Source organism: Amycolatopsis vancoresmycina, assembly GCF_000716785.1.
Taxonomy (GTDB): domain Bacteria; phylum Actinomycetota; class Actinomycetes; order Mycobacteriales; family Pseudonocardiaceae; genus Amycolatopsis; species Amycolatopsis vancoresmycina.
This window is the reverse complement of record NZ_JNYY01000020.1, coordinates 1-56,889: the sequence shown is the minus strand read 5'-3', so window position 1 is coordinate 56,889 and position 56,889 is coordinate 1. Positions and strand designations below refer to the sequence as shown.

Annotated in this window: 50 protein-coding genes and 1 pseudogene (1 of these 51 only partly in view); 21 read left to right on the top strand and 30 right to left on the bottom strand. The window is 72.1% G+C overall.

The window, feature by feature from the left end:
* The 5 genes from OO60_RS36005 to OO60_RS35985 all read right to left on the bottom strand — a co-directional run.
* A protein-coding gene (locus tag OO60_RS36005) for a glycoside hydrolase family 2 (protein ID WP_003061560.1) crosses the window boundary here: on the bottom strand, positions 1–2,222 show its 5' portion. The gene continues 250 nt to the left of window position 1, outside the view; the window shows 2,222 of its 2,472 coding nt (coding positions 1–2,222); its start codon is at positions 2,220–2,222; its stop codon lies beyond the left edge, outside the window.
* 65 nt (positions 2,223–2,287) lie between these two features.
* On the bottom strand, positions 2,288–3,265 hold the full coding sequence (locus OO60_RS36000) for an ABC transporter permease (RefSeq protein ID WP_003061565.1): 978 nt from the start codon (positions 3,263–3,265) through the stop codon (positions 2,288–2,290).
* Positions 3,262–4,212, bottom strand: coding sequence for an ABC transporter permease (locus OO60_RS35995; RefSeq protein WP_003061568.1), 951 nt, complete (start codon positions 4,210–4,212; stop codon positions 3,262–3,264). The genes OO60_RS36000 and OO60_RS35995 overlap by 4 nt, the downstream gene beginning before the upstream one ends.
* Positions 4,193–5,761 (bottom strand): sugar ABC transporter ATP-binding protein, encoded by a 1,569-nt coding sequence (locus OO60_RS35990; RefSeq protein ID WP_003061571.1) that lies wholly within the window; start codon positions 5,759–5,761, stop codon positions 4,193–4,195. Before OO60_RS35990 ends, OO60_RS35995 begins: the two co-directional genes overlap by 20 nt.
* Complete coding sequence (locus OO60_RS35985) at positions 5,761–6,837, bottom strand: ABC transporter substrate-binding protein (RefSeq protein ID WP_003061573.1); 1,077 nt, start codon at positions 6,835–6,837, stop codon at positions 5,761–5,763. The genes OO60_RS35990 and OO60_RS35985 overlap by 1 nt, the downstream gene beginning before the upstream one ends.
* 154 nt (positions 6,838–6,991) lie before the next feature.
* On the opposite strand from OO60_RS35985, the gene OO60_RS35980 reads away from it, so the two are divergent.
* Positions 6,992–7,996 carry a LacI family DNA-binding transcriptional regulator gene (locus OO60_RS35980; protein WP_003061576.1) on the top strand — a complete coding sequence of 335 codons (1,005 nt, stop codon included), beginning with the start codon at positions 6,992–6,994 and terminating at the stop codon, positions 7,994–7,996.
* Between the two features lie 25 nt (positions 7,997–8,021).
* On the opposite strand, the gene OO60_RS35975 is transcribed toward OO60_RS35980, so the two are convergent.
* From OO60_RS35975 to OO60_RS35965, 3 genes are all read right to left on the bottom strand, one after another.
* Entirely contained in the window at positions 8,022–9,179 is a 1,158-nt protein-coding gene (locus OO60_RS35975; protein WP_003061579.1) for an AAA family ATPase, read from the bottom strand.
* A gap of 232 nt (positions 9,180–9,411) precedes the next feature.
* Positions 9,412–9,963, bottom strand: a complete 552-nt coding sequence (locus OO60_RS35970) for a snapalysin family zinc-dependent metalloprotease (RefSeq protein ID WP_003061582.1) — start codon at positions 9,961–9,963, stop codon at positions 9,412–9,414.
* Positions 9,964–10,078: 115 nt separating this feature from the next.
* On the bottom strand, positions 10,079–10,564 hold the full coding sequence (locus OO60_RS35965; RefSeq protein WP_003061585.1) for a winged helix-turn-helix transcriptional regulator: 486 nt from the start codon (positions 10,562–10,564) through the stop codon (positions 10,079–10,081).
* A 101-nt stretch (positions 10,565–10,665) separates the two neighbouring features.
* Here OO60_RS35965 and OO60_RS35960 point away from each other — a divergent pair, with 101 nt between their 5' ends.
* The 3 genes from OO60_RS35960 (at position 10,666) to OO60_RS35950 (ending at position 13,319) form a co-directional block, all read left to right on the top strand.
* On the top strand, positions 10,666–11,370 hold the full coding sequence (locus OO60_RS35960) for an SDR family oxidoreductase (RefSeq protein WP_003061587.1): 705 nt from the start codon (positions 10,666–10,668) through the stop codon (positions 11,368–11,370).
* 83 nt (positions 11,371–11,453) lie between these two features.
* Positions 11,454–12,056, top strand: coding sequence for a TetR/AcrR family transcriptional regulator (locus OO60_RS35955; protein ID WP_003061589.1), 603 nt, complete (start codon positions 11,454–11,456; stop codon positions 12,054–12,056).
* Between the two features lie 48 nt (positions 12,057–12,104).
* Complete coding sequence (locus tag OO60_RS35950; protein ID WP_051767859.1) at positions 12,105–13,319, top strand: cytochrome P450; 1,215 nt, start codon at positions 12,105–12,107, stop codon at positions 13,317–13,319.
* On the opposite strand, the gene OO60_RS35945 is transcribed toward OO60_RS35950, so the two are convergent.
* Genes OO60_RS35945 through OO60_RS35930 form a run of 4 tightly spaced genes read right to left on the bottom strand, consistent with a single transcriptional unit; the run spans position 13,309 to position 17,707 of the window.
* Positions 13,309–13,734 (bottom strand): nuclear transport factor 2 family protein, encoded by a 426-nt coding sequence (locus OO60_RS35945; protein ID WP_003061593.1) that lies wholly within the window; start codon positions 13,732–13,734, stop codon positions 13,309–13,311. The genes OO60_RS35950 and OO60_RS35945 overlap by 11 nt on opposite strands.
* A gap of 51 nt (positions 13,735–13,785) precedes the next feature.
* Positions 13,786–14,649 carry a phosphotransferase family protein gene (locus tag OO60_RS35940; RefSeq protein ID WP_003061595.1) on the bottom strand — a complete coding sequence of 288 codons (864 nt, stop codon included), beginning with the start codon at positions 14,647–14,649 and terminating at the stop codon, positions 13,786–13,788.
* Positions 14,634–15,437 (bottom strand): siderophore-interacting protein, encoded by an 804-nt coding sequence (locus OO60_RS35935; protein WP_003061596.1) that lies wholly within the window; start codon positions 15,435–15,437, stop codon positions 14,634–14,636. Before OO60_RS35935 ends, OO60_RS35940 begins: the two co-directional genes overlap by 16 nt.
* The gene (locus OO60_RS35930; protein ID WP_003061598.1) at positions 15,434–17,707 is read right to left on the bottom strand and encodes an ATP-binding cassette domain-containing protein; all 2,274 of its coding nucleotides are present in this window, start codon (positions 17,705–17,707) and stop codon (positions 15,434–15,436) included. The genes OO60_RS35935 and OO60_RS35930 overlap by 4 nt, the downstream gene beginning before the upstream one ends.
* Before the next feature lie 76 nt (positions 17,708–17,783).
* Between OO60_RS35930 and OO60_RS35925 the strand changes: the two genes are divergently transcribed.
* Positions 17,784–18,578: a TetR/AcrR family transcriptional regulator gene (locus tag OO60_RS35925; protein ID WP_003061603.1), complete on the top strand. Its 795-nt coding sequence runs from the start codon at positions 17,784–17,786 to the stop codon at positions 18,576–18,578.
* On the opposite strand, the gene OO60_RS35920 is transcribed toward OO60_RS35925, so the two are convergent.
* The 7 genes and pseudogenes from OO60_RS35920 to OO60_RS35895 all read right to left on the bottom strand — a co-directional run bounded on the left by OO60_RS35920 (position 18,556) and on the right by OO60_RS35895 (position 25,491).
* A complete protein-coding gene (locus OO60_RS35920) occupies positions 18,556–19,323 on the bottom strand; it encodes a methyltransferase domain-containing protein (RefSeq protein WP_033263058.1) in 768 nt (255 codons plus the stop codon). The genes OO60_RS35925 and OO60_RS35920 overlap by 23 nt on opposite strands.
* Positions 19,297–19,500: pseudogene (locus OO60_RS47980) on the bottom strand (putative acetyltransferase); the annotation flags it as partial. The gene OO60_RS35920 and the pseudogene OO60_RS47980, both read right to left, overlap by 27 nt.
* Entirely contained in the window at positions 19,497–19,727 is a 231-nt protein-coding gene (locus tag OO60_RS35915; protein ID WP_003061609.1) for a glutaredoxin domain-containing protein, read from the bottom strand. The pseudogene OO60_RS47980 and the gene OO60_RS35915, both read right to left, overlap by 4 nt.
* Positions 19,724–21,829, bottom strand: a complete 2,106-nt coding sequence (locus OO60_RS35910; protein WP_003061611.1) for a phage holin family protein — start codon at positions 21,827–21,829, stop codon at positions 19,724–19,726. Before OO60_RS35910 ends, OO60_RS35915 begins: the two co-directional genes overlap by 4 nt.
* On the bottom strand, positions 21,826–22,407 hold the full coding sequence (locus tag OO60_RS35905; RefSeq protein WP_003061615.1) for a DedA family protein: 582 nt from the start codon (positions 22,405–22,407) through the stop codon (positions 21,826–21,828). The genes OO60_RS35910 and OO60_RS35905 overlap by 4 nt, the downstream gene beginning before the upstream one ends.
* Entirely contained in the window at positions 22,404–23,186 is a 783-nt protein-coding gene (locus OO60_RS35900) for an MBL fold metallo-hydrolase (RefSeq protein WP_003061618.1), read from the bottom strand. The genes OO60_RS35905 and OO60_RS35900 overlap by 4 nt, the downstream gene beginning before the upstream one ends.
* Positions 23,187–23,331: 145 nt before the next feature.
* Positions 23,332–25,491 carry a terpene synthase family protein gene (locus tag OO60_RS35895; protein WP_240490601.1) on the bottom strand — a complete coding sequence of 720 codons (2,160 nt, stop codon included), beginning with the start codon at positions 25,489–25,491 and terminating at the stop codon, positions 23,332–23,334.
* 165 nt (positions 25,492–25,656) lie between these two features.
* Here OO60_RS35895 and OO60_RS35890 point away from each other — a divergent pair, with 165 nt between their 5' ends.
* Positions 25,657–25,953 carry a GNAT family N-acetyltransferase gene (locus OO60_RS35890; protein ID WP_003061622.1) on the top strand — a complete coding sequence of 99 codons (297 nt, stop codon included), beginning with the start codon at positions 25,657–25,659 and terminating at the stop codon, positions 25,951–25,953.
* A 151-nt stretch (positions 25,954–26,104) separates the two neighbouring features.
* A complete protein-coding gene (locus OO60_RS35885; RefSeq protein ID WP_003061625.1) occupies positions 26,105–27,121 on the top strand; it encodes a S1 family peptidase in 1,017 nt (338 codons plus the stop codon).
* Positions 27,122–27,176: 55 nt separating this feature from the next.
* Here OO60_RS35885 and OO60_RS35880 read toward each other — a convergent pair whose 3' ends face one another.
* Positions 27,177–27,800 carry an SAM-dependent methyltransferase gene (locus OO60_RS35880; protein ID WP_003061628.1) on the bottom strand — a complete coding sequence of 208 codons (624 nt, stop codon included), beginning with the start codon at positions 27,798–27,800 and terminating at the stop codon, positions 27,177–27,179.
* A 76-nt stretch (positions 27,801–27,876) separates the two neighbouring features.
* Positions 27,877–29,454 (bottom strand): discoidin domain-containing protein, encoded by a 1,578-nt coding sequence (locus OO60_RS35875; protein WP_003061631.1) that lies wholly within the window; start codon positions 29,452–29,454, stop codon positions 27,877–27,879.
* A gap of 171 nt (positions 29,455–29,625) precedes the next feature.
* Here OO60_RS35875 and OO60_RS35870 point away from each other — a divergent pair, with 171 nt between their 5' ends.
* From OO60_RS35870 to OO60_RS35855, 4 genes are all read left to right on the top strand, one after another.
* Positions 29,626–30,357, top strand: coding sequence for an SDR family NAD(P)-dependent oxidoreductase (locus OO60_RS35870; protein ID WP_003061634.1), 732 nt, complete (start codon positions 29,626–29,628; stop codon positions 30,355–30,357).
* Positions 30,358–30,445: 88 nt separating this feature from the next.
* The gene (locus tag OO60_RS35865; protein WP_003061638.1) at positions 30,446–31,645 is read left to right on the top strand and encodes a cytochrome P450; all 1,200 of its coding nucleotides are present in this window, start codon (positions 30,446–30,448) and stop codon (positions 31,643–31,645) included.
* A gap of 9 nt (positions 31,646–31,654) precedes the next feature.
* Positions 31,655–32,488 (top strand): SCO6745 family protein, encoded by an 834-nt coding sequence (locus tag OO60_RS35860; protein WP_033263037.1) that lies wholly within the window; start codon positions 31,655–31,657, stop codon positions 32,486–32,488.
* Between the two features lie 52 nt (positions 32,489–32,540).
* A complete protein-coding gene (locus OO60_RS35855) occupies positions 32,541–33,296 on the top strand; it encodes an SDR family NAD(P)-dependent oxidoreductase (RefSeq protein ID WP_033263036.1) in 756 nt (251 codons plus the stop codon).
* A 57-nt stretch (positions 33,297–33,353) separates the two neighbouring features.
* Here OO60_RS35855 and OO60_RS35850 read toward each other — a convergent pair whose 3' ends face one another.
* Complete coding sequence (locus tag OO60_RS35850; protein WP_033263035.1) at positions 33,354–33,905, bottom strand: CGNR zinc finger domain-containing protein; 552 nt, start codon at positions 33,903–33,905, stop codon at positions 33,354–33,356.
* Between the two features lie 99 nt (positions 33,906–34,004).
* Here OO60_RS35850 and OO60_RS35845 point away from each other — a divergent pair, with 99 nt between their 5' ends.
* Together OO60_RS35845 and OO60_RS35840 are read left to right on the top strand one after the other, a co-directional pair.
* On the top strand, positions 34,005–34,865 hold the full coding sequence (locus OO60_RS35845; protein WP_003083235.1) for an alpha/beta fold hydrolase: 861 nt from the start codon (positions 34,005–34,007) through the stop codon (positions 34,863–34,865).
* A gap of 67 nt (positions 34,866–34,932) precedes the next feature.
* Entirely contained in the window at positions 34,933–36,984 is a 2,052-nt protein-coding gene (locus tag OO60_RS35840) for a PQQ-dependent sugar dehydrogenase (RefSeq protein WP_003083236.1), read from the top strand.
* A gap of 84 nt (positions 36,985–37,068) precedes the next feature.
* Here OO60_RS35840 and OO60_RS35835 read toward each other — a convergent pair whose 3' ends face one another.
* Complete coding sequence (locus OO60_RS35835; protein WP_033263056.1) at positions 37,069–38,094, bottom strand: carbohydrate kinase family protein; 1,026 nt, start codon at positions 38,092–38,094, stop codon at positions 37,069–37,071.
* 155 nt (positions 38,095–38,249) lie between these two features.
* Here OO60_RS35835 and OO60_RS35830 point away from each other — a divergent pair, with 155 nt between their 5' ends.
* Positions 38,250–39,530: a 6-phospho-beta-glucosidase gene (locus OO60_RS35830; protein ID WP_003083238.1), complete on the top strand. Its 1,281-nt coding sequence runs from the start codon at positions 38,250–38,252 to the stop codon at positions 39,528–39,530.
* Here OO60_RS35830 and OO60_RS35825 read toward each other — a convergent pair.
* Positions 39,527–40,240, bottom strand: a complete 714-nt coding sequence (locus tag OO60_RS35825; RefSeq protein ID WP_003083239.1) for an SDR family NAD(P)-dependent oxidoreductase — start codon at positions 40,238–40,240, stop codon at positions 39,527–39,529. The two genes, OO60_RS35830 and OO60_RS35825, sit on opposite strands and share 4 nt — an antisense overlap.
* A gap of 241 nt (positions 40,241–40,481) precedes the next feature.
* On the opposite strand from OO60_RS35825, the gene kstD reads away from it, so the two are divergent.
* A complete protein-coding gene (kstD, locus tag OO60_RS35820) occupies positions 40,482–42,206 on the top strand; it encodes a 3-oxosteroid 1-dehydrogenase (protein WP_003083244.1) in 1,725 nt (574 codons plus the stop codon).
* Here kstD and OO60_RS35815 read toward each other — a convergent pair.
* The 3 genes from OO60_RS35815 to OO60_RS35805 form a co-directional block, all read right to left on the bottom strand.
* Entirely contained in the window at positions 42,203–43,225 is a 1,023-nt protein-coding gene (locus OO60_RS35815) for an LLM class flavin-dependent oxidoreductase (RefSeq protein WP_003083247.1), read from the bottom strand. The two genes, kstD and OO60_RS35815, sit on opposite strands and share 4 nt — an antisense overlap.
* Positions 43,226–43,268: 43 nt before the next feature.
* Positions 43,269–44,441 carry a Glu/Leu/Phe/Val dehydrogenase dimerization domain-containing protein gene (locus OO60_RS35810; protein ID WP_003083249.1) on the bottom strand — a complete coding sequence of 391 codons (1,173 nt, stop codon included), beginning with the start codon at positions 44,439–44,441 and terminating at the stop codon, positions 43,269–43,271.
* A gap of 1,674 nt (positions 44,442–46,115) precedes the next feature.
* Entirely contained in the window at positions 46,116–47,813 is a 1,698-nt protein-coding gene (locus OO60_RS35805) for an alpha/beta fold hydrolase (RefSeq protein WP_003083251.1), read from the bottom strand.
* Positions 47,814–47,897: 84 nt separating this feature from the next.
* Here OO60_RS35805 and OO60_RS35800 point away from each other — a divergent pair, with 84 nt between their 5' ends.
* Together OO60_RS35800 and OO60_RS35795 are read left to right on the top strand one after the other, a co-directional pair.
* The gene (locus OO60_RS35800; protein ID WP_003083256.1) at positions 47,898–48,539 is read left to right on the top strand and encodes a TetR/AcrR family transcriptional regulator; all 642 of its coding nucleotides are present in this window, start codon (positions 47,898–47,900) and stop codon (positions 48,537–48,539) included.
* Between the two features lie 175 nt (positions 48,540–48,714).
* Positions 48,715–49,542 carry a DUF11 domain-containing protein gene (locus OO60_RS35795; protein ID WP_003083258.1) on the top strand — a complete coding sequence of 276 codons (828 nt, stop codon included), beginning with the start codon at positions 48,715–48,717 and terminating at the stop codon, positions 49,540–49,542.
* Between the two features lie 62 nt (positions 49,543–49,604).
* On the opposite strand, the gene OO60_RS35790 is transcribed toward OO60_RS35795, so the two are convergent.
* On the bottom strand, positions 49,605–50,369 hold the full coding sequence (locus OO60_RS35790; RefSeq protein ID WP_003083263.1) for a trypsin-like serine peptidase: 765 nt from the start codon (positions 50,367–50,369) through the stop codon (positions 49,605–49,607).
* A gap of 128 nt (positions 50,370–50,497) precedes the next feature.
* Between OO60_RS35790 and OO60_RS35785 the strand changes: the two genes are divergently transcribed.
* The gene (locus tag OO60_RS35785) at positions 50,498–51,274 is read left to right on the top strand and encodes an alpha/beta fold hydrolase (protein WP_003083265.1); all 777 of its coding nucleotides are present in this window, start codon (positions 50,498–50,500) and stop codon (positions 51,272–51,274) included.
* Here OO60_RS35785 and OO60_RS46115 read toward each other — a convergent pair.
* On the bottom strand, positions 51,240–54,008 hold the full coding sequence (locus tag OO60_RS46115) for an ATP-binding protein (protein ID WP_003083267.1): 2,769 nt from the start codon (positions 54,006–54,008) through the stop codon (positions 51,240–51,242). The two genes, OO60_RS35785 and OO60_RS46115, sit on opposite strands and share 35 nt — an antisense overlap.
* A 121-nt stretch (positions 54,009–54,129) precedes the next feature.
* Here OO60_RS46115 and OO60_RS35775 point away from each other — a divergent pair, with 121 nt between their 5' ends.
* Positions 54,130–54,687 (top strand): hypothetical protein, encoded by a 558-nt coding sequence (locus tag OO60_RS35775; protein WP_003083269.1) that lies wholly within the window; start codon positions 54,130–54,132, stop codon positions 54,685–54,687.
* A complete protein-coding gene (locus OO60_RS35770) occupies positions 54,684–55,187 on the top strand; it encodes a YceI family protein (RefSeq protein WP_003083271.1) in 504 nt (167 codons plus the stop codon). Before OO60_RS35775 ends, OO60_RS35770 begins: the two co-directional genes overlap by 4 nt.
* Here the strand turns inward: OO60_RS35770 and OO60_RS35765 are convergent.
* Positions 55,180–55,827: a rhomboid family intramembrane serine protease gene (locus tag OO60_RS35765; protein ID WP_003083272.1), complete on the bottom strand. Its 648-nt coding sequence runs from the start codon at positions 55,825–55,827 to the stop codon at positions 55,180–55,182. The genes OO60_RS35770 and OO60_RS35765 overlap by 8 nt on opposite strands.
* A gap of 98 nt (positions 55,828–55,925) precedes the next feature.
* On the opposite strand from OO60_RS35765, the gene folP reads away from it, so the two are divergent.
* Positions 55,926–56,792: a dihydropteroate synthase gene (gene folP, locus OO60_RS35760; RefSeq protein WP_003083273.1), complete on the top strand. Its 867-nt coding sequence runs from the start codon at positions 55,926–55,928 to the stop codon at positions 56,790–56,792.
* Positions 56,793–56,889 lie beyond the last annotated feature (97 nt).

Below are 56,889 nucleotides of genomic sequence, written 5' to 3'. Positions count from 1 at the left end.
TTCGCCTCCGGGGCCGTGGGCGCCAGGGCCCGCGTGCCCACGAAGCTCATCGCGAGCCGGTGGTCCTGACCCGAGTACTGCAGGAAGAACGCGCTGGTGCTGTCGCCGTCCTGGCTCACGATCGTCTGGAAGCCGTCGCCGACCGCGTTGAACTTCACCCACGCCGCCGCGCTGTAGCTGCCCTCGGTGTTCACCAGGGCGGCGCCGGTGTCGGCGAACTGGCCGGAACCGTTGGTGGCCAACGCCGAACCGCTCTTGCCCGCGGTCCAGGACGCGCCGCCGACGAGCGTGGCGTCGTGGTCTCCCACGGTGTCCGCGGCCACCGTGCCCGCGTTTTCGTCGAACGGGTACGCCGCGATGCCGTCGATGCCGGGCGTTCCGGCGGGAACGGACGGACCGGACACCGGGGCACCGGTGGCGCCCTTGATCACCGCGAGGTTCGCCGCGCGGACCGCCGCGAAGTCCATCTTCTTCACCTGCCGGTCGTAGGTGAAGAAGCCGTTGACCTCCTTCTCGACGTCGGTGGTCTGCGTGTAGACACCAGCGGACACCCCGCACCGCTGGGCGACCAGCAGCAGGCGCTGCTGCAGCTCGCCGTAGCGCCGGGTCAGCGTCGCGCTGTCGGGCTCCATTTCGTACGCGAAGCTGCCCGCCGCGTCGAACTCGTGCCCGGCGACCTTGAGCCCGAGGCCGCCGTACTCGCCGTCGACGGCCGCGCGCGTGCCGGTCTGGATCGGGGTTCCCGGGCCGGTGTAGGTGTGGTCGTCGTAGATGTCACCCTTGCCGCTGTCCGGTTCGGACCGGCAGCAGTTGACGCCCGACTCCGCGTTCACCAGCCGCGAGGGATCCCAGGATTTGACCTCGTCGGCGATCCGGCCGACTTCGTAGTCGCCCCAGCCTTCGTTGAACGGCACCCACGTGACGATCGACGGGAAGCTGCGGTGCTGGTCGATCATCCGCTTCATCTCGGACTCGTAGTTGACGCGCGAAGCCGCGGACGGCTCGACGTCGTCCTTCATCGCCGGCATGTCCTGCCAGACCATGAGCCCGAGCTTGTCGGCGTAGTAGTACCAGCGGTCCGGCTCGACCTTGATGTGCTTGCGCACCATGTTGAAGCCGAGCGCCTTCTCCTGCTCCAGGTCGAACTTCAGGGCCGCGTCGGTCGGCGCGGTGTAGATGCCGTCCGGCCAGAAGCCCTGGTCGAGCGGGCCGACCTGCATCACGAACTTGCCGTTGAGCAGCATCCGCTGCTTGCCGTCGGCGGTCTTGCCGACGCCGATCGTGCGCAGCCCGAAGTAGGAGCCGACCTCGTCGCCCGACGGGACGAGCTTGACCCGCAGGTCGTAGAGGAACGGGTCGTCCGGCGACCACAGGTGCGGCCGGTCCACCTTGAGCTGCAACGGCTTGTTCGCGTCGCCGGACACGCGCCCGACCGGGCGGCCGTGGTCGTAGGCGACCGCTTCGACGCGCTGCTTCACCGGCCCGCCGACCACCGCGGTCACCGTCACCGAACCGAGGGCCGGCGTGACGTCGAGGCGGTCGATGCGCGCGGACGCCACCGGTTCCATCCAGACGGTCTGCCAGATGCCGGACGACGGCGTGTAGAAGATGCCGTCACCGGGCTGGCGCTGCTTGCCGATCGGCTGCCCGCCCTGGTCGTTCGGGTCGGCGACACCGACCACGATCTCCTGGGTCTTCGCCGTGGTCAGCGCGTCGGTGACGTCCACGGACCAGGCGTCGTAACCGCCGGTGTGGCGGCCGGCGGTCTTGCCGTTGACGATCACCGTCGCGTCGTAGTCGACGGCCTGGAAGTGCAGCAGCAGCCGCTGCCCGCTCTTGCCGACCTGCCAGGTCTTCGGCACCTCGAAGGTGCGGCGGTACCACATGTTCGTTTCGTGGCGCATGATCCCGGACAGCGCGGACTCGACCGGGTAGGGCACGAGAATGCGCTCTCCCAGCGTCTTCCCGATCGGTGCGGCCTCACCCGGGGTCGCCTTGGCGAATTCCCAGACGCCGTTGAGGTTCTGCCACTTGTCGCGGGTCAGCTGCGGTCTCGGGTAGTCCGGCAGCGCGTTGGTGGGAGAGACGTCGTTCGTCCACGGCGTGGACAGCGGCGGGGTGAGCCGCTGCCACTGCGGTGGGGATCCGGCGTGCGCGGCGGGGACCGCGAGTCCGGTCAGGGCCAGCGCCAGCACGGCGGCCAGTCGGGCGGGGCGGAACATCGTCGAACCTCCTGGTTGGGGACAGGCTCGTGAGTGGTAAGGCGGGTTCTAACCCGCCTTACCACTCACGACCGGGTGCGGGAGCGCGCGAGCAGGCGCTGGATCACCACGACGACGAGCAGGAAGGCTCCGCTCACCACCGTCTGGTAGTTGGAGTCGAGGGTGCCGATCTGGTTGATGACGTTCTGGATCAGCGTGCGCAGCAGCACGCCGACGAGGGTGCCGACGATCGTCCCGGCGCCGCCGGTGAGCAGCGTGCCGCCGATGACGACGACGGAGATCGCGTCGAGTTCGGTGCCGACGCCGATCACCGTGACGCCGGACTGCAGGTACGCGGCGGTGAGGATGCCGGCCACCCCGGCGAGCGCGCCGCTGAGCGTGTAGAGGCTGATCTTGGTGCGGGCGACCGGAAGGCCCATCAGCAACGCCGACTGCTCGGCGCCACCGATGGCGAACACGGACTGCCCGAACCGCGTGCGGCGCAGCAGCAGCCCGCCGAGCGCGAACAGGACCAGCGTCAGGTACACCGGGACGCCGATGCCGAAGATCGTGCCCTGGCCCAGCCAGAGGAACGCCGAGCCGGCGTCCACTTTGTACGTCGTCGCGCCCTCGGACGTCAGCGCCAGCAGGAGTCCCCTGGCGAACAGCAGCGACGCCAGCGTCACGATGAACGGCGCCATCCCGGTGCGCGCGATGAGCAGGCCGTTGACCAGCCCGATCAGGGAACACACCGCCAGCGGCAACAGGATCGCCACGAGGAGGCCGTACTGGGCGCCGTACGCGGCGAGGACGCCGCCGAGCGCGTAGTTCGAACCGACCGACAGGTCGATGCCGCCGGAGATGATCACGAACGTCATGCCGAGCGCGATCACCGCGAGGAACGAGCTCTGCAGCGCGAGGTCGCGCAGGTTGTCGGGGGAACCGAAGCGCGGGAAGGCGAACCACGCGGCGGCGACGCCGAGCACGAGCACGACGGCGGCACCCTGGCGTTGCAGGACTCCGGCGAAGGCCGCGTTGCGGGCCTGGGTCTGGGTCGCGGTCATTTGCTGCTCCGCTCGCGGGCGACGTAGACCGCGACGACGATGATGGCCGCCTGGACCATCTGCGCGGTCGAGTCCGGCAGGTTGTGCTTGATGAGGGTGGCGTGCACGAGCTGCATGAGCAGCGCGCCGAACACGGTGCCGAGGACGCGGACCCGGCCGCCGGTCAGCGGCGTGCCGCCGACGACGACCGCGGTGATCGCGGACAGCTCCATCAGCAGGCCGAGGTCGTTGGGGTCGCTGGCGCCCAGCCTCGACGTCGCCAGCACGCCGGCCACCGCGGCCAGTGCCCCGGAAATCACGTAGACGCTGACGAGCACGCGTTTCACCGGGAGCCCGGCCAGGGTGCTCGCGGCGCGGTTGCCGCCGATCGCGACCAGGTGCCGCCCGAACGTCGTGCGCTGCACGACCAGCCCGGCCAGCACCGCGAGGACGCCGGCGACGATCACCATGATCGGGACGCCGAGGACGTCACCCGTGCCCAGCTCCAGGAAGTCCTGGTTGTGCAGCTGGACCAGCTGGCCGTGAGCGATCACCAGCGCGAGTCCCCGCCCGCCGACGAGCAGCGCGAGGGTCGCGATGATCGGCTGGATGCCCAGGTGGGCCACCAGGTAGCCGCTGAACAGGCCGGACACGATCCCGGCGATGACCGCCACGATGATCGCCATCAGCGGGCCCGCGCCCAGGTAGAGCGGGATGAGCGCGGCGGCGATCGACATCACCGAGCCGACCGACAGGTCGATGCCCTCGGTGCCGATCACCAGCGCCATGCCGAGTGCGACGATGCAGACCGGCGCCGCCTGCACCAGCTGGGTGCGGAAGTTGGCCGCGGACAGGAAGTTGGCGGTGAACACGACGTTGAACAGCAGCAGCACCACGACGGCCAGGTAGACGCCGTAGTTCTGCAGCCACGCGGTGACCTTCGCGCGCTCAAGCGTGGCGGTCGACATCGTTGTCACCCTCCGCTGCGATGGCCGTCAGGACGTTCTCCTCGGTGATGCGGTCGCCGGTCAGCTCGCCGACGACCGAGCCGTCGCGGAGGACGACGACCCGGTCTGACCCATCGATCAGTTCCTCCAGTTCGGACGAGATGAGCAGCACGCCGAGCCCTTCCTGCGCGAGTTCGTCGATCAGGGCCTGCACTTCGGCCTTCGCGCCGACGTCGATGCCGCGGGTCGGCTCGTCGAGCAGCAGGATCTTCGGGCCGGTGGCGAGCCAGCGGGCGAGCAGCACCTTCTGCTGGTTGCCGCCGGACAGCTCCGACACCTTCTGCTCCGGGCTCGCGGCCTTGATCCGCAGCCGCTCCATGAAGACCTTGACGACCCGGTCCTGTCTGGCCCGGCTGACCAGGCCGAACGGCGAGAGCGCCGGCAGGGCGGCCAGCACGATGTTCTCGCGGACCGACAGGTGGGGGATGATGCCGTCGGTCTTGCGGTCCTCGGCCAGCAGCGCGATCCCGGCCCGCACGGCCTGGGCGATCTTGCCCTTGCGCAGCGGTTTCCCGGCCAGCAGCACGCTTCCGCCGTCCAGGGGGAACGCCCCGACGATGGCCCGGGCCGTTTCGCTGCGGCCCGAGCCGAGCAGCCCGGCCAGGCCGACGACCTCGCCGGGCCGGATGCTCACCGAGACGTCGTGCAGCTTCCGCAGGCCGCTCAGGTTCTCCGCCTCGAGCAGCGGCTCACGCTCGACGTCGTGCTCCTCGCCGAACGCCGTGACACCCTCCTCGCGGATCTGCTTGATCTCCCGGCCGAGCATCTTGGACACGAGCTCGATCCGGGGCAGCGCCTTCAGCGGTCCACTGTGGACGACCCGGCCGTCGCGCAGCACGGTGACGCTGTCGCACACCCGGTACAGCTCGTCCATCCGGTGGCTGACGTAGACGATCGCGATGCCTTCGGCGTGCAGCCGGTTCAGCACCTCGAAGAGCGTCTCGACCTCGCGCGGCTCCAGCGACGACGTCGGTTCGTCCATGATGACGACCTTCGCGTCGGTCGAGACCGCGCGGGCGAGCGCGACCATCTGCTGCGCGCCGACACCCAAGGTGTGCAGCGGCCGCTTGACGTCGTCCTCGATGCCGTAGCCCTTGAGCAGCTCGCGGGCGTCGGCGTACATCTTCGACCAGTCGACGAGACCGGCCTTGGTGCGCGGCTCGCGGCCGAGGAAGACGTTGCCGGCGATGCTCATCAGCGGGACGAGGTTGACCTCCTGGTAGATCGTGGAGATCCCGGCGCGCTGCGCGTCGATCGGCCGCTTGAACGTCACCGGCTCGCCGAGGTGGCGGACCTCGCCCTCGTCGGGCTGGTAGACGCCGGTGAGCACCTTGATCAGCGTGGACTTGCCGGCGCCGTTCTCGCCGACCAGCGCGTGCACCTCGCCCGGCGCCAGCGCGAAGCTGACGTCGTCGAGCGCGAGGGTGCCGGGGAACCGCTTGGTCACCCCGGCCACCTCGAGCACCGGTGCGGTCGTCATGGCGACGTCCTCTTCGGTGGCTGCCGTCATCAGTACGCGTTCCCGACCTTCTGGGCCGCGTTGGACTCGTCGTACTGGTCGTCGGTGATCACGATGCTCGCCGGGATGGCTTCGCCGTTCTCGAACTTCTGCAGCGTCTGGAAGGCCAGCGGGCCGAAGCGCGGGTTCGACTCGACGACGGCGTTGTAGCTGCCGTCGGCGATCAGCTGCACGGCGTTGCGGGTGCCGTCGATCGAGACGACCTTGACGTCCTTGCCCGGCGTCTTGCCCGCCGTCTTCAGTGCGTTGACCGCGCCGACACCCATTTCGTCGTTCTCGGCGTAGACCGCGGTGACGTCGGGGTGGCTCTGGATCAGCTGCTCCATCACGGACTGGCCCTTGGAGCGGTCGAACTCGCCGGTCTGCTCGGCGACCACGGACAGGCCGGGTGTCTTGGCGAGCTCGTCCTTGAAGCCCTGGGTGCGGTCGGTGGTCACGTTGTTGCCGGACGAGCCGAGCAGGATCACCACCTTGCCGGTGCCGCCGGTCGCCTTCGCCATCGCCTGCGCGGCGCGCTTGCCCTGCTCGACGAAGTTGGAGCCGATGAACGTCAGGTAGTCGGTGCACGGCTGCGACGTCACCTTGCGGTCGATGGTGACGACCGGGACCTTCTTGGCCTTCGCCGCGTCGAGCGCGGGCTGGAGGCCGTCGGAGTTGAGCGGGGCGACGACCAGCAGCTGGGCGCCGCGGTCGAGCATCGACTTGATGTCGCTGATCTGCCGGTTCAGATCGCTCTGGGCGTTGGTGACGAGCAGCTTGTCCTGCGCGATGCCGAGCTTGGCGGCTTCGTCGCGAATGGACTGCGTCTCGGCGATCCGGAAGGGGTTGGCCTCCTTTTCGGACTGGGAGAAACCCACCACCGCGGTCTTGAGGTCGACCTTGGGGTAACCGGTTTTTTCGAGCGTGCAGCCGTCGGCGGACGGCGCGGCCGACTGGGCGCTGGCGGCCGGCCCGCCGCCGCTCGACGGCGCCGCGGGGGTTTCTTCCCTGCTCGTGCAGGAGGTGAGGGTCAGCGCGGCGGCGGCCACGGTGACCAGTACCAGTCGGGGACGGGAGGACAAGAGCACGGCGACTCCTCGGGCAGCGTCGTTGGTGGCCCGCTCGCCGGGGTGATCGGGGTCACCGCGGGAGCCTTGAGGTACTTTTTACATCGTTGGAACAACGTTGTAAACCGGCAGCGGCTCGCTACACTTCGTGCTCACTCTCTGAAGGGACCCGCCCGTGACCGTGACGCTCAAGGACGTCGCCACGCTCGCCGGAGTGTCGGTGAAGACGGTGTCGAACGTCGTGAACGGCTACGCCTTCGTCAAGCCGGAGAACCGGCGGCGCGTCGAGGAAGCCCTGGCGGCGACCGGGTACCGGCCGAACGTCGGGGCCCGCAACCTCCGCCGCGGCCGCACCGGCTTCCTGGCGCTGATGGTGCCGGAGCTGTCGATCCCGTACTTCGGCGAGCTGGCCGGCCTGGTGATCACGGCGGCCCAGAAGCGCGGCTGGAGCGTCCTGATCGAACAGACGCAGGGCACGCGGCCACGGGAGCGGGAGACGCTGTCGTCGCTCGGGCCGCACCTGGTCGACGGGGCCCTGGTGCACCCGGAAGCCCTGGAGGCGGCGGACTTCCCGGCCGACCCGGGCGGGATCCCGCTGGTCATGCTGGGCGAGCACGCGGTGGACGTGCCGATCGACCACGTGGCGATCGACAACGTCCTGGCGGCGCGCACGGCGGTGTCCCACCTGGCCTCCCTGGGGCGCACGCGGATCGCCGCGATCGGGCGGAATCCGGCGCGCGGGACGTCGTCACAGCGGCTGGCGGGGTACCGGTCGGCACTGGCGGAGGCCGGATTGTCCTATTCGGACGCTTTGGTGGCGCCCGCGGAGAAGTGGCACCGGTCGGTCGGGGCGGCGGCGATGAAGGCGTTGCTGGCCCTGCCGTCGCCGCCGGACGCGGTGTTCTGCTTCAACGACCTGCTGGCCATCGGCGCGTTGCGCGCGGTGGCGGAGCTGGGGCTGCGGGTGCCGGAGGACGTGGCGATCGTCGGGTTCGACAACAACGAAGAGAGCGCATTCTCCCTCCCGTCGCTGACGACGATCGCCCCGGACAAAACGGCACTGGCCGAGGCGGCGGTGGACCTGGTGCACCGCCGCATCACGGGCGACACGACATCGCCGCCCCAGGACATCCAGACCCCGTTCGCGTTGGAGATCCGCGAAAGCACCCGCGGCCGCTGATCCCGCGTACCCGGCTGGGTACGGGCTAGCGGGAGGGCCATTGCCAGGAGGGGCGGTCGAGGCGGCCTTGGCCGGCCACCTTTGTCTCGCCGTACTCCTTCTCCAGCTCCGCCGTGCCCACGTCGGCGATCTCCGCGAGGGCGCGGATCAGGGGCTGGGCGTGGGAGACGACCACCAGCTGGGTTTCCTTGGCCGCGGTCGCGATCAGGGTCGCCAGGGCCGGCAGGAGGTCCGGGTGGAGGCTCGTCTCCGGCTCGTTCAGCACCAGCAGCTCCGGCGGGCGCGGGGTCAGCAGGGCCGCCACCCACAGCAGGTACCGCAGCGTCCCGTCCGACAGCTCCGCCGCCGACAGCGGGCGCAGCAGGCCGTGCTGGCGGAACTCGACCGACAGCAGGCCGTCCTCGGAGCGCCGTACCTCCACGGTCGAGCCGGGGAACGCCGCGTCGACCACTTCCGCGAGTTCCGCGGCCCGGCCCACCTCGATGATCGTCTGCAGGGCCGCCGCCAGGTCGGCGCCGTCATGGGACAGCACCGGTGTGCGGGTGCCGATGCGGGACTGGCGGGCCGGGGCGTCGGCGTCGGTGCGGAAGTGGTCGTAGAACCGCCACGACCGGATGCGCTCGCGCAGCACCAGCAGCTCCGGGCAGGCCCGTGGATCTGCGAACTCGCTCAGCATGCTGTCGGTCAGCCGGATCTTGAACCGCTCGTCGCCCCAGGCCCCGGACGCGACGCGCGTGCGCACGGACGGGCCCGCCCGGTCGGCCAGCAGCGCCGTCGGCCGCAGGACCGGCCCCGACCACACCGCTTCCCGCTTGAACTCCGGGTCGAGGTTGAACAGCGTTGCGCCCGGCACCGGCAGCCCCAGGTCGAGCGCGTAGCCGAACTCGTCGCCCGCGAAGCCGAGCCGCAGCCCGACGGCCTTCGTGTGCACCTTGCCCTGAACCCGTGTGGTGCCCCGGCGCACGCCGTTCTCCGGGCCGGCCCACAGCGTCGAGGGCAGGCCGCCCTCCCGCGCCAGCGCCGCCACGGCGCCGTTGCGTGACGCGTCCGCCAGCAGGCGCAGCGCCCGGTACAGGCTCGACTTGCCGCTTCCGTTCGGCCCGGTGACGACGGTCAGCCCGGACAGCGGCAGCACCAGGTCGCGCAGCGACCGGTAGTTCTCGACGGCCAGCGTGGTGAGCATGCCCCGCAACCTAGTCCGCCCCGGATTCGCCCGGTGTTGGGCGGTTCGTTGACACCGCCAGGTCTCGCCGAGCAGGCAGGTGCTCGCGACGGCGTCCACGAGCAGAACCGGCTCTGACGTGCGCCGAAGGGCATGACCCGTGATCAGGAGGGCATCACTCGTGATCGAGGGGGCATCAGCCCGATGCCCCCTCGATCACGCGTGATGCCCCTTCAAGCACGCGTGAAGCCCATCACCGCACGGGCATCGTCACTTCGTAGACGCGGGTCGCGGCCTTGCGGGCGCCGGTGAAGCCGTTGGCCCACAGGGATTCCACCTGCGACGCCTCCTGCGCGTCCGGGTTCGCGTTGGTGCAGGACGGGCCGGGGCCGCCGCCCGACATCAGCTCCGAGCACGGGCCTTCGTAGTGGTCCGGCAGGCCCAGCGCGTGGCCGGTTTCGTGGGCCGCGATGCGGGTCTGGTTGTACTCCTGGGCCTGGGTGTAGTCGATGAAGATCGTGCCGCTGCCGTGGCCGTCGGTCTGGGCGTACGAACCCTGCGGGTCGTTGCCCTCGGTGTAGTGCAGCGACGCGCCCGACGAGCTTTCCTGGAGCTTGACGTTCGACACCGCCGCGTTCCAGTTGGCCGCGCCCGCGTTGATCACGTCGCGGAAGCTCGGGGCGTCCGAGGTGTCGTAGTAGACGATCGTGGCCGCTTCCGGGGCCGCGAAGGCCGGGCCGGCCGTCAGCGGGGTCACGATCATCGCCAGGGCGGCGGCACCGGGCAGCAGGTACTTCCTGGACATCGGGACGACTCCTTGCCGTGGGGAATTTACCGGGTCTGCGCGCGCTGGGTGTCGAACTTACGGAATCGCCCGGCGTTTGTGACCCGACTTTCGTACCGGCTTGGGGCCGTTCGGCTCAGCCGACCGGATCGGCCAGCGGGATCTCGCCCTCGCCGAGCCAGGAACCGCGCCACGCCAGATCGGCTCTGGTCAGCGGTTTTCCGCAGCTGTCGCACTTCGCGCCCGGCCGGGTGGGCTGCCCGCAGCGGGTGTGGATCAGCGTTGTCGGCCCGGCGTCCGAGGAAGTGTGGGCGTGCCCCCAGGTGCCGAGGGCGTGCAGTACCGGCAGTGCGTCCGAGCCCGCCTGCGTCAGGCGGTACTCGTGGCGGGTGCGGCCGCCGTCGCGGTAGGGGAGCTTGGTCAGCAGGCCGCGGTCGACGAGCTTGGCCAGCCGGGTCGTCAGCACGTTGTCGGCGATGCCGAGCTGGCTGCGGAAGTCCTCGAAGCGGGTGGTGCCCGCGGTGGCGTTGCGCAGGATCAGCAGCGTCCACGGCTCGCCGAGGACGTCGGCGGCGCGGGCGATCGGGCAGGCGGCGTCCGCCCAGGTGATGCGACGGCTCATCGTGTGATCCCTTCGACCTGACTTGCTTGGAGCAAGTTTACGCCGTACTGTCGTCCGCAGCTAGCTTGCAACGAGCAAGCCAGGTGCGAGAGGAGTTCGTCATGGACATCACGGGTGCGGTGGCGCTGGTCACCGGAGCGAACCGCGGACTCGGCCGCCGGTTCGCCGCGGAACTGCTGGCGCGCGGTGCAGCCAAGGTGTACGCCGCCGCGCGGAACCCCGAGTCGATCGACCTGCCGGGCGTGGTCCCGCTGCGCCTCGACGTGACCGACCCCGAATCGATCCGGGAAGCCGTCGCGGTGGCGGGGGACGTCACGCTGCTGGTGAACAACGCCGGGTCGTCGACCGGGGCCTCGCTGCTCGGCGGGTCCATCGAGGACATCCGGCTGGAGATGGACACGCACTACTTCGGCACGCTGGCCGTGACGCGTGCGTTCGCGCCGGTCCTCGAGCGCAACGGCGGCGGCGCGGTGCTCAACGTCCTGTCGGTGCTTTCCTGGTTCACCGCGCCGCGGGTCGCGGCGTACTCCGCGGCGAAGGCGGCGGCCTGGTCGCTGACCAACGCGCTGCGCCTGGAACTGGCGCCGCAGAAGACGCAGGTGACCGCGCTGCACGTGGGGTACATGGACACCGACATGGCCAAGGACGTCGACGGCCCGAAGGTCGACCCGGCGGTGGTGGCCGGATTGGCGCTCGACGGCGTCGAGGCGGGCCGGTTCGAGGTGCTCGCCGACGACGTCAGCCGGACCGTGCGGGCCGGGCTCGCCGGCGACCTCGCCGGGCTGTACCCCGCTCTGGTTTCCTGAAGGCGTTTTCGCCGACCCCGGAATACCGGGGTGACTGCCGCGGGCGTATGAATAGGCGGGTGGCGGAACGCGTCGAAGCGGGAATGGGCCGGACGAGAAACCGCTGGGGCGAAGGCGAACGGTTGCGCGGCGAAATACTGGCCGCCGCCGGCCGGTTGCTCGCCGAGCTCGGCGGCGAGGACGGGTTGACGATCCGCGGCGTCGCCCGCGCCGTCGGCATCGCACCGGCGAGCATCTACCAGCATTTCTCCGATCGTGCGGAATTGGTGCGCGGGCTGCTCGACCACGAATACTCGCGGCTGGCCGAATCGATGCGCACGGCCGAGGAGTCGCAAGCGGAAACCGACGTGGTGGGCCGGATCCGGGCCCAGATCCACGCCTACTGCGCCTTCGCGATGCAGAATCCGGGGCACTACCGGCTGATGCTCGCGAACGGCGCGTCCGATGTGGAGCCCGGCACCCGCCCCGAAGGGCCGCTCCTGGACGTGATCGACCGGCTCACCGCGGGGTTCGAGCGGTGCGTCGAGGCGGGCCACGAGCTGCGCGTGACGCCGGGCCGCGCGGCGGCGGTGGTGTTCGTCGGCGCGCACGGGCGGGTGGCGTTGTTCCACAGCGCGTTGAACCGGACCGGCGCCGAGCTGGTGGAGCCGTTCGTGGACGAGCTCGTGTCACTCGTGTTCGCCTGATCGGACCTGTGGCGGGATCGCCGGGAGATGCTTAGCATGGCTATGTAAATGTCCGGCAGCTCCGGGAGGTGTCCGGTGGACGGCGTCCCCGCGTTTCCGATGACCCGGCGGTGTCCCTTCGATCCGCCCGCCGAACTCGGCGAGTTGCCCCCGGTGTCCCGGGTGCGGCTGTGGAACGGCAGCACGCCGTGGCTGGTGACGCGCTACGGCGACGTCCGCGCGGTCCTGCGTGACTCCCGGGTCAGCGCCGACTCCGACCACCCGGGCTACCCGCACCAGAGCGCGGCTTCGGCGGCCCGCCGTCACCGCGCGAAGTCGTTCATCACCATGGACGGCGCCGAACACGCCGCCCAGCGCAAGCTGCTGACCGGCGACTTCCTGGTCAAGAAGATGGAGGCGCTGCGCCCGGCGATCCAGCGCATCGTCGACGACCTGGTCGACGGCCTGCTGGCCGGCCCGAAGCCGGCCGACCTGGTGCCGGCGTTCGCGTTGCCGGTGCCGTCGCTGGTGATCTGCGAGCTGCTCGGCGTGCCGTACGAAGACCGCGTGCTGTTCCAGGACATCACGAAGGTGATGGTGTCCCGGACGGCGACGCCGGCGGAGGCGGTGCAGGCCACCGAAGAGCTGCTGGCCTACCTCGGCGGGCTGGTCGAGCGCAAGGTGGCCGCCCCAGGCGACGACGTGCTGAGCAAGCTCGCGGTGACCCAGTACGCGACCGGCGAGATGACCGCCGAAGAGGTGGCTTCGATGGGCCAGCTGCTGCTGGTGGCCGGCCACGAAACGACGGCGAACATGATCGCCCTCGGCACGGCGGCGTTGCTGGCGCACCCGGACCAGCTGGAGCTGGTGCGCACCGGCGACGCGGACCTGCTGCGCCGCGCGGTCGAAGAGCTGCTGCGCTACCTCAACATCACGCACACGGGCCGCCGCCGCGTGGCCACGGCGGACATCGAGCTCGGCGGCGAGGTCATCCGCGCGGGCGACGGCATCATCGCGGCGGGCGACGCGGCCAACCGAGACGCGGCGGCGTTCGAGGACCCCGGCCGCCTCGACGTCACCCGCGAGGCCCGCCACCACGTGGCGTTCGGGTACGGCGTGCACCAGTGCCTCGGCCAGACGCTGGCCCGGGTGGAGCTGCAGGTGGCGTACGGGACGCTGTACCGCCGGATCCCGGGGCTGCGGCTCGCGGTGCCGCTGGAAGAGCTGGCGTTCAAGGACGACATGCTGGTGTACGGCGTGCACAGCCTGCCGGTCACGTGGTGACGGCGGCCTCCCCGAACACCATGCGGTGGCCGCGCGCGGTGTCCAGGTACTCGCGGACCCGGCGGATCAGGCCGTCGCGGAGTTCGAAGACGAAGCAGTAGTCGTTGGCGTAGTGGTTGCCGTTGGCCAGGGTGGCCGTCATGGTCTCCTCCACGACCACCCGATCGCCGTCCGCGTGGAAGCCGGTGAACGTCACCGTGACGTCGCTGACGAAGAACTTCGTGAAGTCCTCGGCGAGGAACTGCACGATGGCGGTCCGCCCGACCAGGTGCGCGGGACCGCCCAAGGCGACCGCGGTGGCGTTCCCCGGCGGCGCCAGCCATTCGGCGTCCTCGGTGAACACGGCGGCGATCCGGTCCGCTTCGTGGCTGGCGAAGGCTTTCCAGGCGTTCTCGACGATCTCGCGGCTCGACATGATCGCGACCCTAACCGCGCGTGGCCTTCGGGGGCTGGCGGATTCGCGACGTCATCCCAGTGCGGCCAGGTTCTCCGCCAGCCACCCGGAGACGAACCGCTCGCGGTCGGCGTTCGTGTCCTTCCGCGGCACCATCTCCGCCAGCATGATCAAGCCCAGGTACACCCGGTACAACGTCAGCCGGCGGCGGGCCGGTGCGTCGAAGCCGGCGGTGCCGTAGCCCGCCAGCAGGGGTGCGTCCGGCTCGTGGAACAGCGTCAGCGAAACGAACTCCGCCACCGGGTCGCCCCAGAACGCGCGCTCGGCGTCGATGATCCCCGACACCCGGCCGTCCTGGAGCAGGATGTTGCCCGGCCACAGGTCGAAGTGGACCAGGACCGGCGTGGTGACCAGTTCCAGCAAGGGCTCGTGGCGGCGCACCAGGTGCGCGATCTCCGCCGCCGGGCGCGGCAGCCGCACGCGGTAGCGGACGGCGTCGGCCAGGATCGCGTCGATCATCGCCGTGAACGCCGAAGGCCACGTCGGGTGCAAGGGGTCCTGGAGGTAGCCGAACCCGTCGCCGGTCGTCTCGTGCAGGCCCGCCACGATCGCGCCGAGCTCCCTGCGCAGGTGCGGGCCGGTGCCGGGCGTCCGGTTCCACGGCTCGCCCGGCACCTCCGTCATCAGCAGGAACCCCGGTCCGGCGCCCACCACCGCCGGCAGCGGCCCGGAAGCCAGGCGGTAGTACTCCGCCTCCGTCGCCAGCAGGTCGTGCTCGTAGGCCAGGCCGGGCGCGGACGGCGCGATCTTGAGCACCAGCCGCCGCCCGTCCGTCAACGTCACCCGGACCGCCCGGTTGTACGTTCCGCCGCCGAGGTCCTCGGTCGTCACCACCGAAGCCGGGTCGATGCCCGAGGCCGTCAGCTCCCCGTCCACCCCGCCGAGTCTGCCAGCTTTTCCGCCGCGTCGGCCAGGTCATCGGAGGTCGGGGCGTCGTCCTGGGTCAGGCTGCGCCGCCAGTACCCGGTGAACTCGATGGCGTTCTTGGGCAGACCGCGTTCGACGAGGTGGCGGCGCAGCGCGCGGACCGTCGACGCCTCTCCGGCCAGCCACGCCGCTTCCGGGAGGGCCATCCCGCGCACGGCCTCCAGCAGCCGGCTGCCGTGCTCGGCGCCGTCGCGGTGCAGCCACCGGACGCCGGGCAGCGGCTGCTCCTCCGCCGCGTCCGCGACCTCGAGGAACACCACCGCATTGTCCACTTCGGACAGGATGGAGGCGATGGCGGGGATCGCCGTCTCGTCGCCCGCGCACAGCAGGGTGTCCGCTGTGGACAGTGGGCGGCGGTAGGCCGGGTCCGGGCCGTACCGGCCGAGGACGTCCCCGGCCGCCGCCCGGGCGGCCCAGGCGGTGGCCGGTCCCGCCGCACCGGCGTGCAGCACGAAGTCCACGTCGATCGTGTCGCCGTCCCGCGAACGCACGGTGTAGCTGCGCATCACCGGGCGCTCGTCCGCCGGGATCGCGAGGTACGCCTGGTACCAGCGCATCACGTCGTCGTCGGCCGACGGCAGCCGCACCGGGCGGCCCGGCGGCGGGAACAACAGCTTGAGCTGCTGGTCCGGCCACGGCTCCAGCTCGGCCAGGCCGTCCCCGGTGAAGGTGACGCGCACCATCCGCGGCGTCACCCGGCGCACCGCCGTCACTTCGAGCAGACCGGTCGGTTTCACGGCTTCTCCAGGTATTCGCGCAGGTGGCGGGCGGTGAGGGTGGCGGCGTCGGCGACGAGCGCGGCCGGCGTGCCTTCGAAGACGACCCGGCCGCCGTCGTGGCCCGCGCCGGGGCCGAGGTCGATCAGCCAGTCGGCGTGGGCCATCACGGCCTGGTGGTGCTCGATCACGATCACCGTGTTGCCCGCGTCGACGATCCGGTCCAGCAACGCCAGGAGCTGGTCGACGTCGGCCAGGTGCAACCCCGTCGTCGGCTCGTCGAGGATGTACGTCGAGCCCCGCTCGGCCATCCGGATCGCCAGCTTGAGCCGCTGCCGCTCGCCGCCGGACAGCGTCGTCAGCGGCTGCCCGAGCGTCAGGTAGCCGAGGCCGACGTCGGCGAGGCGGTCGAGGACCGTCCGCGCGGTGCCGCCCGCGAAGAACTCCCGCGCCTCGGCGACGGACATCGCCAGGACTTCGCCGATGTTCTTGCCGCGCAGCTCGTAGGTCAGCACCTTCGGCGTGAACCGGCGGCCCTCGCACTCCTCGCAGACCGACGCGACCCCGGCCATCATCGCCAGGTCGGTGTAGATCACGCCGAGGCCCTTGCACTTCGGGCAGGCACCTTCGGAGTTGGCGCTGAACAGGCTCGCCTTGACCCCGTTGGCCTTGGCGAAGGCCGCGCGGATCGGGTCGAGCAGTCCCGTGTAGGTCGCCGGGTTGGACCGCCGGGACCCGCGGATCGCCGACTGGTCGACCACGACGACGTCGTCGCGGCGGGCCAGCGAGCCGTGGATCAGCGACGACTTCCCGGACCCGGCCACCCCGGTGACCACGGTCAGCACGCCGAGCGGGACGTCGACGCTGACGTCCTTCAGGTTGTGCAGGCGGGCGCCGGTGATCCGGATGTGCCCGGTCGGCGTGCGCACCTTTTCCCGGAGGGTGACCCGGTGGTCGAGGTGGCGGCCGGTGAGCGTGCCGGACGCGCGCAGGCCGTCGATGCTGCCGGTGTAGCAGAGCCGCCCGCCGTCGGCGCCCGCGCCGGGGCCGAGGTCGACGACGTGGTCGGCGATCCGGATCGTCTCCGGCTTGTGCTCGACGACCAGGATCGTGTTCCCCTTGTCCCGCAGGCACAGCAGCAGGTTGTTCATCCGCTCGATGTCGTGCGGGTGCAGCCCGACGGTCGGTTCGTCGAAGACGTAGGTGACGTCGGTGAGACTGGACCCGAGGTGCCGCACCATCTTCACACGCTGGGCCTCGCCGCCCGAGAGCGTCGCGGATTCGCGGTCGAGCGACAGGTACCCGAGGCCGATCTCGACGAGCGAGTCCAGGGTGTCGCGCAGGTTGCCCAGCAGCGGCCGGATCGACGGCGCGTCCAGGTTCCGCACGAACTCGGCGAGGTCGCTGATCTGCATCGCGGCGCAGTCGGCGATGTTCCGGCCGTCGATCTTCGCCGACAGTGCCGCCTGGTTGAGCCGGGCGCCACCGCACTCGCCACAGGTCTTGAACGTGGCGGCCTTCTCGATGAACGCGCGCAGCTTCGGCTGCAGCGATTCGACGTCCTTGTGCAGGTAGAGCCGCCGGACCTTCACCGCGAGCCCCTCGTAGGTGACGTTGGTCTTGCCGACCTTCACCTTGCAGGAGTCCTTGTGCAGCAGGGCGTCGAGCTGCTCCGGCGTGAAGTCGCGGATCTTCGCGTCCGGGTCGTAGAAGCCGGAGGAGAGGTAGGTCTGCACGTACCAGGTGTCCGGCGTGAAGCCCGGCACCTGGATCGCGCCCTCGTGCAGGGAAAGGTCGAAGTCGAGCAGGGCGGTCACGTCGAGGTCGGAGACCCGGCCGAGGCCCTCGCAGGCCGGGCACATGCCCTCGGGCAGGTTGAAGCTGAACGCGCCGGACGTGCCGACATGGGGCTCGCCGAGTCGCGAGAAGGCGATCCGCAGCATCGCGTAGGCGTCGGTCGCGGTGCCGACCGTCGAGCGCGAGTTGGCGCCCATCCGTTCCTGGTCGACGACGATGGCCGCGCTGAGGTTTTCCAGCAGGTCGACGTCCGGGCGCGCCAGGCTCGGCATGAACGACTGGAGGAAGGCGCTGTAGGTCTCGTTGATCATCCGCTGCGATTCGGCCGCGATGGTGCCGAAGACCAGGGACGACTTGCCGGAGCCGGAGACGCCGGTGAACACCGTGAGCCGTCGCTTCGGGATGTCCAGGTCGATGCCGGTCAGGTTGTTCTCCCGGGCGCCACGGACCTGGATCACGTCGTGGGTGTCGGCGGCCCGCCTGGGTGAGGTCATACCGTCCTTCTTGATAGTTTAGGCTGTAAAGTGATTCACCAGCGTACATTACTTTAGGGTGTAAGGAGTCGGCAAGGTGGTCGTCTTCGCGGGTCAGGGCGACGCCCGCCGGTCCATGGAGCTGCTGTGGGGGCCGCGGGTGGGGGCCCCGCGCACGGGCCCGGGACCCAAGCCGGGCCTGTCCGTCGAGGCGATCGTCGCGGCGGCGATCGAGATCGCGGACGCCGAGGGCATGGCGGCGCTGTCGATGCGGTCGGTGGGCGAGCGCCTCGGCCGGACGGCGATGGCGCTCTACACGTACGTGCCGGGCAAGACCGAGCTCGTCGACCTGATGTACGACCGCACGCTGGGGGAGCTGCCGTCGGCCTACCCGGACTCCGGCGGCTGGCGTGTTTCTGCGTTGGCACTGGCCGACGCCCTGTGGGACCTGCACCTGCGCCACCCCTGGCTGCTGCAGGTGTCACCGGCACGGCCGGTGCTCGGCCCGGGGGAGTTCCACGTGCAGGAGACGCTGCTGTCGGTGCTGGCCACGACGGGGTTGCCGCTGACGCGGGTGCGCTGGGTGGTGTCGGCGTTGTTCAACATCGTGCGCGGATCGGTCCAGGCGGCGGCCGAGTCCCGGCAGGCCGCGACCGAGACGGGACAGTCCGAAGAGGACTGGTGGTCGGCGCGCTCGGTGCTGCTGGGCGAGCTGGTCCCGGACCTTCCGTCCCGGTTCCCGACGGTGGCTCGGCTCGGCGAGGAGGGCACGTTCGAAGCGACCGGCGAGGCTTACCTGGAGCGCGAGGCCCGGCTGTCGTTCGAGGCGGGCCTGGAGCTGCTGCTCGACGGCGTCGACGCGGCGATCGTCAAGGCTTCCGGGCCTCGATGAGGAACCTCGTCGTATGGGCCACGAACGGGCCGTCACGCTCGATCAGCTCGTGCAGTTCCTTCAGCTTGTCCCGATACCCCTCGACCGTGAACCCCGGCACCATCCAGATCACCTTGCGCAGGAACCAGACCACCGCGCCGATGTCGGAGAACTCCGTGCGCAGCGACTCCGAGCGCAGGTCGACCACCTCCAGGCCGGCCGCTTCGGCTTCCCGCACCGCCCGGTCCGGGTGGCGGCTGTTGCGCGCCTCCTCCGGTTGCGGGCCGAGGAAGAACTCGACCAGCTCGAACACGCTCGCCGGGCCGACCTGCTGGGAGAAGTAGCTGCCGCCGGGGCGCAGGACGCGGGCGATCCCGTGCCAGTCGGTCGTCACCGGGTGGCGGCTGGACACGAGGTCGAACACGCCGTCGCCGAACGGGAGGGCCTCGGTGGCCACGACGACGACCCCGCGCGGGCGGAGGCGGGCCGACGCGCGGGCCACGTTCGGTGGCCACGACTCGGTCGCGGCCGTCAAAAGGGGCAGCGCCGGGCAGCCGTCGAGGACTTCGCCGCCGCCCGTTTCCACGTCGAGGGCGGCTTCGACCTGGGCGAGCCGTGCGCCCAGCAGCCGCTGGTAACCCCAGGACGGACGCTCCTCGGTCGCGCGCCCGTCGAGCCAGGAGAAGTCCCAGCCGTCGACGGGCTCCGCCGCCGCCTCGGCGACCAGCTCGTCGAACCGCGATCTCCGGACCGGCGGCGGAGGCACCGGCTTGGTGAGGGTGACCGAGGCCAGGTCCACCACCACCGGACCGCGCCGGGTTTCCACCGTGCACGTGGTTTCGTCGCGGGCCACCAGGTTCCCGAGCGCGTCGGTGAACCCGCCCCCGATCCGGTAGCGGACGACCACCCGGGTGCCCAGCGGCAGCTCCCGCAGCAGCTTCACAGGCGCGCGCTCAGCTCGTCGTCCGACGGCTCGACCAGGAACGATCCGTCCGCCCAGACGATGGTCGGGATCCGGCGGGCGCCGTCCTGCAGCTCGCGGACCCGCTGCTCGGCGGCCGCGTCCGCTTCGACGTCCACATAGGAGTACTCGACGCCTTCGCGGTCGAGCAGTGCGCGGCTGCGCTTCACGTCCGGGCACCAGCTCGCGCCGTAGACCGTCAGCTTCACGAAACTACCTCCGTAACCGGGGTTTCCACCGGGGCGTGCCCCAACTCTGCCAGCCAGCCGCGGAACACCCGGTGCAGGGCCTCCGCGCCGACGACCTCGTCCGGAACCGCGAACTCGCGCGGGTGCACCACGAACCCGCGCTGCTGCGGGCCGCCCAGCCCGCCGTGCGAGCCCACGTGCGTCTCGAACGGGGACGCCTGGTCCGAATCCGGGTCGTAGCGGCTGTTGATCATCACGTCCGCGCAGTGCGGGAACGTGTCCACCCGGCGGATCAGCTCCGCCGCGTGCTCGCCGTACGGCAGCAGCGGGTCCTCGCCGATCACCACGCCGGAAGCGAGCCGGTGCAGGCCGTCGCGGCCCAGCACCACCGGGCCGAACTCGCGGCTGCGCACCAGCAGGAACCCGACGCCGGGGTGGTCCACCAGCGACGGCAGCAGGTCGGGGTGCTCGCGCTCGATCGTCTCCAGCTCGACGCGGCCTTCGTGTTCGGTGAACGACACCATCGCGAGGTGGCCCGACACGACCACCACCACCCCGGGCGCCACGCGGGTCACCGCGCCGGGCGAACCGGACGTCGTGCGCGGCCGGTCTTCGGCGCACTCCGCGTCCTCCACACGGGCGCGCAGCCGCCGCGCGATCAGGCCGCCGCTCTTCGTCGCCTCCGCCAGAGCCGCGTTGATCTGCCAGCTTTCGGCCTGGCGGCGCTTGCCCGCCGACGGTGACGGCGTGCCGCCGCACAGGCGGCCGACGTACGCCTCGATCGTCTCGCCGAACCGCTGCGAGAACGCCTGGCCCTGGGTCTGGCCGTGGTCCGACAGCGCGACGACGTGGTAACTGCGAGGAGCGAGCCGCGAAGCCCGGTGCAGCCGCGCGATCTGCTGGTCGATCGAGCGCAGCACCGACAGCGTGTCGAACCGCTCGATGCCGGAGTGGTGCGCGACCTCGTCGTAGCCGAGGAAGTCCGCGTACACCACCGGCCGCCCGGCGAGCATGTCGCCGAGGATCGCCGACACGACGACGTCCCGCGCGATCACCGTCGTCCCCGGCCTCGCGAGGGGGTACCAGCCGCCGCGCGGGACCCGCGGCACGACCCCGGCGCGGCGCTGGCGCACGGACGCGTTGATCTCGCGGAAGACGTCGGCGAGCGCGACGGCGAACGTGCGCAGCGCGTTGACCGGGTTCGCGAAGTAGGCGTAGTAGCCCGCGCCGAGCCGGTCGCGGTGCCGTCGCAGCAGTTTCTTCGGCACCAGCACCGGGATCGAGCTCATGGTGAGGCTGACGTGGCCGGCGTCGCCGGAGAACAGGTTGCCGCGGCTCGCGCCGTCGCCGGCGAGCAGCCCGCGCCCGTCGGAGTGCCGCCGCTCGATCTCCGCCGCGTCGGCCGGGTGCGCGCACGCCATCACGTGGTCGCGGTCCTTTTCGTACCAGCGGAACCCGAGGATGTCGTGGTTGGAGCCGTGCAGGATGCCGCAGACGCTCGCGCCGGTCTGCGAGCTCCAGTCGGTGTGCCACCGGGTCAGCGCGTGGCTGCCCTCGGCGAGCCACGCGGCGAACGTCGGCATGTCGCCGTCGCGGACCGCGCGGCGGACGGTGTCGAAACCGAGGCCGTCGATCTGCAGGAACACCACGCCGGGCGGCTGGTCCGCCGCCCCGGCCGCCGGGGCGTGGCGACGGCGGCGGCGCGCGGCGCGGCGGAAGAAGATCTCGTCCTCGTCGATGGCCAGCAGGCTGGAGATGAGCACGCCGACCGCGGCCATGCCGAGCGTGACGAGCACGGCGCTGCGGAAGTCGGCGATCTCCACGCCGGGCACCGTGCGGAACACGGCCAGGGTGCCGGCGCCGATCAGCAGGAACCCGAAGAGGCCGAAGGTGAAGAACGCCAGCGGGTAGGCGATCCGCATGACGAGCGGCCAGCCGACGGCCGCCAGCAGGCCGAGCAGCAGCGCGCACACCGTCGGCTGCCACCAGTGCGTCATCCGGAAGCCGGGTAGGAGCACGTCGAGCAGGCGCAGGGCACCGGTCACGGCGACCCACACCAGCAGCGCGCGGGCGACGGCCCGGCCGCCGCGCAGCAGCCTGCCCTTCGGCGCGGTCGTCGTCACACCCGCTCCTTGGTCCGGCGCCGCCACCGGGCGATCACGTTCGTCAGGACGGTGACCAGCAGGACCAGCACCGTCGCCAGCAGGGTCGCGATCAGCGGCGAGTCGAAGATGCCGCCGCTGACGATGCCGAGCACGGCGTACGCGCACGCCCAGAGCACGCACGCGCCGAGCGCGGCGGGCAGCAGGCGCCGCCACGGGTAGCTCAGCGCGGCCGCCGCGAGCAGCACCGGGATCCGGCCGGCCGGGACGAGCCTGCCGATCACGACGAGCTGCCAGCCGCGCCGGGCGAACTGCTCGCGCGCCTTCTCGAGGCGTTCGGCGGGCTGGCGGCGGCTGATCCAGCGGAACGCGGCTTCGCTGCCCAGCCGCGGGATGCCGAACGTCACGACGTCACCGAGGTAGGCGCCGAGCGTGGCGAGGACGATCACGAGCGGCAGGGACAGGTGGCCGGTCGTCGTCGCGACGGCGGCCGCGGCGCCGACGACCGCGCCGGTGGGCACGATCGGCACGATCGAGCCGAGCAGCACGCCGCCGAACACCGCCGGGTACCCGACGGCGGCCGGGTCCGTCCAGTTCACGCGCGGTCCGTCGGCGCGGGGAGCACGACGTCGGCGCCGGGCTCGGTGAACAGCACTTCGGTCTGGCCTTTCGCTTCGGCGGCGAACACGCGCGGCGGGTCGGCCAGCAGCCGCCGCATCCGCGCGGTGCGCCGGACGCCGGGGAGGGCGAGGGTGCCCCAGTGGACCGGGACGGCCGCGCGGGCTTGGACCAGCGCGGCGGCCTGCGCGGCGCGGGCGGGGTCGAGGTGGCCGGGGCCGAGGTTCGGGCCCCAGCCCCAGACGGGCAGCAGGGCGACGTCGACCGGGCCGAGGTCGCGCATGCCGTCGAAGAGGTCGGTGTCGCCCGCGTTGTAGACCCGCTTGCCGTCGCCCTCGAGGAGGTGCCCGAGGGCGGGGCTCTGCGGCCCGTGGGTCAGGCGCGGGCCCCAGCGGTGCCCGGAGTGGACGGCTTCGGTAGCGGTGACGGTGAGCCCGCCGTCGGTGAACGTCTCCCCAGGCGCGATTTCCTCGACGCGCGTGAAGCCCTTCCTGGTGAGCCAGGAACCGGCGCCGCGCGGGACGACGATCCGGGTGCCCCGGCCGAGCAGCCGCAGCGACGGCAGGTGCAGGTGGTCGCCGTGCAGGTGCGAGACGAGGACGAGGTCGGCGCCGGCGTAGCTGCCGGGCGGCGGCGGCGGAACGACCCGGATGAGCCCGCCGACGCGCGCGGTGAGCACGGGATCGGTCAGCACGACCCGGCCACCGAGTTCCAGGCGGACGGTCGAATGGCCGAGGAAACGCAGGTTGAAGCCGCTCACGCCCCGAGTATCGCCTCCGCCGGAGCCGGACGCCCGGCGGAGTGGCCAGGGCAACGCCGTTCAGCGATCCCGGCGGGCCGGTTGGCGTACCCAGACGGTCGGTTGGCGTGCCCAGAGGGTCGGTTGGCGTGCCGGGCGGGTCGGGTTAGGGGGCCACGGGGAGGAGGGCCGAGATGCGCAGGGCCGAGGTGCCGAGGCCGGTCGGGCCACCGAACACCGGAACGGCCGCTGCCGGGTGGTAGTTCAGGTCCGGTTCCGTGTAGCGGGCCGAGTTCTCGTGCCAGTGCACGATTCCGGCCAGCCAGTCGCGCAGCTCCTGGACGAAGCCTTGCAGCAGCTCCTCGGTGGCCTCGTCGCGGTACAGGGCGGGCAGCTCGGTCGCCGCCGCGTGCTCGAACTCCGCCAGGCGGGCGTGGACCAGGTCCGTCACCACCTCGGCCGCACGCTCCTCCGTGCAGTCCAGGAAGTTGCGCACCACCAGCACGGCGTTGTGCAGCTCGCCTTCGTACTGGATCTCCTTGCGGTAGGAGTACAGGTCGTTGGCCAGGGCCGCCACGTCCGCCGCCGCGTTCTCGAGGGTCTGCACCGGGCGCGTCCGCTGCAGCTCCGGCGGGATCGCCCGGCCGCGCGAGAGGGTCATCGTGAGGTCCGCACCGAACGTCCGGCGCCGCATCCCGACGTAGTCGATCGGGTCCGGGATGCGGTTGTGGGCCTGGTTCGCCAGCTCCCAGAGCCAGCTCGACGTCATCGTCTCGACCGCCCGGCGCACGGCGGGCCTGCGCTCCGCCGGGGTCCGTGGCCAGAGGTCGGCCAGGCCCGTTTCCAGCGCCGTGGCCGGCGTGGGCATCGGCAGGCCGTCCACCGGCATGAAGGCCGCCAGCCGGCGATTGGCCGTCTTCGCGCCGGCGAGGTCGCGGGTCGCGCCGAACACCAGCGGGTAGTAGTCGTCGGCGTAGGTGCGCCAGGTCAGCCAGTCGCTCGTGACGTCGAGGGCGTCGGCCGCCGCGTCCGGGAGGATGCCCGCCGCGCACAGCGGCAGGTCGGCGGCGCGCAGTTTCCGCTCGTCCCACACCACGCCGTCGAGGAAACCCTGCTGCCGCGCCCAGTCGACGTTCCGGGCGCGGGCCTCGGCCAGGTGCGGGCTGAGCCGCAGCGGCAACGGCAGCTCGAGCGACGGCTGCGGCACGCCGGCTGCGGAAAACGGCGCCGAGCCGTACGCCCGCAGCCGTTGCGGCGCGGTGGCGAGGACCGAGGCGAAGATGCGGGCCGCGGAGGTGCCGAAGCCGTCGTGGCCGGCCGGCGCGCCTTCGTTCATGTACCGGCTGGAGCGCAGGTGCCATTCGTGCCCGCCGGCCTGCCAGTCCTGCAGGCCCTTGACGTACGCGAACGTCGCCGCCCGCGCGGCCGCGTCGACGCAGTGTTCGTCGAACAGCGCGGGCACCTCGGTGAGCGCCGTGTGCTCGAACTGGTGCAGCCGCGAGGTGATCAGGTCGTTGACCGCGTCGGCCGCCTGCTGGGTGGGCAGCCCGAGGAACTTCTCGAACACGAGCACGCCGTTGGACAGCTCGCCCTCGTCCTGCACCTCGCGCTGGTAGGAGAACAGGTCGTTGCGGAGGTGGACGCTGTCGGCGAAGCAGTCGCGCAGCACCTCCATCGGCCGGGACGCGGCGATCGCGTCCGGCACCTCGGCGTGCACCGAGTGCTCGACCAGGTTCGCCGACCACGGCGCGCCGCCGACCTTCCGCCGCATCTCGACGTACTCGATGGGGTTGGCGAGCCGGCCCTCGTTGATGTTGGCCAGTTCCCACAGCGACTCGTCCAGCAGCGCCTTCGTGCTGGCGGCGAACCGGCGCCGCCAGCCGGCCGTCCGCTGCGGGACCGTCCGCTGCCACAGGTCGGCGAGGCCGCGCTCGACCGGGTTCTCCGGCGCCGCGGTGATCTCGCCTTCGGCCGGCATGAACAGCTCGAGCCGGTCGAGGTAGGTGCGCGCGCTGTCGATGTCGCCGGTGCGCTTGTAGAGCTCGAGGAAGTGGTCGTCGAAGTAGAAGACCCAGACGTACCAGTCGGTGATCAGGTCGAGCTCGTCGGCGCCGGCGTCCGGGTGCGTGTACGCGCAGAGCAGGGCGTAGTCGTGGGAGTCGAGGTCGCGCTCGGTCCAGATCACCGTGCCGTGCTGCGGCACGTCGATCATGTCCAGCTCGCGCGCCCACGCCTTGCTGTGGGTGCGCGCCCGGTCCAGGTGCGGGTTCAGGCGCGCCGGGTAGGGCAGGTAGAACTCGGGGAGGACGAACGGCTGCTCGGGCACACCGCGAGGCAACCAGCCGGCCGCGGTGTCCGCCAAGGGGAACAGCCGCGAAGCACACGAACGGGACGGGCGCTTCCCCCGGCCGGCCCAGCGGCGGGCGGGCCCGATCGGCACGCGGTGGCGGGCCGTCGCACGATGGGGGATGTCCCCGAGCGAGGAGAGCAGATGACCGACGAAAACCGGGTGGTCGACAACCCGGACGAAGACCGCTACGAGCTGTGGGCGGGGGAGAAGCTGGCGGGGATCGCGCAGTACAGCTTGCGCGGTGACCTGACGGTCTTCACCCACACCGAGATCGACGACGCGTTCTCCGGGCAGGGCCTGGGCAAGGTACTGGCCGCGGGCGCGCTCGACGACGTCGTCGCGCACGGCCGGACGATCGTGCCGGTCTGCCCGTTCATCGCCGGGTACCTGAAGAAGCACCCGGGCTACGAGGACCACGTCCGCTGGCCGCGGGAGTAGGCCGGAAGCCGCACCGGCACTGGGCCGTCCGGGTGATCTGAGAGGTATGTCCGGTTCCCTTGGTTATTAACCAACCTTCGTCGGTAGTGCGTTGGTTGCCTGGCAACGAAAGTGTCGGCACAGGCTTCGAACGGCAACCTGGAGGAAGTTGATGACTCCCCGGAAGACCGCCCTCAAGACCCTCGCCGTCTTGTCGGCCGCTGCGCTGACCAGCGGTGTTTGCGCCTCGGCGGCCACGGCGTCCCCACTGGCCTTCGCCGAACTGCAGGCGCACGCGATCACCAGTGCCACCCAGGTGGCGAACGCGCTCGGTGCCGCGTCGGGCGGCGTTTACCTCGAAAACGGCAAGGCTGTCGTGAACGTCGTCGACGACGCCGCGCTGCAGCGGGTGCAGGCGGCCGGCCTCACCGCGAAGAAGGTCAAGCACACCTTCGCCGCGCTCACCGGCGTCAAGAACCAGCTGGACGCGGTGAAGGGCGTGCCGCAGACCGCGTGGGGCATCGACACCAAGACCAACCAGGTCGTGGTGAAGGTCTACGACGCCGCCAGCAAGGCGACCGCCGACAAGGTGTCCGCGGCCGCCGCGAAGTACGGCGACAGCGTCCGCGTCGAGCACCGCACCGGCAAGCTGTCGCTGTACATCGCCGACGGCGACGCGATCCAGAACAGCCAGGGCCGCTGCTCGCTCGGCTTCAACGTGACGCGCGGCGGTTCGCCGTTCCTGCTCACCGCGGGCCACTGCACCAACCTCGGCGGCACCTGGTCCGGCGGGGACGTCTCGGGCGCCCAGGTCGTCGAAAGCGACTGCCCCGGCGCCGACTCCGGCCTGCTGACCCGCCCGAACGGCAGTGGTCCCGGCGAGATCAACACCGGCCAGCCGATCACCAGCGCGGCCGCGCCCACCGTCGGCGAGCAGATCCAGAAGCAGGGCTCGACCACCGGCGGCGGCAGCGGCGAGGTCACCTCGGTCGACGAGTCGGTCAACTTCGACGTCGGCGTGCTCAACCACGAGTTCGGCACCACCGCGCACACCGACCACGGCGACTCCGGCGGCCCGGCCTACGACGGCTCCACCGGCCTGGGCACGCTGTCCGGCGGCGACACCGTGACCAGCTACTTCTACCCGCTCACCCTCGAGCTGCAGGCGTACGGCCTCGAGCTCGCCTGAGCCCGCGCGAGGGCCCGCTCACCGCCGTCGGGGGAGGTGAGCGGGCCCTCGCACGTCACGCCTCGAGCCGCCGCGCGCGGTAGACGGCGTCGGTGTGGTGGCCCTCGCCGCGCGTCTCGCACGTCTCGACCAGCCACTGCCACGCGTCACCGAGGTAGCCGGTGATCTCCTCCGGCTCGAAGTACAGCTCCTCCGGCGGCTTCTGGCCGTCGAACTGCCGCATGGCCTTCGGCGAGTGCCCGACGACCAGCAGCGAACCGCCGGGCCGGATCGCCGCCGCGGCCGCGGTGAAGACGTCCCGGCGCAGGTCCGGCGGCAGGTGCATGTACTGCGCCGAGACCAGGTCGTACCGCGCTTCCGGCCGCCACTCGAGGATGTTGCGGTGCAGCCAGTTGACCGTCACGCCCGCCTCGGCGGCGGCTTCCGCCGCGCGGGCCAGCGCGGTGGTCGAGATGTCGACGCCGTCGACCGTCCAGCCCTGCTTCGCGAGCCAGATCGCGTCGCCGCCCTCGCCGCTGCCGAGGTCGAGCGCGTGCCCGGGTTTCAGCCCTTCGACCTCGGTGCGCAGGTTGACGTTGACGTTCCCGCTCCAGATCCGGTGCTCGTCACGCTGGTACATCGCTTCCCAGAAGTCCTGCTTGAGCATGGCGTCGACGGTCATCGGGTGGTCGTGGGGCATGGTTCCTCCTCAAGGACGTCCCCCGAGCATGCGGACAACGTCCCCGAGAAGGCAAACTCCGTTGCCGGAATGGCAACTAACTCCCGTACACCTGCATTTCGTACAGCGAGTAACCGTACGACGTGCCGCGCGTGCCGCCGTTCATCCGGACGTACCGGCCGGAACCGGTCAGGCCGGTGAGGTCGTCCGTGCCGCCGTTGCCGGTCGTGGTGCTGTAGATCGTCGTCCACGTGCTGCCGTCGGCGGACGTCTGGATGCTGTACGCCTTGCCGTACGCGGCTTCCCAGGTCAGCTTGACGTGCGAGACGGCCTTCGTGGCGCCGAGGTCGACGCGCAGCCACTCCGCGTTGCTGCCTTCCTTGGACGCCCAGCGGGTGCTCGTCAGGTTGCCGTCGAAGGCCGCGCCCGCCGGGTACGACGACGATTCGGTGGACGACGCCGTCGCGGTTTTGCCTTGTGACAGCAGGGTTTCCGGGCCACCCCCGCCGGTCACCGTGACCCCCAGCGAAGCCGTCTTCGTCCCGCCGGTGATGGTGATCGTCGCCGAACCGGCGGACGCGGTCGCGGCGGCGGCCACCGTGACGGTCGAGGACCCGCCGGCCGGCACCGACGCGGGGGAGAAGGCCACCGTGACACCCGCCGGAGCGCCGCTCGCGGACAGCGTGACGGCGTCGGTGGAGGTCACCGTGGCCGTCGCGGACGCACTCGGCGCGACCGACACCGACGACGGCGTCACGCTGAGGCCCGAGGGGCTTCCGGCCGCGGTGAACGTCCAGCGGGCCTGGGTGCCGGAGCAGCTGCCCGCGGTGAGCGTGGTGCCCGAGGCGCGGAAGCACTTCTTGCTCGTCTGGATGTCGGAGATCGTGCCGTCGGGGTTGATCGACCACTGCTGGGCCGGGCCGCCGGTGCAGGTCTGCAGCACGATCGAGCTGCCGGAGATGCCCGCGCACTTGTCGTCGATCACGAGGAAGGCGCCGTGGAAGGTGAACCGCTGCGCGTCGCCGCCGGTGCAGGTGCCGACCTTCAGCGTGGTCCCGCTGCCGGGGGCCTCGAGGCAGGTGCCGGTGGAGTTGTTCTTGTACTGGCCGACGGTGGTGTTCGGCTTCGCGCCGCCCCAGCACTCACCGGTGCCGGTGTTGAAGATCGGCGTGGCGTCGTAGGGCTCGTCCGACGGCGGGTCGACGACGACCGGCTCCATGACCGGCGTGTTGTCGGGGTTGTAGTGGGTGAGCGCGTCTTCGCAGTCGATCGCGTCGAAGGCGCTGCCGCCCTTGCCGCCGAGCCAGAGGTCGATGTGCCGCAGGCCGGGGCCGCCGTTCGGGCCGTGGCTGTTCCAGTCGTCGGAACACTCGTCGCAGCCGTCCTCCATGATGAAGTACTTCTTCACCCGCGGCACCCACACCTTGGTGCCGGGCTTGAGTTCGTCGCTGCTGGTGGCGAAGGTGATCGGGTCGGCGTAGCTGCCCTTGCCGCCGGCCGTGCTGTGGATCTGCGGGTAGGAGATGTCCCCGCCGGGCGGGGTGTTGTCCCACCAGCCGTAGAAGGTGAGGAAGGTTGGCTGGGTGGTGGCCGCGCTCGCCGTGGACGCGCCGCCGAGGGCGGCGGCCAGTGCGAGGAACAGGGTCACGACGAGCACGAGCGCGCGCCGGGTCATGCTGCCTCCGGGAGGATCGGGCGGAAGGTGACTGCGGCGTGGGTCCAGGTTCGCCGGGTGACGCCGTGCCGTCAAGACTTATTCGTAAAGTTTCCTAACAAACCGCGCCTGATGTCCCGCTCGACGGGAAACCGTGCTCGGTCAGCGCTTTCCTCGGTCAGGATGGGCGGTATGAGCGAACAGCGGGAAATCGTGGTGACCGGCGGCGGCACGGGCATCGGGCTGGCGATCGCCGCCCGGTTCACGGCGGCGGGCGAGCGGGTCACCGTCACCGGCCGCCGCAAGGACGTCCTCGAAGCGGCGGCGGAGAAGATCGGCGCGCGGGCGGTGGCCTTCGACGCGAGCGACCCGGCGGCCGTGCAGGCGGCGCTGGCCGAGCTGCCCGGGCGGGTCGACGTCCTGGTCAACAACGCCGGCGGCAACACCGACCGGGTCCGGGAGGCGCCCGCGGCCGGCGACCTGGCGGGGCTGGCCGACGCGTGGCGGGCGAACTTCGACGCCAACGTCATTTCCGCCGTGCTCGTCACCGAAGCGCTGAAGCCGCGCTTCACGGACAACGTGCGTGTCGTGACACTCGGCTCCATCGCGGCGAAGCAGGGCTCGGGCTCGTACGGCGCGGCCAAGGCGGCCATCGAAGCGTGGAACACCGACCTCGCGCGCCGGCTCGGCCCGGCCGGGGGCACGGCGAACGTCGTGGCGCCCGGCGTCGTCCTCGACACGGAGTTCTTCCACGGCACGCTGACCGAAGAATGGCTGAACTCCCGGATCTCCGCGGCGTTCAACCGGCGCGCCGGCCGCCCGGAGGAGGTCGCGGACGCGGTCCGGTTCCTCGCCGAGCCGGGCGCCGCGCACATCACCGGCCAGGTCGTGCCGGTGAACGGCGGCGCGTACGGCGCTCGCTAGGCCATCCGGGTCGAAGGGGCGGCGGGCGGCCGCGGTCGTCTCCAAGGTGGAAGTGTCCAGACCACCGGAAGAGAGAGTGTGATCCGCCGTGACGGCAGCACCCACCACCCCGGCCCTCCCGACGACCCGACCGGCCGGCTGCCCGTTCGACCCGCCCGAGGACTACGCCACCCGCCGGGAAACCGCGCCGACGTCGAAGGTGCGGTGCCCGGCGGGCATGGACGCGCACCTGGTGACGCGCTACGCCGACGTCCGCGCGGTGCTCGCCGACCGCACGATGAGCTCGCGCGGCGCGTCGTCGGTGCACGTGAACCCGGACGCCGACCTCGACGAGGAGGTCAGTCCCGGCTCGATCATCCAGCTCGACGGCCCGGCGCACTCCCGGCTGCGGAAGAAGGTGATGGCCGAGTTCACCGTGCGGCGCGTCGAAGCGTTGCGCGGGTACGTCCAGGAGCTGGTGGAGAGCCACCTCGACGCGATGCTCGCGAAGCCGGGCCGGGCGGACCTGGTGGCGGACTTCGCGTTGCCGATCCCGTCGCTGGTGATCTGCGAGCTGCTGGGCGTCCCGTACGCGGACCGGTCCCGCTTCCAGACGCAGAGCACGACGCTGGTCAGCACCGACGCCACCCGCGAGGAGAAGCAGCGGGCCTACGACGAGCTTTCCGGGTACCTGGCGGAGTTGTTCACGGAGAAGCAGGGGAATCCGCAGGACGATCTGTTCAGCAGGCTGATTTCCGCCGGCGCCGGTGACCCGCTGACGATGGAGGAGCTGGTCGTGCTCGGCCTCAGCCTGCTGGTGGCCGGCCACGAGACGACGGCGAACATGATCGCGCTGAGCACCCTGGTGCTGCTGGAACACCAGGGCGCGCAGGACGCCGTGCTCGCGGCGCCGGATCGCGCGGTCGAGGAGCTGCTGCGGTACCTGTCGGTGGTGCAGTTCGGGGTGCTGCGGTACGCAACCGCGGACGTCCGGGTCGGGACGCAGGACGTGCGCGCGGGGGAATGGCTCGTGGCCGCGCTGAACTCGGCGAACCGCGACGAGGCGGCGTTCCCGGGCGCGGACGAGCTCGACTTCGGCCGCGAGTCGCCGCGGACGCACGTCGCGTTCGGGTTCGGGGCGCACCAGTGCATCGGGCAGCAGCTGGCGCGGGTGGAACTGCAGGAGGCGTTGACGCGGTTGTTCCGGCGGGTGCCGGGGCTGCGGCTCGCGGTACCCCGGGAGGCGTTGGTGTACAAGCACAACACGCTGGTGTACGGGGTCCGGGAGCTGCCCGTGGCCTGGGGTTAACGTGAGCCGGTGAGGATCGAACGCCGGCTCTGGGCCGCCGTGGAGCCGTTGCACGCCGTCGTCTACTTCGCGCCCGAGACGGCCGAAGCGGCGAAGGCCGTCGGCTTGCGCGGGTACTGGATGGGGTACTTCGCGGGACGCCTGGCCCCGCTCGGCCCGATCGGCCCCGAGCCGGCGACGGCGGTGCTGTTCTGCTTCGCACCGGCGATGGTGGCGCGGGCCCTCCCGGACGCGTGGACCTTCGCTTCGCCCGCGGACGTCGTCGCGTCCCGGCTGGCAGCGGTCTCGGCGGCGTTGCGGCGGGTGCTGGGTGACGGGCACGAGGAGCTGGTCACCCTCCTGGAGCGGGCGGTGGGTGCGTGCCGGTGCGACGGCCGCCCGCTGGCCGCGGCCTGGGCGGCGGTGCCGGAGCCCGCGGATCCGCTCGCCCGGCTGTGGCGGGCGGCGACGATCCTGCGTGAGCACCGCGGCGACGGGCACGTCCTCGCGGCGGTCCACGCGGGCCTCGGCGGCCTGGAGACCACCCTCACCCACATCGGTGACGGCGTACTCGGCCGAGCGGACGTCGAACCCCATCGTGGCTGGTCGGAGGGCGACTGGGCGACGGCGGCGGCGGGCTTGCGCGACCGCGGCCTGCTGGCCGCGGACGGCCGCCTGACGGAGTCCGGGACGGCGGTGCGGCGTCGCATCGAGGCGGACACGGACCGCTTGGCGGCGGCCCCGGTGGCGGCCTTGGGCAGCGACGTCGAGCGGCTGCTGGAGCTGGCGGAGCCGCTGAGCCGGGCCGTGATCGACGCGGGTCTGGTGCCGGTGCCCAACCCGATGGGGGTTTCGCGGCCGTAGTGGTCGATTCCGGGCGGGCCCGTTCGACGCAGGGGTGACCACGGGAGGTTCCATGACGTTGCTCGAAGGCAAGAACGCGATCGTCTACGGCGGGGGCGGCCGGATCGGCGCGGCGGTGGCCGCCGCTTTCGCCGCGGAAGGCGCGCGGGTGTTCCTCGCCGGCCGCACGCGCGGGCGGCTGGAGCCGGTCGCGGCACGCATCCGCGCGGCCGGCGGCCGGGCCGAGACGGCGGAGGTCGACGCCCTCGACGAGCGGGCGGTGGACGAACACGCCGACGCGGTAGCCGCCGAGGGCGGCATCGGCATCTCGTTCAACCTGATCGCCCACGGTGACGTCCAGGGCAAACCGCTGGTGGAGATGGCGCTCGCGGACTACGAGCGCCCGGTGACAACGGCGGTGCGCACCCAGTTCCTGACCGCCCGCGCGGCGGCCCGCCACATGGTCCCGCAGGGGAGCGGGGTGATCCTGTTCTTCGGCGGCGCGGCCGACCCGGTGCGCGAGTTCGCGGTGGGCGGGCTGCAGGTGGCGTTCCACGCGCTCGAGGCGATGCGCCGCCAGCTGGCGGCCGAGCTGGGCCCGCACGGGATCCGCACGGTGACGCTCCGGACGGGCGGCGTGCCGGAGACGTTGCCGGTGGGCTTCCCGGGCCGGGCGGAGCTGGAGGCGAACATCGCGGGCAAGACGATGCTGGGCCGCGCGGCCACCCTGGCGGACGTGGGCGAGGTGGCGGCGTTCGTGGCCTCGGACCGAGCCCGCACGATGACGGCGGCGACGGTCAACGTGAGCTGCGGGGCCCTCGTCGATTAACGCGGGCTGCCGGGTTCCGGCCCGGTGCGGGGCTTCCGGCCGAGCCGCTCGGCGCCGTCACCGCGAACCTTCGCGCTGCTCCACCACCAGCCGCTGGTGCCGCGCCGCCCGGACCCGGTCGCCGCACGTCGTCGAGCACCAGCGGCGGCGGGCGTGCTCGCGCAGGTAGTACCGCACGCACCCGTGTGCCTCGCACGGGCGCACCAGTGGCCCCAGCTCGCCGCTCACCACCTCGATCGCGTCGCGCGCCAGCGCCGCCACCGCCGCGTCGAAACTCCCCGGCCGGGTGCTGTGCCACGACCGCTCCGGCCCCTCGCGCCACGCCAGCTGCGGTGCCGCCGCGTCGGCGCGGGCCGCCGTGTTCACCGCCTCCACCGCGTCCGGTGACGGTGTCCGCTCCGCCGCCAACGCTCCCAGCAGCTCGCGGACCGCGGTGCGCAGGTCCCTCAGGCGACCCAGCTCGCCGGCGTCGACAGCGGGCAGCCGTAGCCACGAAGCCGCGCCCTCGGGGGAGCCCAGGTCGTCCACCTGCCCGCCCGCCATCAGCCGCCACGTGTTGACCAGGGCCAAGGCCGTCGAACGGTCCTCGCCCGGTGCTGCTGTGACCACCTTCGCCTCCCGGAATCCGGTCCCCAGTGTCCCCGACTGGTTGACAGCCTACCGCGTCTCATGGATAAATGACCAAGTAACCGTGAGATGGGAGCAACCATGCACCACCGCTACGCCACCGTCGCCGGGCATCGGCTCTTCTACCGCGAAGCCGGCCCCGCCGACGCGCCCACCGTCGTGCTGCTCCACGGCTTCCCGACGAGCTCGCACATGTTCCGGCACCTCATCCCGCTCCTCGCCGACCGCTACCACGTCATCGCCCCCGACTACCTGGGCGCGGGCGCCTCCGAGGCACCGTCGACGAGCGAGTTCACCTACACCTTCGACGCGCTCGCCGAACTCACCCTCGGCCTGCTCGACCAGATCGGCGTCGGCCGCTTCTCGCTCTACATCCAGGACTTCGGCGCGCCCGTCGGCCTGCGGATCGCCGCCGCCCACCCCGATCGGGTGACCGCGATCGTCACCCAGAACGGCAACGCCTACGTGGAGGGCCTGGGCGCCGGGCTGCCGCAGAAGCTCGCCGCCGGCACGCTGACCGACGAGGACCTGCGCGGCATGGTCACCCTGGAAGCCACCAAGGCGCAGTACCTCGACGGCGTGCCCGACCCGTCGCTGGTCAGCCCGGACGTCTGGATCCACGACCAGGCCCTGCTCGACCGCCCCGGCGCCGCCGAGATCCAGATGGCGCTGCTCGCCGGCTACCACCACAACATCGGCCTGTACCCGAAGTTCCACGAGTACTTCCGGACGAGCCAGGTGCCGCTGCTGGCCGTCTGGGGCGGCAACGACGAGATCTTCGTCGCCGACGGCGCCCGCGCCTACGCCCGCGACCTGCCCGACGCCGAAATCCACCTGCTCGACTCCGGCCACTTCGCGCTGGAGACGCACCTGGACGCGATCGCCGGGTACATCCGCGGCTTCCTCGGCCGGGTCCTGCCCGTTGACCGGGACGCCGGTTGACCATCGGACTCGGGCGCTCGTAGGGTCGATCCGACCTCCGCCGTCGTCATCAGCCATGGAGGACGGTATGAGCCGACTGATTCGGGCGGGGGCGATCGCGCTCGCACTCGCCGCCGCGACGATCACCCCGGCGGCGGCCGCGGATCCGCTGCTGTCGCAGGGAAAACCCGTCACGGCCTCGTCGTCGGGCGGGTGCTGCCCGGCGGCGAACGCGGTCGACGGCGACTCGTCGACGCGCTGGGCGAGCGCGGCCGGTGTCGATCCACAGTGGATTTACGTCGACCTCGGCGCGACCGTGCACGTGAGCCGGGTCCGGCTGCAGTGGGACGCGTCGTGCGCCACCGCGTACGAGATCGACACCTCCGCCGACCACGCCACGTGGACGAAGATCTACGCCACCACCGCGGGCAAGGGCGGCGTCGAAGACCTCACCTCGCTGGACGGCACCGGCCGGTACGTGCGGGTGTACGGCACCAAACGCTGCCGCACCGACGCGTCGAAGGGCTACTCGCTGCAGGAGTTCGGCGTCTACGGCTCGGGCGGTGACGTCGAGCCGCCGTCACCGCCCGGCACGCCGACGCTCGTCGGGGTGACGGCGACCAGTGCCACGATCGAGTGGACCGCCGCGACCGACAACTCCGGCGTCACGGGCTACGACGTCTACCGCGACGGCCAGCTCTGCGCGAGCACGACCGGCGCGCTGACGGCGACCTGCGGCAACCTCGGCCCGAACGGCAGCTACGGCTTCTACGTCAACGCGCGCGACGCGGCCGGGAACGTGTCGCAGGCCAGCGGCACCCTGATCGTGAAGACGCCGCCGTCCGACGACCACACGCCGCCGTCCCCGCCGACGGACGTGCACACGACCGCGGTCAACAGCACGTCGATCGGCCTCGCGTGGACGGCGTCGACCGACGACGTGGGTGTCGTCGGCTACCGGATCTACAGCAGCGGCACGCAGATCGGGACGTCCGACACGACGAGCACCACGCTCGGCGGGCTGACCGCGAACACCGCGTACCACCTGCAGGTGCGGGCCATCGACGGGAACGGCAACCTGAGCGACCCGAGCACGCCGGTGCTGGACGTCACGACCACCGGCGGGTCGAGCTGCACCCCGTCGCAGGGCGTCTGCGGCGCCACCCAGGTCGGCACCGACGACGACGTCGTGTGGGGCCTGGTCACCCTGCCCGACGGCACGATCCTCTACAACCAGCGCGACGCGCACGACATCGTCCACCTCAACCCGAAGACCGGGGCGAAGAAGACGATCGGGACCGTGCCGAACGTGCAGAGCACCGACGGGGAAGGCGGCCTGACCGGGCTGGAGATCAACCCGGTGTCGTTCGGCTCCGACCACTGGCTCTACATCATGCACACCTCGCCGAACGACAACCGGATCGTCCGGATCAAGTACGACGCGGCCGGCGACTCGCTGACCACGAGCACCGAGCAGATCCTGCTGACCGGCATCGCGCGCAACAAGTTCCACAACGGCGGGCGGCTGCGGTTCAGCCCGGACGGCCGGTACCTGTTCGCGGGCACGGGTGACGCGCAGAACAGCAGCAACGCGCCGAACACGAGCAGCCTCAACGGAAAGGTGCTGCGGATCGGCCCGGACGGCTCGATCCCGGCCGACAACCCGTTCCACAACGCGGTGTGGAGCTACGGCCACCGCAACGTCCAGGGCCTGGCGTTCGACTCGCAGGGCCGGTTGTGGGAACAGGAGTTCGGCAACAGCATCATGGACGAGACGAACCTGATCGTGAAGGGCGGCAACTACGGCTGGCCGTCGTGCGAAGGGACGTCGGGTTCGTGCGACGGCTTCATCGCGCCGAAGAAGACGTACCCGGTGGCGCAGGGCTCGTGCAGCGGCATCACGATCATCCACGACGCGCTGTACGTGGCGTGCCAGCGCGGGACGCGGCTGTACCGCGCGGTGATCAGCGGCAGCTCGCTGACGAACTTCCAGACGTTCTTCGACGGCACGTACGGGCGCCTGCGCACGGTCGAGCCGGCGCCGGACGGCCAGATGTGGCTGGCGACCAGCGTGGACGGCGACAAGGACAGCACCCCGCACAACAGCCACAACAAGATCCTGCGGGTGTCCGTGGCGTGAGGGTGACGCCGCGCTGACGTCGCGAATGACTCATTCGGGACCTCCGACGTCCCGAATGAGTCATTCGCGGCAGCTGTGCCCCGGTCAGCGCCAGGTGTCGTCGCCGAAGCCGAGCGTCACCGGGCCGCGGCGGATGCCGGCCACCGTCTCCGACGGCAGGACCTCGTCCAGGAACGCGTACTCCGGGCTGCGGGTCCGCGCGTGCCACTGGGCGATCTCGTGCCAGCCCGGTGCCGCCAGCGCGCCGCCGAAGTGCTGGACCGACAGGCTCGCCGTCAAGCACGCGAAACGGAGGCGTTCCACCAGCGGCCAGCCCGTCAGCGTCGCGGCCACGAACCCCGCACCGAAGACGTCGCCCGCCCCGGTCGCGTCCAGCACGTCCACCGGGAGCGCCGGGACGGCCGCCGTCTCGCCGGTGGTTTCGTCGACGGCCAGCACGCCGTCGCCGCCGCGGGTGATCACCGCGATCGGGACCAGCTCCGCCAGCTGGGCCAGCGCCGCCTCGGGCGTGTCCGTGCGCGTGTAGCGCATGGCTTCGACCTCGTTCGGCAGGAACGCGTGGCAGCACGCCAGCTGTTCCAGCAGCGCCGGCGACCAGGCTTCGGACGGGTCCCAGCCGACGTCGGCGAAGACGAGGCTGCCGGCCTGGTGCGCGGTGTGGACCCAGTCGGCCGTGTCGAGGCCGATGTGCGCGACCGTCGCCCGGCTCGGGGGCGGGGAACCGGCCAGCTCCGCGACCGGAACGGGCGGCGGGTGGCCGTGGGTGACCATCGCGCGGTCGCCCGCGTAGGCCAGGGACACCGTCACCGGGGAGTGCCACTCGGGGAACCGCCGCGACCGCGAGAGGTCGATGTGCTCCTGGCGGGCCAGCACGTCCCAGCAGTAGCGCCCGTAGACGTCGGTGCCGAACGCCGCCGCCAGCGACGTCCGCAGGCCGAGGCGGCTCAGCGCGACCGCGAAGTTCGCGATCCCGCCCGGTCCCGAGCCCATGCCGCCCGTCCACACCTCGGTGCCCGGCGCCGGCGGGTGTTCGAGCCCGGTGAACACCAGGTCGAAGAACAGCAGGCCGGACAGGAAGACGTCGACTTCGGGGGTGGGCTCAGCCGGCACGGGCGCCTCCACGTCGATCACTCGGGCGGTCGGCCCGAGCCTGCGTCAGCCGCGCGAGATCCGCAAGGGCTGGGCCGTTCCGGCCACGGATTGCGTGCTTCCGGCTGCTAGGGTCGCCGGATGCGGCACGGCTGTCCCCCGGACGGGCCCCGGCGATGAGACTGGCGATCCTCGGCGGCGGCGGGTTCCGCGTGCCGCTGGTCCACGGCGCGCTCCTGGGCGGTGGCGGCGTCACCGAGCTCGTCCTGCACGACGTCGACGCCGGGCGGCTCGCCGCGATCGAGCGCGTGCTGGCCGAGCAGGCCGAAGGCGTCCGCGCCGCGCCGCGGGTGCGCACGACCACCGACCTGGCCACCGCACTGTCCGATGTGGACTTCGTGTTCTCGGCCATCCGGGTCGGCGGCCTGCGCGGGCGCCGGCTGGACGAGCAGATCGCGCACGCGGAAGGCGTGCTGGGCCAGGAAACCGTCGGCGCGGGCGGGATCGCCTACGGGCTCCGGACGGTCCCGGTCGCGGTCCGCCTCGCCCGGGCGATCGGCGAGCTGGCGCCGCGCGCGTGGGTCATCAACTTCACCAACCCGGCCGGGATGGTCACCGAGGCGATGGCCGCGCACCTCGGCGGCCGGGTGATCGGCATCTGCGACTCCCCGGCGGGGTTGTGCCGCCGCGTCGCCCGCGCCCTCGGCGTCGACCCGGCGGCGGCGTGGTTCGACTACGCCGGGCTCAACCACCTGGGCTGGCTGCGCGCGGTCCGGGTGGGTGGTGAGGACGTCCTGCCGCGGCTGCTCGCCGACCCGGATCGGTGCGGGTCGTTCGAGGAGGGGCAGCTCTTCGGCGCGGACTGGCTGCGCGTCCTCGGCGCGGTGCCGAACGAGTACCTGCATTACTACTACTTCGCGCGCGAAGCCGCGGGTTCCGCGTCACGCGGAGCTTTCCTGCTGGAGCAGCAACGCGGGTTCTACGAGGAACCTTCGCTGGCGTCGTGGGAACGTACGCGCTTGGAGCGCGAAGCGACGTACATGGCCGAGACGCGCGAAGCCGAGCGAGACGACCTCGAAGGCGGCGGCTACGAGAAGATCGCGTTGGCGCTGATGCGCGCCATCGCGCACGGCGAACGCACGACGCTGATCCTCAACGTCCGCAACGGATCGGCCCTCCCGGGCCTGCCACCCGACGCGGTCGTCGAGGTGCCGTGCGTGGTCGACGCGAACGGCGCCCACCCGATCGCGGCGGCCCCGCTGCCGGACCACGCACTGGGCCTGGCGACGGCGATCAAGGCCGTCGAGCGCGCGACGATCGAAGCGGCGACGACGGGCTCGAGGACCGCGGCGCTGCGGGCGTTCGCACTGCACCCGCTGGTCGACTCGGTTTCGATCGCGCGGCGGCTGCTGGACGCCTACGCCGCCGCGCACCCGGAACTCGCTCACCTCCGCTAGACCGCGGCCATCGCGTTGAACTCCGCTTCCGCCCGGTCCCGTTCGGCGTACAGCGACCACGCCTGCCCGGCTATGTCGTCCGGGTCGAGCGTGCCCGGCGTGAACCCGTGGTCCTGCGCGGTGAACGCGCGGTGGATGTCGCCGCGCTCGATGAGGCCGCCGATGGTCAGGATGCCGGCGTAGACGCCCGTTTCGCGCAGGGCCGCGTGCAGCGTCAGCACGTACATGCGCAGCGCCGCCGACGCCGGGGCGAGGCTGCCCAGCATCGGCATCGGGTACTTGCCGCTCAGGCCGCCGGCGAAGAGCAGGGAGCCCGAGCCGCGCGCCAGCATGTCCGGCAGCACGGCTCCGGCCAGTCTCGCCGCCGGGAGCATGAAGGACTCGATCGACGCACGCAGCACCTCGGGCCCGGCCTCGGTGAGGGGCGTGATGCCCGGACCGGACGTGGCGTCGGCCGGTCCGAAGTACACCGTGTCGATTTCGCCGGTGTCGGCGGTGATGCGGGCGAGGACGTCGTGGAGCCGGGTTTCGTCCGTCACGTCGGCCGTGTACGTGCGGGCGTCGATCCCGGCCAGCGACGCGCGGTACGTCGCATGCCGTGTGTCGCTGCGGGACACCAGCGCCGTCGTGAAGCCTTCGCGCCCGAAGCGGTGGGCGATCGACAGGCCGAGTCCGGGGCCGACACCCAGGACGGCGAGCACTTTCGACACGGGGATCTCCTTCTCGAGACAACTTGAGGATGTGCTCAACTTAGCCATAACTTGAGGAGGTCGTCAACTTGCTCGGAGGTGTCCACGGGGGAGGGTCGGCTTGCGCCCGAATGCCGCGTCCGGTTGGCGCCACCGGCCGAGCGAGGAGTTCCCGCACTGCTCCACTCGGGTAGAACCTGTTCCAGTTTTGCGATGCTGCGGACACCATGACCATCGCCGTTTCCGCGAGCGAGGAGTCGCCATGGATGCCGACCTGACCCGCCGCCAGCTCCTCCTCGGCAGCGCCGCCGGGGTCGGCCTCGCCGTGACGGCCGGGCTTGCGAGCCCGGCTGCGGCGGCGCCGCTGGGGGAGTACGACGTCGTCGTGGTCGGCTCCGGCGCCGCCGGCATGACCGCGGCGCTCACCGCGGCCAAGCGCGGGCTCAGCGTCGTCGTGCTCGAGAAGGCGCCGACGTTCGGCGGCTCCGCGGCCCGGTCCGGCGCCGGCATCTGGATCCCCAACAACCAGGTGCTGCTCGCCGCCGGCGTGCCGGACACGCCCGCGAAGGCCGCGCAGTACCTCGCCGCCGTCGTCGGCCCGGACGTGCCGGCCGCGCGGCAGGAGGCCTTCCTGCGCAACGGCCCGGCGATGATCTCGTTCGTCTTGGCCAACAGCCCGCTGCGGTTCCGGTTCATGGACGGCTACAGCGACTACTACCCGGAGCTGCCGGGCGGGCTGCCGAACGGCCGGTCGATCGAGCCGGACCAGTTCGACGGCAACCTACTGGGTGTCGAGCTGGCGAACCTCAACCCGCCGTACCTGGCCACCCCGCCCGGGCTCGTCGTCTTCAGCGCCGACTACAAGTGGCTGAACCTCGCGCTGGTGAACGCCAAGGGCGCCGCGGTCGCCGCCGAATGCCTCGCCCGCGGCACGGCCGCCGCGCTGGCCGGGCAGAAGCCGCTCACCATGGGGCAGTCGCTCGCCGCCGGGCTGCGCGTGGGCCTGCTGCGGGCGAACGTCCCGGTGCTGCTGAACACCCCGCTCGTCGACCTGAACGTCGAAAACGGGGCGGTGACCGGGGTGCTGACGCCGAGCGGGCTGGTGCGGGCGCGGCGCGGCGTGATCGTCGGCTCGGGCGGGTTCGAGCACAACGCGGCCATGCGCGCGCAGTACCAGCGGCAGCCGATCGGCACCGACTGGACCGTCGGCGCGAAGGAGAACACCGGCGACGGCCACCGCGCCGGGCAGCGCGCCGGCGCCGCCCTCGACCTGATGGACGACGCGTGGTGGGGCCCGGCCATCCCGACGCCGGGCGACCCGTACTTCTGCCTGGCCGAACGGACCCTGCCCGGCGGGCTGATCGTGAACCAGGCCGGGCAGCGGTTCGTCAACGAAGCCGCGCCCTACAGCGACGTCGTGCACACGATGTACGACAAGAACCCGTCGGCGCCGGACATCCCGGCGTGGCTGATCGTCGACCAGAACTACCGCAACCGGTACCTGTTCCGCGACATCGCGCCGCTGCTGCCGTTCCCGGACGTCTGGTACAACGCGGGTGCGGTGTTCAAGGCGTCGACGATCCAGGGTCTCGCCACGCAGATCGGCGTGCCGTCCGCCACGTTGAAGTCCACTGTGGATCGCTTCAACGGCTTCGCCCGGTCCGGTGTGGACAGTGAGTTCCACCGCGGCGCGAGCGCGTACGACCACTACTACACGGACCCGTCGGTGTCACCGAACTCCTGCCTGGCGCCGCTGTGGTCGGCACCGTACTACGCGCTGCGGCTGGTCCCCGGCGACCTCGGCACGAAGGGCGGCATGCGCACGGACGCCCGGGCGCGGGTGCTGCGCCCGGACGGCTCGGTGATCCCGGGCCTGTACGCGGCGGGCAACGCGAGCGCGGCGGTGATGGGCCACAGCTACGCCGGCGCGGGGTCGACCATCGGCCCGGCGATGACGTTCGGCTACATCGCCGGCAACGACGTCTAGAACTCCTTTTCCACCAACGGAAGCACCTCGGTGCCGAGGAGTTCGATGGCCCGCATGACCTCGGCGTGCGGGACACCGGACCAGTCCATCTGCATCGCGTACCGGTCCGCGCCGGTGAGCTTGCCGACCGCGATCAGCCGTTCGGCGATCTCCTGGGGGCTGCCGACGAACAGCGCGTTCGCGTCGCGGGTGTATCCGTCGTATTCGGCGCGGGTCGGGATCGCCCAGCCGCGGGCGCGGGCGCCGTACTTCATCGTTTCGAGCCAGTACGGGTAGAAGGTTTCCTTGGCGTCCTGGGACTTCTCGGCGATGAAGCCGATCGCGCCCATGGTGACGTGCAGGTCCTGTTGTTCTCCGGCTTCGCCGGCCTGGCGGTAGAGGTCGACGAGCGGGGCGAAGCGCTCGGGCCGGCCGCCGATCACCGCGTACACCACGGGCAGCCCGAGCAGCCCGGCGCGGATCGACGACTCGGGGTTGCCGCCGGTGCCGACCGAGATGCGCAGGTGCTCGCCGTACGGCCGGGGCAGGATCCGCGCGTTCTCCAGCGGCGGCCGGAACTTGCCGGACCAGGTCAGCGGGTCTTCGCGGTCGATGTGCAGGAGCAGGGCGAGCTTCTCTTCGAAGAGCTCGTCGTAGTCGCCGAGGTCGTTGCCGAACAGCGGGAACGACTCGGTGAACGACCCGCGCCCGGCGAGCAGTTCGGCGCGGCCGTGGCTGAGCTGGTCGAGCGTGGTGAACTGCTGGTAGAGGCGGACCGGGTCCTCGGTGCTCAGCACGGTGACGGCGGAGCTGAGGGTGATCTGGCTCGTGACGCTCGCGGCGGCGGCCAGCACGGTGCCGGGGTTGGAGATGGCGTACTGGTCGAGGTGGTGCTCGCCGAGGCCGTAGAAGCCGAGGCCCAGCTCGTCGGCGAGCTTGATCCGCTCGAGGGTGTTGGCCAGCGTCTGCGCGACGGAGGGCTGTTCGCCGGTGCGCGGGTCCGGCGCGCGGTCGCCGAAGCTGTAGATGCCGAGTTTCATACAACGCTCAACTATCTCGGGGCTGGTTTCGTTCCCCGCGCCCTCACCCGAATCGGGCCTGGATGGCCTTGAGGTTGCTCTCCGACAGTTGCAGCGCGGCGGCGCGCAGGCTGAGGCCGTCGAGGGTGGCGACCTCGAAGATGGCGGTCACCAGGGCGCGCATCCGGGCGCGGACCTTGCCGAAGGCTTCCTCGGCGTCGGCGGCGACGTCGCCGAACAGCGTCCACCACCACCACGAGTTGGTCGCCGAGTTGGCGACGAAGTCCGGCACCACCCGGATGCCCCGCGCGTCGAGGAGCTCCTCGGCGTCCGGCGTGACGGGCAGGTTCGCGGCCTCGACGATGAGTTGCGCGCCGATCTTGGCCTGGTTGTCGGAGTCGACGCAGTAGGAGATCGCGGCCGGCACGAGGACCTCGGCGGGCACGTCGAGCCACGCTTCCGGCGGCAGGAGCTCGTCGCCGGGCTTGAGGTTGTCGCGATCGATGCCGCCGAAGCGGTCGCGGTGCCGGAGCAGGTTCTCGACGTCGAGCCCGGCCGGGTTGGCGACAACCCCGCGGACGTCCGAGACGCCGACGACGCGCAGCCCGGCGTCGGCGAGGAAGCGGGCGGTGGCGCCGCCCATCGCACCGAAGCCCTGCAGCACGACCCGGTTGTCTTCGTTTTCCAAGCCGAGCATTTCGAGCCCGGTGAGCGTGGCCTGCGCGACACCGAGGCCGCCGACGAGCTCGTCGAGCCCGAGCCCACCGACCTCGATCCGGCAGGCGTCGGCCAGCCGGGCGGTGGCGGCTTCGCGGTCGTCGAGCAGCGGGTAGATGGCCTGCACCGGGCTGAGCAGGCCGATTTCGGCGATGACGCCGTCGATGACGTCCTGCCGCAGGCCGAGGTCCTCGCCCATGGTCCAGTACCGTTCGATGAGCGGCCGCATGGCATGCAGGTACCGGGCGACGACGTCCCGGGCGCGATCGTCGTAGGGGTCGAAGTCGATGCCGCCCTTGGCGCCGCCGAGGGGAACGTACCGGCCGTCGGGGTCGTAGTTGAGGCCCTCTTTGAGCGTCATGCCCCGGGCGAGGCCGCGGACTTCGAAGAGCGAGCAGCCGCGCCGCATCCGCAGGCCCCCGCTGGCGACACCACGCACGAGCCGGTCGATCACCAGGTACCCGCGGCACCCGGTGACCGGGTCGGTCCATGCCACTTCGAGCAAGGCTGTGTCGGTCATCGGCCCTCCTGATCCCCCGGTCATTGCTTACGCAGCTCGGTTCCCGGCCGCGGAACGATCCGGGCGGCCTGTGTCCGATGCCCAGGGTCAGTTGCTGGGTTCGGGGCGAGCTGGCCGCCTTCGCCGAGGTCGTTCTCGGCGGTCTGCGGGAGGCTTTGGTGAGGGGTGCGGACCCTGGGGGTTCTCCAGGTGTGGAGTTGTTCGAGCGAGGCCACCACGGTTTCTCCCCGCCGGACGGCCACCGCCTTGCGCATCATCCGGCCACCGTACCGATCAGTCGGCTGTGGCGGGAGGCGCCGAATGTGGGGTCCTGGGCCTGTGCGGACAGTCAGAACCGCAGGTGGGGGTGGGTTTTGGTGTGGGGTGCTGTGAGGACGGTTCGGTTGGGCTCTGGCTTAGTTGCGGTCCGGACCTGGCGCTGGGGAGTCGGTGGGGTGCCGGGAGGGCGCGGCCTTGGTGGCTGGTGGAGAAGCGGAGCGGTGTTGCCTTCGATGGGCGCGGCCGTGGTGGCTGGTGGGGGCGAAGGGCGGGGTGGGTTGCGGCTGGCTCGCGCGGGGTGGGCGCGGGCTGGGGGCTTGCCGTCGGCGGCTTGTGGGGTAGCTCGGCCGCGCGATCCCGGGCGTGGGAGGTTAGGTGGGGAGTCGGTGGCCGTCCTGCTCGGCTGGCCTCTGGGCTTGCCATTCGGGCCGGCCCCTCCGGTCTGTTGGGTTGAGGCCGGTTCGGCGGCCTCGCCTCTCGACCCTTCGGCCCCGGGGTCCGGGCCCCGGACCCCGGGCCTCGGGGCTTTCGCTTCTGCGGGCCTTCGGCGCTGTCTTTCGGGCTCTAGTGTTCTGGCCCGGCCCTTCATGGCTACCGCTCCTCGGCCTTCGGGTCGGTGGGGCCTCAAGCCCGGCTTGCCTGCTCGGCCCGGCCCGGCCCGGCCTCCCAGGCCCGCACCCGGACCTTCCAGCCTTCGGCCCGGCCCCTCCGGGGCTGCCGGGCCTTCGGCCTTGTGGCCGCGGCGTTGTCGGGCTTCGGGTCTCGGGACTCCCGGCCCCGGCCCCGGCCCCGGCTCCGGACCTGGGCCTCCGCCCCCGGCCCAGGCGTCTTGGCCCCGCCCTGGCCTCCGTGCCTCCGCCTCTTGGACCTCCGTCTCTTCGCGCCACCGGCCCTTCGAGCCCCGCCGGCTGGGCGTCGGCCTCCAGCCCCGGCCCTGCCCTCCGGCCCTTTCGGGACCTTCGGGCCTCCGGCCCATTCGAGCTTGGTCTTCCGGCCCTTTGAGCCTCGCCCCCGGCCTCGGGCCTCCGGCCCTGGGCCTCCGGCCCTGGGCCTCCGCCTCCGGCCCGTTGGGCCCTCGGTCCCTCCAGGCCCCGTCCTGGCCCCGGGCCCTCCGGGCTTCGGCCCTTCCGGGCCCCGGCCTGGCCTCCGCCCCTTCGGGCCAGGCCTCCGGCCGGGCCCCCGGGCCTCCGGCCCCTCCGGACCCAGCCCTCCGGGCCCCCGGCCTGACCCTCCGGCCCCTCAGGCTCCGCCCCTCTGGCCCCCAGTCCTCGGCCTTCCGGCTCCGCCCTCCGGCTCCGCCCCTCCGGGCCTCCGGCCCCTCCGGCCCCTCCGGGCCCCCGCCCCTCCGCCTCCGGGCCTTCGCCCCTCCATCGCCCCGCCCCAAAACCCCCGCCCATGGTTCCCCGGGGGCCTTCCTCACGCCGTCCACTCCGGGTCGCGGCCCAGGTACCGCAGCAGCGTTCCCACCGCGTCCCCGTCGTCGGCCGACTCCAGTGCCGGTGCGTACGCGAAGCCTCGCAACGGCTCCACCAGCTGCTTCGCCACCGGCCACAGCTTCTCCGCCAGTTCCTGCGTCAGCGGTGTCGCCTGGCCCGTCGCTACCGCGATGTCCCATGCGTGCACCGCCGCGTCCAATGCTGCCGCTCCTGCTGCCAGCTCCGCCGGGAGGGCGCCCTGGGGCAACGGTGTCGGGACCTCCCTTGCCCCCTGGGGCACCGTTGCGAACGCCGCCGTTGCCGCTGCCAGCGTTGGCTCCAGGAAGGCCGTCGGTGAGCCCTCCAGCGAACCCGATGGGGCGAACGGGTTGTAGTCCGGGCCACCCTTGCCCGTGATCGCGGCTGCGTAGCCCAGCTGGTCTCCTGCTGCGTGCTGGAGGACCTGGGTTGCGTTCCATTCCGCGCACGGCGTTCGCACCGACCAGTCCCGTACCCCCGCGACCGCCGAGCGCAGGGCCTCGTGGGCCGATGCCAAGATCGGCCACGCTGTCAGGCCGGCGAAGAAGCTGCGGATGTCGGCCACCAGGACCTCCGGGGCCTCGTGGGCCGCGTAGTGGCCCGCCGCGTCGCGGGGGCCTCCGCTTGCCGATGGTGCGTCGTACGTCTTCCAGCTGACGATGTTTGCGTGGTCGCGCTCTGCGAAACGCCTGATCGACTGGAAGTCGCCCGCGAACATGGCCAGGGCCGTCGGGACCGTTGTCGGGTCCTGCGGGTGCGGCTTCTTGTGGGCGTCCTCGTAGTAGAACCGGATCGATGAGCCGCCCGTTCGGGTCAGCCAGTACAGGGCCACGTTCGCCAGCACGAACTCCGGGTCCAGGTGCTCGCCGAACAGCTGGGCGTTCCACGCCAGCAGGCCCAGCGGGGAGTCCGCCAGCGCGAACGCCAGCGTGTGCGGCTGCTGGCTGTGCAGTGTGTTGAACGAGAACATGTTCTCGTAGAACCACTGCAGGTGCGCCAGCGCCGCCTGGTCGGCCTCGCTCAGGTCCGCCAGCTCGGCCGGGTCGCCCGACGGGAACGAGAACAGCTGCGTGACGTGCACCCCGACCACCTTCTCCGGCGCGAGCCTGCCGATCTCCGGCGAGATCATCGACCCCGCGTCGTTGCCCGCCGCGCCGTACGACTCGTAGCCGAGGCGGCTCATCAGCTCGGCCCACGCCGCCGCCGTGCGGTGCGTGCCCCAGCCGCCCGATCGCGTCGGGCCCGAGAAGCCGAAGCCCGGCAGGGACGGGATCACCAGGTGGAACGCCGGTTCGCTCGCCGACTCCGGCTCGGTCAGCGGGCCGATCACGTCCAGGTACTCCGCGATCGAGCCCGGCCAGCCGTGCGTCAGCACCAGCGGGGTCGCGTCCGCCCGGGACGAGCGGACGTGCAGGAAATGGATCGTCTCGCCGTCGATCTCCGTCACGAACTGCGGGTGCGCGTTCAGCCGCGCCTCGAACGCCCGCCAGTCGAACTTCTCCAGCCAGTACTCCGCCAGCGCGCGCACCCGCTCGTTCGTGACGCCGTACTCCGCGGGCAGGTCGTCCGGCCACAGCGCGCCGCGCAGGCGGCTCTGCAGGTCGTCGAGGGCGGACTGGGGGATCTCGGCGCGGAACGGGTGGAGGGCGGGGCTCGTCATGGCTGCTCCTTCAGGGTGGAACGGAATGCTTCGTTCCGAACTGTAGCAGACCGGAATGATCCGTTCCAGTGGTAATCTCCGGCCATGCGCGAGACAGCCACGCCCGAGACGGCCCTGCCCGGGCGCCGCGGCCAAGCCGCCCGCAACAACGTCGTCATCCTCGACGCCGCCCGGCACGTCTTCCTCGGCGATCCGAAGGCGCCCATCTCGCAGGTCGCCGAGCGCGCCGGGGTCGGCATCAGCGCCCTCTACCGCCGCTACCCGAGCAAGGAAGCCCTGCTTTGCCGCATCTGCCACGACGGGCTCCTGATGTACATCGGCGAGGCCGAGGTCGCCGCGGAGGAGCCGGACGGCTGGGCGGCGCTGACCGGGTTCCTCACCCGGGTCGTCGAACTCGACGTGCACTCCCTGACCGTCCACCTGGCCGGCACGTTCACCCCGACCCCCGAGATGGGGCGGGACGCGCGGCGGGCGGGCGAGCTGACGAAGCACCTGGTCGAACGCGCGCACGAGACCGGGCGCCTGCGCCCGGACGCGGTCACCGAAGACATCGGCATGATCCTCGAGTGCTGCGCCGCCATCCGCGTCGACGACGAGGAGCGGACGGCGCAACTGCGCCACCGGTACCTCGCGCTGCTCGTCGAGGGGTTGTCGGCCCACGGCCCCGATCTGCCTGGCCCGCCGCCGCAACCGGGTGAGATGAACGGCCGCTGGCGTCCCTCCTGACGGCGGTGTCCCGGCGCGTCCGGATGGCGGTAACGAATTCCGGGAGCGCGACGACTGATCAGCGTCGGCTGTCCGAAAGACCACGCAAGAACTGTCAGAGCGGTATTCCCCGGACTGGAACAGCGAGATGACGACTATGCAACGAAGCTGGCGAAGAACCACGATCCTGTCCTCGGTGGCCGCACTGGCCACGGCCTTCATCGCAATCGCGCCCGCCGCGCAGGCGGACACGCCCACCAGTTCCGTCGAAGTCAGTCCCACCACCGTGCTGCCGGGGCAGACCTTCACGGTCACGCAAACCATTCACAATCCCACCGATTTCACGGTGACTTTCGCGAAGGGCGCCATTTACGGCACGCCGACCGCGATCACCGACGTCGTCGACGTCGTGTCCTGCACCAACACGACGGCCGTCGGCTGCTTCCAGGCCGGGAGCAGCTACCGGGCCGCGTTCGGCGACCTCGAGGCGGGCGGCACGAAGACCACGGTGTGGACCCTGCGCGTCAAGGACACCGCGGCGCCCGGAACCTTCACGCTGCAGCACCAGTTCGTCGGTGACAACTACGCCTTCGACATCCTCGACGGCCCGTCGATCACCATCGCCGACCCGGCCGCGCAGGCCGACGTCAAGGTCGCGCTGGGCGCCACCGGGCACGGCGGGCTGAACGCGCGCATCGACTACACGCTCACCGTGACGAACACCGGCCCGTCCGCGGCGTCCGGGATCCGGGTCGTGGCCACGTACCCGGCCGGCCTGTCGTTCGCGAGCGGCTCGGGCTGTGCCCACGTCGCCGGCACCCGGACCGTGAACTGCGACCTCGCTTCGCTGGCCAGTGGCGCGTCCGCGACGCCCAAGTTCTCGGTGAACGGCGGCCTGCTCGCGCTCGGTTCGTACACCACGACGGCGGTGCGGACGGCGAGCTCGCCGACGGATCCCAACCCCGCCAACGACAGCGCGTCGAAGACGTGCTCGGCGCTCACCGGGCTCATCGTGACCTGCTGAGGTTCGCGAGAGGTGAACCGGGCTCGTGTCCTCCGCCAGGGACGCGGGCCCGGTTCGCGTTTTCAGCCGGTCACGGATGCGTAGAGCTTTTCGATGTCGTCGTCGAAATACGCGCTGTAGGAGACGTCCGGGGTGTCCCCGCCGAGTTCGAAACCGCCGATCACGCCGACGACCGCGCCGCCGGTCACCCACGGCCCGCCGCTGGTTCCGTCGGGGAAACCGGGGCACGCCACCCGTTGCTGATACGCGTCGGACTGCGCGGTGTTCCCTTCGCAAACCACCGGGGAATCGCTCGTGTCGGGGTAGCCCGTGAGGGTGATCCGGTGCACGAATCCGCGGTTCGTGCCGAGCACGTTCGCGCCGGTGAGGCTTTCCACCGACGCGGAGTTCCCGGCCTGCCGGACGGTGAGGAACGCGAAATCCAGATCCGGGTCGGCCGAGGCGGTCCAGCCGCCGGCGACGGCCGTCGAGGTGACGGTCCACATCCCGAACGGCGCGACGCCGTCGTGGTAGCCCGGGGCGAAGCTCATGCCGTCCCGGACGCAGTGGGCGGCGGTCAGGACGAGGTCACCGGCGGCGGAGTGCACGACGCTCGCGGTGCAGAAGTGGCTGCCGTTCGCGAACAACGCCCCGACGGGTGAAGCCGCGGCGTTCGACGGCGCAGCGGGAGCCGCAGGCGCCGCGGGATCAGCGCTCGGGGTGGCGACCGGCGCGCCCGCCGCGTAGGCGTCATCGGCGGCCGTGTCGGTGCCGACGACCAGGCCGGTCCCGAGGACCAGCACGGTCGCCGCGGCCGTCAGCGCGGGCCGGAGGAACTTGATCGCCACCCCCTCAGATCACCACAGCACCGCCGGTTCCGCAGCGTGCGGAGCCGGATGCACAGTGACTTCACAAGGTGCGGGCCGGACGCACAGCGTCCTCACAGCGCGCCGCGAAAGCGCTTAGCCTCGGACGCATGGCGACAGTCACTTCGCCCGACGGGACGGTCGTCGGGTTCGAGACGCTCGGCGACGGCCCGCCGATGGTCCTCGTGCACGGCACCGGCGCGGACCACACCCGCTGGACGGCGGTCCGCGACCGGCTCGCCCGGCGCTACCGCCTGTACCTCGTCGACCGCCGCGGCCGCGGGCTCAGCCGGGACGAAGCCGCCGCGTACGACATCCGGCGGGAGGGCGAGGACATCGCCGCCGTGGCCGAAGCGGCCGGCGGCGACGTCTACCTCCTCGCCCACTCCTACGGCGCCCTGTGCGCGCTGGAAGCCGTCCGGCTCACGAAGGCGGTCAGCCGGCTCGCCGCCTACGAACCGCCGCGGCCGAAGCCCGGCGGGGCGGTCGTCGGGCCGGACGCGCGCAGCCGCATGCGGGCCGCGGAACACCTGGAAGAGATCCTCGAAATCTTCCTGCGGGAAGCCCTCCGGCTCGCTCCGGCGGCCGTCGAGGCGATGCGCGCGACGCCGGTCTGGCCCGCCCGCGTGGCCGCCGCGCCCACGATCCCGCGGGAGCTGGACGTCGTCGAGGGCATGGTGTTCGACGAGCGGCTCGGCGAAATCGCGATCCCGGTCCGGCTGTTCGCCGGCACGGAGAGCCCGGACTACCTCCGGCTCGCCGCCGAGGCGGTCGCCGGGCTGATCCCCGGGGCCAGCGTGGTGCCGCTGCACGGCCAGGCGCACCAGGCGATGGACTTCGACCCGGACCAGTTCACCGAGGCGGTGTTCGCGTTCGGTCCGGCGTGAGGCCGCGGCGCTGCGCCCAGGCCGCGACTTCGGTCCGGTTGGCCAGGCCCAGCTTGGCCAGGACGCTGCGGACGTGGCTTTCCACCGTGCGCTCGGAAAGCACCAGCCGGTGGGCGATCTGGCGGTTGCTCAGCGCGCCGGCGACCAGCGTCGCGACCTCCCGCTCGCGGCCGGTCAGCGGGTCGCCCTCGTGCCGGAGCCGGTCGAGCAGCGCCGTCGCGTCGCGGAGCCAGCCCGGCATGCCGAGCCGGCGGGCCTCCTCGGCCGCCTGCCGCGCCAGGGTTTCCGCGCGCTGGAGCTCGCCGAGCGTGGCCAGGACGGTGGCCAGGCGGACGCGGTTGTGCACGACGTACGGGCGGGCGCCGAGGCGCGTGTCCCACGCGATCGCCTCCTCGAACCGCGACACCGCTTCGGCGTGCCGGCCCAGGAGCGCGGCGAGGCGGGCGGTCCAGCCGCTGGAGCAGTCGCTGCAGAACGTGCCCGCGCCGCCCGAGCCGACCGGCGGGGCACCGGCCAGCCGCGCGGCGAGCCACTCCGCCGTTTCGACGTCCTCGAACGTTTCCAGCAGCGGCAGCAGGTTCGGCGCGATTCCCGGGGCCTGGCCCAGGAAGTCGGGGTCGCGCAGGCGGGGGCGCAGCGCGTCGTAGGCCGCCCGTGCTTCGTCGCGGCGGCCGCCGAGCAGGGCGCAGAGCGGCCGGGAGATGATCGTGATCGGCAACGGCGGCGCGATCGCCAGCAGCTCGTCGTAGCCGTCGGGCAGCTCCGCCGGGTCGCCGACGACGTCGGCCAGCTGCTGCGCGAACGCGAACGACATCCCGGCGGCGGACCGGTCCTCCGCCAGCTCCGCCGCCGCGAGTTCGCCCGCCAGCCGGTTCTGCGCGCGGGCCTCGGCGAACGCGCCGCGGTAGGCCGCGACCGACGCGCGCAGCCGCAGCTCGTGCCAGCGGACCAACGGCAGCCGGGTCGTCGCCGCGAGGGCCGCGATCGCGGCCAGCTCGGTGTCGACGACGGCCACCGTGCCGACTTCGAACGCCGCGTCCAGCCGCCACTTGTGCCCCCACAGCGCCACCAGCGGCCGTCCCGTGCCGCCGAGGGCGACGGCGAGCGCGCCGAGCCGCAGCCGTTCGGCCAGCGGCAGCTCGAACGGGCGGATCTTCAGCCGGGCGCGGACGGCGTCGAGCCGCGCTTCCTGGTCGCCGGAGAGCTCCGCCAGCTCCATGGCCTCGTCCGCGGCCTTGACGGCCTCGGTCGCGCGCCCGTAGTCGGCGGTCACGGCCGCGGACTGGGCCAGCAGCTTCGCCCGCACGGCCGGGTCCGCGTCCGGGCCGAGCGCCGCCAGCGCGGACTCGGTCAGCGCGGCCATCCCCGGCAGCAGGTCGGGCGCCGAAGTGTCCCGGACGACCAGCGCCGCGGCGGCCACCAGTGCCGGGTCCGGCGTCAGCGCGGCGGCTTCGCGCGCGTGGCCGAAGCTGCGGGCGAACCGGCCCGCCCGGTACTCCGCGGTCGCGAGGTCGACGAGCAGGGCGGCGAACCCGTCGCGGGGGCCCGCGCGGCGGCGGCAGTCGAGCGCGAGGGCCAGGAACCGCGCGGCTTCGGTGAAGGCCAGCGCGTGGGTGGCGTCCCGCGCCGCCGTCTCGGCCCACTCCGCCGCCCGGGCGAGGGTGCCCGGCGTCGGCGCCGAACGCAGCCAGTGCCCCGCCACCACGCCCGGCTCGGCCCGGTGCTCCAGTGCGGCCGCCGTCCGGGCGTGCAGTTCCTCGCGGACGCCCTGGTCGAGGTCGGCGTAGATGCCGTCGCGCACGACGGCGTGGGCGAACCGCCGTGACCCGGCGTCGGCGGGCAGCAGCACCCCGGCGCGGACCGCGCGGTCGAGGGCCACGACCACCTCGGGCACCGGCCGGCCGGCGACTTCGGCGACGACGTGCGCGTCGACCTCCTCGCCGAGGACCGAGGCGATCGCCAGCAGCTCCCGCGGGCCCGTGGCCAGCCCGGCGACGGTGGTGCGGACGAGGTGCCGCAGCTCCGCCTCGCCGTCGCCGGCCGCCGACGACCGGGCGACCGCCTTGAGGTACAGCGGGTTGCCGCCCGAGCGCCGCAGCGCGTCGACGGCGTCCACGCCCGCGCGGCCGACCTCGGCGAGGTAGGCCCGGACGTCGGGTTCGGTCAGCGGCTCCAGGCGCAGGCTCTCGGTGCCCGGCCGGCCCAGCAGCTCGGGCAGGGCCTCGAAGAGCGCGCCGGACGGGCCGGTGTCCCGGTAGGTCGCGACCACGGCGAGCCGGGACCGGCGGATCTCGCCGGCGAGGTGCCGCAGCAGCCGCAGCGACGCCTCGTCGGCCCAGTGCACGTCCTCGAGGACCACGACGAGACCGGCGGGCTCGGCCGCGGCCACCAGCGCGTCGGCCGCCAGCGCGACGAACCGGAACCGGGCCGCGACCAGGTCGGTGCCCGCACGGCCGTCCAGCTCGGCCAGCGCGCGGGAGACCTCCGCGCCCACCTCCGGCAGCGCCTGGAGCACCCGGCGCCACGGCCACAGCGGCGGCGCGCCCGGGTCGTCGACGCACCGGCCCCAGACGGCCGCCGGGCCGGTGACGGCCTCGGCCAGGCGGGTCTTGCCGATCCCCGCCGGGCCGCCGACGAGCACGACCGCGCCGGTCCCGCCGGCCGCCGCCGCGAGCCAGGCCCGCAGGTCGGCCGCGGCACCGGCCCGCCCGACGAACGGCTCGCTGCGCGTCACCCGAGCAGTATCCCCTCCGTGCCCGGTTTCGGTGGCCTCCTCCGTACTGGCACTGATGTCCGGGACGCCGCCGGCGGCGAAAGTCGTCCCCAACGTCAGGACCAGCGAAAAGGAGCACCCGATGCACGCCACCATCCACCGGTTCCGGGGTCCACTGGGGCCGCACGACCTCGCCGGAGGCGCCCTCGGCGCCGCCACCCTCACCGAACTCGGCGGCCAGGCCGGCGCCGTCGTCACCTTCTGGCCCGACGCCGCGGCGGCGGGTGCGGCCGCGGCCCGGCGGCCCGCCGGGACCACCTGGCTCGACGCCGGCGCCTACCGGGTCGCCGACGTGCACTCCGCGTCGGACGCGGCCGCCTACGCCCAGCTCACCTGGTTCGACGGGCCGAAGAGCGCCGACCAGTCGGCCGCCGAGCAGCGCGCCGGCCGCGAACGCATCTGGCCGGCCGTCCGGGGCATCGAGGGCGTCGGCACGACGTACGCCCTCCTCGCCGAAGACCGGTCGCTGGTCGTCGTGGGCTTCACCGCGTCGCTGGCGACGGTCGAAGCCGTCCAGGAGGCGATCATGGCCACCGAGCTGCTGCCCGGCGAGGACCCGGCGCTGCTGCCCGGCCCGGACCGGGTCGACCTGCACCGCGTGCGGCACGCGGCCCTGCCGGCTCCGGCAGGTGCGCGATGAGCCCGCACACCGCGCCCGCCCTGCGCGCGGGCACCTGGACCGTCCGCAGTGGACGGACGACGGCGGCCTTCGAGGTCCGCAACGTCGGCGTCAACCGGGTGCGCGGCACGATTCCGGTCCGCACCGGCGGCGTCGAGGTACGCGACGGCGCGGTGACCGCCGTCCACGCGGAGCTGGACCTCGGCGCGCTCGACACGCGGAACGAGCGCCGCGACGCCGACCTGCGCAAGCCGAACCTGCTGGACAGCGCCGCCCGCCCGGCCATGACCTTCACGGCCACCGGCGTCCGGCGGCAGGACGACGGCTGGGCGGTGACCGGCGAGCTGGCGCTGCGCGGGACGTCGTGCCCGCTGACGCTGACCGTCGTCCCGGACGGCGCCACCCGCGTCCGCGCCACCGGGACGCTGGACCGGGCCCCGCTCGGCCTGCGGGTGCCGCGCGCGGTGATCGGCCGGTACGTCCGGATCGTCGTCGAGGCGGAGCTGGAGCCGCCTAGCTGAGGTCCTTGGGGAGCAGGGCGGTCGCCGGGTCGGGGGCGGCGACCGCCTTGGGGCGCCGGTCGCGGAAGACCCAGCCGCCGATGATGCCGCCGGCGAACCCGAACAGGTGACCCTGCCAGCTGACCCGCTCGTCGGTGGGCAGCAGCGAGGTGAACTGGTAGGCGAAGCACAGCGCCATCACCAGCCCGATCACGATGTCGATCGGGTGCCGGTCGAAGAGTCCGCGCACGATGACGTACCCGAAGTAGCCGAACAGCAGGCCGCTGGCCCCGACGGTGACGCTGTTCGACGGCGCGGTGAACCACACGCCGAGGCCGCTGGCGACGATGATCAGCAGGCTGACGGCGAACCACTTCTTCACCCCGCGGTAGGCGGCGAGGAACCCGAAGATGAACAGCGGCCCCGAGTTGGCCTCGATGTGCCCCCAGCTGGAGTGCATGAACGGCGAGGTCAGCACGTCCGGCAGCGACGCCGGGTCCCGCGGTTCGATGCCGAGGTCCCGGCCGATACCGTAGTCGTCGACGGCGTTGACGATCTGCACCAGCCACAGCACGGCCAGCAGGCCCACCATGACGAAGAGGGCCTTCTTGGCCTCGGCGATCATCGTCTCGGCCTCGCTCCGGGCCGGTTCCTCGCTCATTTCGTCCCCCTCGGTCGGTTCGCGCGCCCGAGGATAACCGGCGGACGCCCCCGGACGCGGCGTTCCGGACCCAGCCGTGACCTGGCAGTGTTGGGACCATGACGTCACACCGGCCGGAGACGGTCTTCCGCGGCCGCCGCATGCCAGCCGACCGCGCCCTGGTCATGGCCATCGTCAACCGAACCCCGGACTCGTTCTACGACAAGGGCGCGACCTTCACCGACACGGCAGCCCTGGAGGCGGTGGACCGAGCGGTCACGGCGGGCGCCGACATCGTGGACATCGGCGGCGTGAAGGCGGGCGAGGGCCCCGAGGTCGACGTCGACGAGGAGATCCGCCGGGTGGTCCCATTCGTGGCGGAGGTCCGCAACCGCCACCCGAACCTGGTGATCAGCGTCGACACCTGGCGCCACGAGGTCGGCCGCCAGGTCTGCGAAGCGGGAGCCGACCTCCTGAACGACACGTGGGCGGGAGCCGACCCGAAGCTGGTGGAGATCGCCGCGGAGTTCGGCACGGGCTACGTGTGTTCCCACGTCGGAGGCATGCCGGTCCGCACGGACCCGTACCCGGCCCCAACCCCGGACCGCCCATTCTGGCCCCGCTACGACGACGTGGTGGCGGACGTGGTGGCAGAGCTGACGGCGGCGGCATCACGAACGGTGGAAGCCGGCGTACCGAGGGAGGGAGTACTGATCGACCCGACGTTCGACTTCGGCAAGAGCACCCGCCACGGATTGCAGTTGCTGAGGAACTTCGACCGCCTGGTGACAACGGGCTGGCCGGTCCTGGTGGCGCTGTCGAACAAGGATCTGATCGGCGAAACCCTGGACGTCGAAGCATCCGAACGCCTGCCAGGAACACTGGCAGCCACGGCGATAGCGGCACGAGCAGGAGCAGCGGTGTTCCGAGCACACAACGTCAGGGAGACGCGCGAGGCGGTGGAGGCGGTAGCGGCACTGTCATGAAGGAGCAGGGTGGTCATCCCGTCGCCTGAGGCCGTGAAATCACTTTGAGCCGGGCCCGCAACACAGAGCGCAACGCGAGAGAGCAGCGCAACCTTGC

Bases quoted from the DNA above. Each gene is read 5' to 3' on its own strand.
- OO60_RS36000 (WP_003061565.1), bottom strand. From the start codon at position 3,265: ATGACCGCGACCCAGACCCAGGCCCGCAACGCGGCCTTCGCCGGAGTC.
- OO60_RS35995 (WP_003061568.1), bottom strand. From the start codon at position 4,212: ATGTCGACCGCCACGCTTGAGCGCGCGAAGGTCACCGCGTGGCTGCAG.
- OO60_RS35990 (WP_003061571.1), bottom strand. From the start codon at position 5,761: ATGACGGCAGCCACCGAAGAGGACGTCGCCATGACGACCGCACCGGTG.
- OO60_RS35975 (WP_003061579.1), bottom strand. From the start codon at position 9,179: ATGCTCACCACGCTGGCCGTCGAGAACTACCGGTCGCTGCGCGACCTG.
- OO60_RS35970 (WP_003061582.1), bottom strand. From the start codon at position 9,963: ATGTCCAGGAAGTACCTGCTGCCCGGTGCCGCCGCCCTGGCGATGATC.
- OO60_RS35965 (WP_003061585.1), bottom strand. From the start codon at position 10,564: ATGAGCCGTCGCATCACCTGGGCGGACGCCGCCTGCCCGATCGCCCGC.
- OO60_RS35960 (WP_003061587.1), top strand. From the start codon at position 10,666: ATGGACATCACGGGTGCGGTGGCGCTGGTCACCGGAGCGAACCGCGGA.
- OO60_RS35955 (WP_003061589.1), top strand. From the start codon at position 11,454: ATGGGCCGGACGAGAAACCGCTGGGGCGAAGGCGAACGGTTGCGCGGC.
- OO60_RS35950 (WP_051767859.1), top strand. From the start codon at position 12,105: ATGTCCGGCAGCTCCGGGAGGTGTCCGGTGGACGGCGTCCCCGCGTTT.
- OO60_RS35945 (WP_003061593.1), bottom strand. From the start codon at position 13,734: ATGTCGAGCCGCGAGATCGTCGAGAACGCCTGGAAAGCCTTCGCCAGC.
- OO60_RS35930 (WP_003061598.1), bottom strand. From the start codon at position 17,707: ATGACCTCACCCAGGCGGGCCGCCGACACCCACGACGTGATCCAGGTC.
- OO60_RS35890 (WP_003061622.1), top strand. From the start codon at position 25,657: ATGACCGACGAAAACCGGGTGGTCGACAACCCGGACGAAGACCGCTAC.
- OO60_RS35885 (WP_003061625.1), top strand. From the start codon at position 26,105: ATGACTCCCCGGAAGACCGCCCTCAAGACCCTCGCCGTCTTGTCGGCC.
- OO60_RS35880 (WP_003061628.1), bottom strand. From the start codon at position 27,800: ATGCCCCACGACCACCCGATGACCGTCGACGCCATGCTCAAGCAGGAC.
- OO60_RS35875 (WP_003061631.1), bottom strand. From the start codon at position 29,454: ATGACCCGGCGCGCGCTCGTGCTCGTCGTGACCCTGTTCCTCGCACTG.
- OO60_RS35870 (WP_003061634.1), top strand. From the start codon at position 29,626: ATGAGCGAACAGCGGGAAATCGTGGTGACCGGCGGCGGCACGGGCATC.
- OO60_RS35855 (WP_033263036.1), top strand. From the start codon at position 32,541: ATGACGTTGCTCGAAGGCAAGAACGCGATCGTCTACGGCGGGGGCGGC.
- OO60_RS35845 (WP_003083235.1), top strand. From the start codon at position 34,005: ATGCACCACCGCTACGCCACCGTCGCCGGGCATCGGCTCTTCTACCGC.
- OO60_RS35840 (WP_003083236.1), top strand. From the start codon at position 34,933: ATGAGCCGACTGATTCGGGCGGGGGCGATCGCGCTCGCACTCGCCGCC.
- OO60_RS35830 (WP_003083238.1), top strand. From the start codon at position 38,250: ATGAGACTGGCGATCCTCGGCGGCGGCGGGTTCCGCGTGCCGCTGGTC.
- kstD (WP_003083244.1), top strand. From the start codon at position 40,482: ATGGATGCCGACCTGACCCGCCGCCAGCTCCTCCTCGGCAGCGCCGCC.
- OO60_RS35815 (WP_003083247.1), bottom strand. From the start codon at position 43,225: ATGAAACTCGGCATCTACAGCTTCGGCGACCGCGCGCCGGACCCGCGC.
- OO60_RS35810 (WP_003083249.1), bottom strand. From the start codon at position 44,441: ATGACCGACACAGCCTTGCTCGAAGTGGCATGGACCGACCCGGTCACC.
- OO60_RS35805 (WP_003083251.1), bottom strand. From the start codon at position 47,813: ATGACGAGCCCCGCCCTCCACCCGTTCCGCGCCGAGATCCCCCAGTCC.
- OO60_RS35800 (WP_003083256.1), top strand. From the start codon at position 47,898: ATGCGCGAGACAGCCACGCCCGAGACGGCCCTGCCCGGGCGCCGCGGC.
- OO60_RS35785 (WP_003083265.1), top strand. From the start codon at position 50,498: ATGGCGACAGTCACTTCGCCCGACGGGACGGTCGTCGGGTTCGAGACG.
- OO60_RS35775 (WP_003083269.1), top strand. From the start codon at position 54,130: ATGCACGCCACCATCCACCGGTTCCGGGGTCCACTGGGGCCGCACGAC.
- OO60_RS35770 (WP_003083271.1), top strand. From the start codon at position 54,684: ATGAGCCCGCACACCGCGCCCGCCCTGCGCGCGGGCACCTGGACCGTC.
- OO60_RS35765 (WP_003083272.1), bottom strand. From the start codon at position 55,827: ATGAGCGAGGAACCGGCCCGGAGCGAGGCCGAGACGATGATCGCCGAG.
- folP (WP_003083273.1), top strand. From the start codon at position 55,926: ATGACGTCACACCGGCCGGAGACGGTCTTCCGCGGCCGCCGCATGCCA.